Consider the following 56065-nt stretch of genomic DNA (forward strand, 5'->3'; position numbering starts at 1 on the left):
AATTTTCTACCAAAGTCCTGAGGCCGTCTCCCGTCCCGGTTTGCGTCGGGCGGTGGGGGGCGGCGTGGCGCCGCCCCGGCCCCGGGGGGCCGCACGGCGCCGGCCCCGACCCGCCCCGACCCCGCCCGCCGTAGCCTTGATGTCGGAAAACCGCCAGCCGGACCCCTGTCGCCACCCCGATGCTGGAGCCATGTACACCGACACCGAACGTTGCGTGCGGGCCGTGCAGTCCAAGGACGCACGGTTCGACGGCTGGTTCTTCACGGCGGTCCGGACCACCCGGATCTACTGCCGTCCCAGCTGCCCCGCCGTACCGCCCAAGGTCGAGAACATGACCTTCCTGCCCAGTGCCGCGGCCTGCCAGCAGGCCGGCTACCGGGCCTGCAAGCGGTGCCGGCCCGACACCAGTCCCGGATCCCCCGAGTGGAACGCCCGGGCCGACGCCGTGGCGCGGGCCATGCGGCTGATCCGTGACGGGGTGGTCGACCGCGAAGGCGTGCCGGGGCTCGCCGCGCGGCTGGGGTACTCCACCCGCCAGGTGGAGCGGCAGCTCAACGCCGAGCTCGGCGCCGGCCCGCTGGCGCTGGCGCGCGCGCAGCGCGCGCAGACCGCGCGCCTGCTGGTCGAGACCTCCGCCCTGCCCATGGGCGACATCGCCTTCGCCGCCGGGTTCTCGTCCATCCGGAGCTTCAACGAGACCGTGCGCGAGGTGTTCGCGCTGACCCCCGGTGAGCTGCGGACCCGGGCTGCCGGCCGCAGTGACGGGTGCACCCGGCCGCAGACGCCCGGTGTGCTGTCGCTGCGGCTGCCCTTCCGGGCCCCGCTCAACCCCGACAACCTGTTCGGGCACCTCGTCGCGACGGCGGTTCCCGGCGTCGAGGAGTGGCGTGGCGGTGCGTACCGCCGCACTCTGCGGCTCCCGTACGGGACCGGGGTGGTGGCCCTCACCCCGCAGCCGGACCACATCGGCTGCCAGCTGGCGCTGACCGACCTGCGGGACCTGACCATCGCCATCAGCCGGTGCCGGTGGATGCTGGACCTCGACGCGGACCCGGAGGCGGTGGACGAGCAGCTGCGGTCCGATCCGCTGCTGGCGCCGCTGGTGGACAAGGCTCCGGGACGCCGGGTGCCGCGTACGGTCGACGCGGCCGAGTTCGCCGTACGGGCGGTGCTCGGTCAGCAGGTGTCCACCGCCGCGGCCCGTACGCACGCGGCCCGGCTGGTCACCGCCTACGGTGAGCCGGTGGTGGATCCCGACCCGGACGGCGGGCTGACCCACCTGTTCCCCTCGCCCGAGGCCCTGGCCGGCCTGGACCCGGAGGCACTGGCGCTGCCGCGCAGCCGCCGGACCACCCTCACCACGCTGGTGGGCGCGCTGGCCGACGGTTCGCTGCCCTTGGGCATCGACAGTGACTGGGAGGCGGCCCGGGCGCGGCTGTCCGCGCTGCCCGGTTTCGGCCCGTGGACCACCGAGGTGATCGCGATGCGCGCGCTGGGTGATCCGGACGCGTTCCTCCCCTCCGACCTCGGGGTGCGGCGGGCGGCGGCCGGGCTGGGGCTGCCTTCGTCGCCGGGCGCGCTGACGGCGCGGGCGGCGGGCTGGCGGCCGTGGCGGGCGTACGCCGTCCAGTACCTGTGGGCCACCGATGACCATCCGATCAACCGGCTTCCCGTCTGATCTTCCTTCTTTCTCTTTTCGGCTTGGAGAGACATCGTGAACAGCACGCAGTACGACCGGAACGACCAGCACAAGCAGCACGCCGTCGTCGACAGCCCGTACGGGCCGCTGACCCTGGTGGCCACCGACGGGGTCCTGAGCGGCATGTACATGGAGGGTCAGCGGCACCGGCCGGCGGAGGAGTCCTTCGGGGAGCGGGTGGCGGTCTCGGAGGGGCCTTTCCCGGAGGTGGTGCGGCAGCTGGAGGAGTACTTCGCCGGGCGGCTGACCGAGTTCGACCTGCCGCTCCGCCTGGAGGGCACGGAGTTCCAGCGCAGCGTGTGGGCGCAGCTGCAGCGGATCCCGTACGGCGAGACCTGGTCGTACGGGGAGCTGGCGGAGCGGCTGGGCAAGCCGAACGCGTCCCGGGCGGTGGGGCTGGCGAACGGGAAGAATCCGGTGGGCATCATCGTGCCGTGCCACCGGGTGATCGGGGCGTCGGGCAGCATGACCGGCTACGGCGGCGGGGTGGAGCGCAAGGAGCGGCTGCTGGCCTTTGAAGCGGGAGAGCGGACCCTGCCGACGGGCTGAGGTGCCGGTCGGCGGGTCGCGCGCGGTGCGGCCCGGCCGCCGGCCGCCGGGGGCTGTCCGGCGGATCAGGGCTCCGGCCGGGGTCCGCCGGGGCCGGTCCGGCGGATCAAGGCCCTAGACCACGTTCACCGGAACCAGCAGGGCGAAGCCCACGCCCATCTCGACGGCGTAGCCGTACATCGACGGGTGCGGGACCGGGGCCGCCATGATGACCATGCTCTGCTGGGAGGCGGCGGCCGTGATCCATTCCGGGGTGGCGCCGATGGTCCCCTGGTACCAGCCTTCGCACGCGCCGGGGCCGCTGACCAGCAGGACGTCGTCGTGCCTGCGGTACTCGGCCATCCAGCCGGGGGCGGTCTGGGACCAGCCGTCGTAGTCGGTGAAGTGGGCCCAGCCGCCCTCCCGGATGGCGGCGTCGAAGACCCAGACGGGCTGGCCTTCGGGGGTGACCTCGCCGCCCGACTGTTCCTCGGTGGTGAAGTGGACCATGGGCAGGGCATCGGGCCCGTCGGCAGTGCTGGGCCAGGCGTACATGGTGATCATGTGCTGATTCTGTCCTGCTCGGTGTAGGCGCCGTGTCACCGCCTAGGCGAGTGCCGGGCGGCCGTTCTCCAGTTCCGCGGTGCCGGCGCCCGACTCCAGGACGCGGTGGGCCTCTTCGACGCGGCTTTGGAGCCATGCGGGGAGGTAGGCGCCGACCTCGGCGGGCTCGACCAGCTTCCAGGAGAGGAGTTCGGCCTCCTGCAGTTCGATGGCGGCGAGCTGGGCCTCGTCCAGTACTCCGCCGTCGTAGACGTAGGAGACGAAGGGCGGGCGGCCGACGTCGAGCGACCAGTCGACGACCAGGAGCCGGCCGATCGGGACGTCCAGGCCGATCTCCTCGGCGGTCTCGCGGCGGGCCGCGGCGCGCGGGGTCTCGCCCTCGTCCGACTCGATGGTGCCGCCGGGGAGCGCCCAGCCCTCCCGGTAGTTGGGCTCCAGGAGCAGGATCCGGCCCGAGGCGTCCCGGAACAGCGCGGCGGACCCGGCGAGCACCCGGGGCAGGCTCGCGATGTAGGCGGCGTAGGAGTCGGCGGCTGCGGAGGTGGAGTCGGTGGTGGAGTCGGTGGTGGTCACCGGGTCACCCTAACTCCCTGACGGCCCACCGGGCCCGGGCCCGTCTGCTCGGCCGGTTCCCGGGCCGGCGGACCCGGCCGGGCGCCCCTGCTCCGCGACGGCCTCCCCGACCATCGCCCGTACGGCGTCCCGCAGCCCGTGCAGCGCGGGGTGGCGGGCCGGTCCGGCGCCGGGGTCCGCGCGGAGTTCCTTCAGCAGGGCCCAGCACAGCAGCAGCATCACCAGGACGAAGGGCAGCGCGACCAGGATGGTGGCGGTCTGGAGGGACTTGAGTCCGCCCGCGACCAGCAGGACGGCGGCCACGGCCGCCATCAGCACGCCCCAGGTGACCACCAGCCAGGTCGGCGGGTGCAGTGAGCCGCGGCTGGTCAGCGAGCCCATCACCAGGGAGGCGGAGTCGGCGCTGGTCACGAAGTAGGTCATGACCAGGGCCATGGCGGCGCAGGAGGTGAGGGTGCCCAGCGGCAGTGCGTCGAGCATGGCGAAGAGGGACGCCTCGGCACCGTCCCCGACGGCGCCGGCGAGGTCGGCGGCGCCGGTGGAGTCGAGGCGGATGGCGGTGCCGCCCATCACGCAGAACCAGATGACGGTGGCGCCGGAGGGGACGAGGAGCACGCCGGCGAGGAACTCCCGGATGGTGCGGCCGCGCGAGATGCGGGCGATGAAGGTGCCGACGAACGGCGCCCAGGACAGCCACCAGGCCCAGTAGAAGATCGTCCAGGCTCCGAGCCAGGTGCTGTCGGTGAAGGCCCCGGTGCGGGTGGCCATGGGGAGGAGTTCGTGCAGGTAGCTGCCGACGCTCGCGGGGATCACGTCCAGGACGTAGACGGTCGGGCCGAGCAGGAAGACGAAGACCATCAGGGTGGCGGCGAGCACGATGTTGACGGTGCTGAGCCATTTCACGCCCTTGTGCAGGCCGGAGAAGGCGGAGAGCACGAACGCGGCGGACAGCGAGCCGATGATGATCAGCTGGAGGGTGGTGGAGTCCCGGACGCCGGCGGTGAGGTGGAGGCCCTCGGCGACCTGGAGGGCTCCCAGGCCGAGGCTGGTCGCGGTGCCGAAGACGGTGGCGAGGACGGCGAGCAGGTCGATGGCCCGGCCGGGCGGGCCGTCGGCCCTCCGCCTGCCGATGAGGGGGACGAAGGCGGAGCTGAGGCGGTTGCCGCGGCCCTTGCGGAAGGTCGCGTAGGCGAGGGCGAGGCCCGCGATGCCGTAGATCGCCCAGGGGGTCAGGGTCCAGTGGAAGAAGGAGTGGTCCATGGCCGCGCGGGCGGCGGCGCCGGTTCCGGGGGCGGCGCCGGAGGCGGGCGGTGGGGCCAGGTAGTGCGTGAGGGGCTCGCCGACGCCGTAGAACATCAGGCCGATGCCCATGCCGGCGCTGAACATCATCGCGATCCAGGCCAGGTTCCCGAATTCGGGTTCGGCGTCGTCGGCGCCCAGCCGGATCCGGCCGAACCGGCTGATCGCCAGGACCACGCACAGGACCAGGAAGGTGTCGGCTGCGGCCACGAACAGCCAGGCGAAATTGCCCAGCACCCAGGCCAGTGCGGTGCCGGACGCCCGGTCGAAGGAGTCCCCGGCGAGGGCGGCCCAGGCCACCACGGCCAGTACGGCGACCACTCCCGCACCGACCAGGATGCGGTCGGGAGCGCCGCCCCGCGGGCCCTCCCCGGCCGCTGCGGGGCCGACCGGAGGCGACTGTTCGCGTGGCTGTTCCCGTGATTCCGCACTCATGTGGCCCCACTATGGGATGGATTTTCACCATTTAGCGGCATGGCGCGCCGGGCAAGGGCGTGTCGTGACCCAGGCCACCCATGCGCATAGGAGGATCCTCCGGATACCCTCGGGGGTGGCGCGACTGCACGTTCGATAGCAAGGGATCAGCAAGGTGACGGACGGGGCAGTAACTGAGGCCGCGCGCGTTCTTATCGCCGCGGACAAATTCAAGGGCTCGCTCACGGCCGTACAGGTCGCGGAGCGGGTGACGGCCGGTCTTCGCAAGGCCGTACCGGGCGTGGAGGTCGAGACCCTCCCCGTCGCGGACGGCGGCGACGGCACGGTCGCGGCCGCGGTGGCGGCCGGTTTCGAACGCCGGGAGGTGCGGGTCACCGGACCGCTCGGCGAGCAGGTCACGGCTGCCTTCGCGCTGCGCGACGGCACCGCCGTGGTGGAGATGGCGGAGGCCTCCGGGCTGCAGCTGCTGCCCAAGGGCGTCTTCGCCGCGCTGACCGCGACCACGTACGGCTCCGGCGAGGTGCTGAAGGCCGCGCTGGACGCGGGCGCCCGCACGATCGTGTTCGGCGTGGGCGGCAGCGCGACCACCGACGGCGGCGCGGGCATGCTGGCGGCGCTGGGCGCGGTCTTCCTGGACGCGAACGGCGAGCCGGTCGGCCCGGGCGGCGGCGCGCTGGCCGAGCTGGCGTCGGCGGACCTGTCGGGCGTGGACCCGCGCTTCGCGGACGTCGACTTCGTCCTGGCCAGCGACGTGGACAACCCGCTGACCGGCCCGAAGGGCTGCGCCGCGGTGTACGGCCCGCAGAAGGGCGCCTCGCCGGAGGACGTGGCGACGCTCGACGCGGCGCTGGGGCACTACGCCCAGGTGCTGGAGAAGGCGATCGGCCCGAAGGCCACCGAGCTGGCGGCCTCCCCGGGCGCGGGCGGTGCGGGCGGCATCGGCTACGGCGCGCTGCTGCTCGGCGCGAGCTTCCGCCCCGGCATCGAGCTGATGCTGGAGGTGCTGGGCTTCGCGCCGGCGCTGGAGCGGGCCACCCTGGTGATCACCGGCGAGGGTTCGCTGGACGAGCAGACCCTGCACGGCAAGGCCCCGGCGGGCGTGGCCGCGGCCGCGCGGGCCGCGGGCAAGCCGGTGGTGGCGGTGTGCGGCCGCCTGCTCCTCGGGCAGGAGGCCCTGGAGGCGGCGGGCATCCGCCGCGCGTACCCGCTGACCGAGATCGAGCCGGACCCGGCGAAGAGCATCGCGAACGCGGGCCCGCTGCTGGAGCAGGTCGCGGCGAACATCGCCGCCGACGTGCTCTGACACCGGCGCACGGGACGCCGGAGCACCGGCTCGCCGGCGCACGGCACGCACGGAGGCCCGGACCCCCTGTGGGGTCCGGGCCTCCGGCGCGCGTGCGGTCCTCCGGCGCGTCCGGGCCGAGACTCCGGGTGCCGGGCCCCGGCGTCCGGGCCGCCCTCGGGTCAGGGGGCGGTCGTGGCGCGGTGTTCGGCGAGTTCGAGGTCGATGAAGGCTCCGATCATGGCGCGCCAGACCGCTTCGGCGACCTCCGGGGCCAGGCCCTCGGCCTCGGCCTTGACGCGGGCTGCCGCTACGACGCGTTCCACCCGGTCGGGGGCGCGTACGGCGTCCTCGTCCTTCTTGAAGCCGGCCGCCGCCCGGACGAGGGACTGGCGTCGGGCGAGGAGGCCGACCAGTTCCGCGTCGACGGCGTCGATGCCGGCGCGGACTTCGTCCAGGGATCCGTGAGTCGGCGTGTTCGATGTCATGGGGTCATTGTGATCATGCGGGCGGCCAGGCCGTCCAGGAATGCGGCCAGACCGAAGCGGAACAGGGAGTCGGGTGTCAGGTCGGCGGCCGGGGCGGCCGCCCCGAAGGCAGGGAAGGAACCGTCCGCGAGGGTCGCGGCCATCCGCTCCTGCTGGGCCTCCATCCACTGTTCGGCGGTGACCCCGCTGGTCCGGGTGGCCGCCGACTCCGGCTGGAGGTCCACCGCGTGCCCGCGTACGTACCCGAAGAGCGAGACCGCGGCGTGCATGCGCGCTTCGGCGTCCAGGCCCGTGCCCTCCAGGGCGGCCAGGGCCCACTCGATGTGCCGCATGCCGTTCGGGGCCAGCAGCGGACGGTGGAGGTTCATCGCGGCGGCCAGCCAGGGGTGGGCGCCGTAGAGCCGCCACTGGAGCGCGGCCGAGAGTTCCAGGCGGGCCCGCCAGCCCCGTGGGGGGTGGGCTTCGGGCAGCGGCTCCTCGCCGAACACCGCGTCGACCATCAGGGCGACGAGCTGCTCCTTGCCGGCCACGTGCCGGTAGAGGGACATGGTCGGCACCCCCAGTTCGGTGCCGAGTCGGCGCATGGTGAGTGCGGCCGCTCCTTCCGCGTCGGCCAGCTCGACCGCGGCCCGGACCAGCTGCCCGGGGACCGTCGCCGGCGGCGGGGCCCCGGCCGCGGCCGCGTTGCGCTCCCGGCGCGCCGAGGGGACCGCGCACACCACCGTCCCGACCCCGGGCACCGCCCGGACGAGGCCCTCCTGGCGGAGGGCCGCCAGGACCCGACTCGCGGTGGCCATGGCCACACCCCACCGCTGGGTGATGGCCCGGGTGGACGGCACCCGGTCCCCCGGCCTCAGCTCGCCGGTCTCGATGCGGCGCCGGATCTCGGACGCGATCCGGGCGTAGGGCGGTCCGGCCGGGGCCACCGGTCCCGTCATTCCTGCCAGTCCCGTCAGTCCCGTCAGTCCTGTGGGTCCTGTCCGGCCTGTCGGCTGCGTGGGCATGGTGCACTCCTCACTGCACTAGTGCGGTGAGGCTAGTGCACTAGGCAGGGTTCATCAAGTTTCCTGTTCCGATGGGGTGTTGGGATGCGTACGTTGTAGTCATCCGGGGCGGACGAGCCGCCGGGAGAGACCCCAGGGGGAACCGATGATGACCAAGAACGTGCTGATCTCGGGCGCCAGTGTCGCCGGCCCGGCCCTCGCCTACTGGCTGCACCGCCACGGCTTCCACCCCACCGTCGTCGAGCGCGCCGACACGATCCGGCCCGGCGGGTACGCCGTCGACTTCCGGGGCGAGGCCCTGGACGTGCTGGACCGGATGGGCCTGCTCGACGGGATCCGCGCACTCGACACCGAGATGGGCGACGCGACGATGGTGGACGCCGAGGGCCGGCCGTACGCCACGCTGCCCTCGGCGGTCTTCGCCGGGGACCTGGAGGTGCTCAAGGGCGATCTGACCCGGATGCTGTACGAGGCCACCCGCGGGACCACGGAGTACCTGTTCGGAGACTCGGTCACCGGGCTGACCGAGGACCCCGACGGAGTGCTGGTCACCTTCGGGCACGCCCCGCCCCGCCGCTTCGACCTGGTCGTGGGCGCCGACGGGCTGCACTCGCGGACCCGGGCGCTGGCTTTCGGGCCCGAGCAGCGGTACGTCCGCCACCTCGGCATCTACACGGCGATCTTCAGCCTCGACAACTACCTCGGGCTGCGGAACACCGGGCAGCTGTACGCCGCCGGGGGCCTGGCGGCGAACATGTTCACCGCCCGCGCGAACACCGAGGCCCGGGCCGCGCTGCACTTCGCCGCCGAGGACCTGGAGTACGACCGCCGCGACCCGGCGCAGCAGAAGCGGATCGTCGCCGAGCGGTTCGCGGGCGAGGGGTGGGAGGTCCCCCGCCTTCTGGAGGAGATGGCTGCGGCGTCCGACTTCTTCTTCGACGCCAACGCCCAGGTGGAGATGGACCGCTGGTCCGAGGGCCGGGTCGTGCTGCTCGGCGACGCCGGGTACTGCGCGGGCCCCACCTCGGGCCGCGGCACCTCGCAGGCGCTGATCGGCGCGTACGTCCTGGCCGGCGAGCTGGCCGCGAGCGGCGGGGACCACACCACGGCCTTCGCCGCCTACGAACGGGAGATGCGCGGGTACGTGACCGAGCACCAGGCCCTCGGGCGGGAGGGGGCGGAACGGTTCTTCATGCCCGCGCCGACCCAGGAGGTCCTGGACCTGCTCGCGGCGGGCGCGCCGGAGAACACCCGCACCGAGCCCGTCCGGCTGCGCGACTACTCCGCCACGGCCGCGAGCAGCTGAGCGGTGGTCACCACCCGGGCGAAGCCGCCGCCGTGCAGGCTGACGGCGGTGGCGGTGGCCAGTTCTTCCGCCGTGCGGTGCAGGCCGAACGGGCCGGCCAGGTCGAAGGTGTGGGTGGCGTCCAGGGGGAGGAGGACCCGGTGGCCGAGGTTGCCGGCCATCCGGGCGGTGGTCTCCACGCACATGTTGGTCTGGATGCCCACCGGGACCAGCTGTCCGATGCCCGCCGCGGTCAGCCACTCCTGCAGGTCGGGGGTGCCGTAGAAGGCGGAGTTGACCGTCTTGGTGATCAGGAGCGCGGCGTCGGCGCCGCGCTTCTCCACGAAGTCCTTGAAGGCGTTGCCGGGGGCGCCGGCGGCCAGCGGGCTGACGGGGTTCACCGAGTCGTGGCGGACCAGGACCACGGGGCGGCCGCTGCGCTGCCAGGCGTCCATCAGGGCGGCGATGTTGTCCTCGGCGTCCGGGTTGTTGCGGGGGCCCCAGAAGGCGGAGTCCTCGAAGCCCTGCTGCACGTCGATGACCACCAGGGCCGCGTTCGGGTCGAGGGAGAGGGTGTCCGTTGTCGTCGTCATGGGTCCATCCTCGGGACGGCGGGGGGCCGGGAACAGCGGCGCCGCGGACCGGAACCGATGGGATCCTGCCCCACTGGCAGGATGGCGTGGGGCCGGGTGGCAGGATGGGGTCATGCAGCGCGTCGCACTCGTCGCCCAGCCCGGCATCCGCAGCTTCGACCTCGCCGTGATCACCGAGGTGTGGGGCGGGCCGCCGGGCCGGGTTCGGCCGGGGGTGCCCGCCTTCGAGCTGCACCGTTGTGCCGCCGGGCCGGATCCGCTGCCGCTGGCCGACGGGCTGACGCTGACGCCGGACCGGGGGCTGGACTGGCTGGCCGAGGCCGATCTGGTCGTCGTACCGGCCCTGACCGATCCCACCGCGCCGACGGCCGGGCCGGTACTGGAGGCGCTGCGGGAGGCGCACCGGCGCGGGACGCCGATCGCCGCGCTGTGCGCGGGGGCGTTCGTGCTGGCCGAGGCCGGGCTGCTGGACGGGCGGCGGGCGGTGACCCACTGGTCGCTGGTGGCGGCGCTGAAGGAGCGCCACCCGGCGGTGCTGGTCGAGGACGCCCCGCTGTTCGTGGCGGACGGCGGGCTGTGGACCTCGGCCGGGGTGGCCTCCGGCATCGACCTGTGTCTGCACCTGGTGCGGGAGGCGCACGGGTCCGAGGTGGCCGCGACGGTGGCCCGGACGATGGTCACCGGTCCGTTCAGGACCGGTGCCACCGCCCAGTACCTGGACCGCCCGGTGTCGGCCGCGGACCGTACGGCCGACGCGCTGGCCGCCGTACGGGCCCGGGCGCTGGGGCGGCTGCACGAGCCGCCGGACGTGGCGACGCTGGCCTCGTGGGCCGGGATGTCACCGCGGTCCTTCGCCCGGCACTTCCGGGCGGAGACGGGCACCACTCCGCACCGCTGGCTGCTGGACCGGCGGCTGGACGAGGCGCGGCGGCTGCTGGAACGGACCGACCATCCGGTGGCCGAGGTGGCCCGGCGGACCGGGTTCGGCAGCGAGGTGACGTTCCGCCAGCACTTCTCCGCCGTGGTGGGCTCCGGTCCGCGCGCCTACCGTCAGAAGTCGACGAGTGCCCGGACGTCGGCGCGGCCGACGGACTCCAGCTCGTAGAGGGCGCAGTAGCGGGCGCGGATGTACTCGATGTCTGCGTTGCGGCGGTGCGCCTCGGCGGTCGGGTACATCACGGTCAGCTCCCAGGACTTCTCCCGGTTGATGTCACCGTCCTTGTCGCGCCACTGGCCGCGGCCCTCCTGCAGGGTCAGGCCGGAGGGGAAGCGCGGGGTGATCACGTCGGCGACGAACTTGTTGAACTCGTCGTCGGTGATGGGCGGGTGGCCGTTGTGGCGTCCGGTGCCGAAGTAGAGGTGGGTGGACACCCACGGCGCGCCGATCCGGCCGCCCGGCCGGTCTCCCGGCTGTCCGCCCGGCTGTCCGCCCGGCTGTCCGGCCGTCCCGGCGGCCGTCTCCGCCTCCACGGCCGGCGCGGCGGCGGGCGTACCGAAGGCGACCTCGGCGGCGGGTCTGCCGAAGGTGAGGACGAGCGCGGAGGCCAGGACGATGGCGGCCGCGGGCATGGTGATGCGTATCTGGCGCATGGTGTCGGGTTCCTATCGGTCGTGTGGGGCGGAGGCGGCGGTGCGGGCCGCGGGAGCGGGCAGGGACTCCAGGAGGTGGACCGCCGCGTCGCGCAGCGGTGCCGGAGTACGGGCGTGCCGGCGCAGGCCGGCCGCCGTCCTGCCGAGGGTTTCGAGGGTCCGTACGGAGCCGATGCCGGCGACGCGCGGGGCGATGTCCGCGATCAGGCCGGCCGTCTCGGTCCAGGCACCGGCCCGGGCCAGGGCGGACAGGAGTTCCGCCGTGAACAGGTGCCGGTAGGCGGGTCCGGGGGCCGTGGCCGCCGCGTGCAGGAGCGGGATCGCCCGGTCCCACTGCCGCAGCCGGGAGTGCACCCAGCCCCGGTGGCCGGTGAGTTCGGCCTCGTCGATCCACCAGGCCCAGCCGGGGTCGTGGCGGGAGATGCCGTCCTCGAAGCGGACGCGGGCCCGGGCCATCAGGTCCAGGGGCTCGGCGTGCCCGCCCAGCAGGGCCGTGGCGTGGGCGCGGCGGATCAGGACGAGGGTGCCGACGCGGTGGGGGGTGCGGGGGGTGACCACCCGGGCGGCGGACTCCAGGGCGGCGCGGGCGTGCCCGGTGTGGGTCTGCAGCATGCTGTGGTTGAGCAGCACCAGCCGGGCCGTCGCACGGTCGCCGGCGAGCTGCGCGAGGACCAGGGCGCGGGCGTTGGCCCGGGCCGCCTGCCGGTGGAGTCCGGCGTCGAACAGGATCCAGCCGATGACCTCGCAGAGCTCGGCGAGCGCGGCGGTCCGGTCGGGGTCGGCCGGGTGGATGCCGCGTGCGCGCAGGTGTGCCGGGTCCGCGGTGAGCTCGGGGACGTCGCGCACCGCCTCGCGGGCTGCGCGGACGGCGGTGACCGCGCCGGGCCCGGCATCGAGGGCCAGCAGGTGCGCGGTGGTGCGCGCCAGGTCCGCGGCGGAGAGCGGGGTCGGGAGCAGGGACGGCGGAGCGGTCACCATGCCCCGGTCCTCGCTCCCTGGCCGGCCAGGGAGGAGAAGGAGGAAGCGACCTTGGTCAGCCATTCCACCTCGTCGCGGAAGTCCTCGTACGGCGGGCGGGCGGGGATGTCGGTCTCCTCGCCCCGTTCCGCGCGCTCGGCGCGTTCCTCGGCCGGGCGGCTCAGTACGGCGCGCAGCTGGAGCGCCTCGCCGAGCGGTGAGGTCGGGTCCTCGGGGAGTTCCAGGGAGCGCGCCAGGTCGGCGAACTCGGCGAGGGAGAGCGAGGAGCGGAGCATCAGCTGGCCGTCCCGTATCTCGATGACCCGCCGGTAGAGGCGGTAGTGCAGGTCGCGGGGCGGTACAAGGTCGCGCGGCCAGGAGCGGGGCGGGTCCAGGGCGATGTCCGGGGACGCCTGGTGCAGCGCCCACCACAGCGGGCGCAGCCGCAGGTAGCAGCGGTAGCTGCGGACCCAGCCTGCCGTACGGCTGATGTGGTTGCCCCAGGAGGGGATGGTCCACCCGGTGACCTGGAGGAGGGCGCCGATGCTGCCGCAGGACCACTGGACGGGGTCGAGGGCCGCGCCGTCGAAGTGGAATCGGGTGCCGGCGATCTGGATGCCCCGGGTGACGCAGTAGACCAGGATGAGGGCGGCGCCGACGGTGACGGTGCGCATGCCGATGGCGAGCCACTGGCGGTTGGCCATCTTGGTGAAGCGGAGCGAGAGCCGCACGGTCTCGAACTGCCCGATGGCGCAGATGAGCAGGTAGAAGGTCATGTAGAGGGCGTAGCGGCCGTCCTGGATGCTGAGCAGGATCGTCGAGGTCGCCGTTTCCGTCTTGGTGACGGGACCGACGGCGAGCGAGGCGATCACCAGGACGACGAGCAGTACGCCGAAGAACAGGACGCGGCGGCGGGCCTCGCGCCGGGCTTCTGCGGGCGGTGAGGACCAGTGGACGAGGACGACCTGCTGGGCGGCGGTGAGGACGACGACGGCGACCTGGGTGATCAGCGAGGTGATGTTCGGCAGCCCGAAGAAGGCCGAGATGTGCAGCCGGAGGAGGTCCAGGTCGACGAGGAAGCTGATGCCGGAGCACAGGAAGTAGACGCACAGGGCCCAGAGGGCGATGTCGCCCTTGCGGCGCAGTGCGTCGGGGAGGCGGTAGGCGAAGGCCGCGAGACCGACGACGGCGCAGACCCAGGCGAGGATTCCGTAGATCAGGGTCACGTGTGGTCCGCTTTGCCGTTTCCGTCGCTGTTTCCGCCGGCGCTGCTGTTTCCGCTGCCGCTGTTGTTTCCGCTGCCGCTGTTGGTGTTGGCGTTGGCGTTGGTGCTGCTGCCGCCGATGCCGTGTTCGATGCGGGCCACGATGTCGGCCGCCTCGTCCGGGACGGCCCAGGCCGGCTCCACCCACCGCTTGGTGGCCCGGGCCAGGATCAGCGAGGCCATCGTCTCGGCCTCCTGCTCCTCGTCGTCGCTGTAACGGGAGCGCATGAGCATGCCCCGCACGTCCGCGGGGTCGACCTCCGTCACCGCCCGGCCCGGATCATCGCCGCCCGGCTGCATCGAGCCCCGGTGCGCGAAGGCGATGTGCGCGAGTTCATGGGCGATGATGTGTTCCTTGTGTGAAGGCGAGGCGGACTTCTCGAATGCGACGACGTCGAACTCGTCCAGTTTCAGCCAAATTCCGAAGAGGTGGCGTTCGGGGAAGGAAGTCGGGACCAGATGGATGGGGCGCCGGCGCTGTTCGCTCAGATATCGGTGGAGTTCGTCGATACCGCAGCCGTGCTCCATACCCCACTCCGCGAGCAGTTCCTCACAGGCGCGACGGACTTTCTTCAGGCGCCGCCTGAGCAGCCGGTCCTCCGAGGCCGGTATCGCAGAGCCAGGTAACTTCATTCTCAGTCCTCCGGCGAACCCCAGCGGCCGCCCTCGCGCGGTCATGATGCCACAGACCGAACAGGCGGGCGGATGGGCCGAGTTCCATTCGGCCATTATCTTTCGCCACCGCGCGGAGGCCGCCGGGATTCAGCCCGCCCGCACCCCGGCGGAATGGGCCCCGGGGGTGAGGATCATCTGTGCCGACAGGTCGACGAGCCGGCGAAGGGCGGCCGAATAGCGACCGTTACCACCGAGTTCGTCGAGAATCCGGTGCGCCCGCGCGCGGTGCGTCCCGATGTCCTCGCGGTAACGGTCGAGAGCGGCGGGCGCGAGCAGCAGGGCAAGGAGCTCAGACCGTGCCGCGGCCGAGTCCGCGGCCGCTTCCGCCAGTTCCGGAATATGCCGCCGCAGTCGCGGAGGGGCGTCCTCCAGCACGGATGCGAGCAGATAGGTCACGGTGCCGTTCCGCAGGTCCTCGTTGCGACCGGTGGTGATGTCCCACTGGTCGTTGAAGATCTGCCACAGGACGCCGAAGACATCGCCGAAATCGCGCCACAGCTCCGTTCTTCGGGCACTGTTTCCGGCCAATATGGAGGCCATGGCCGTAATCATCGCGTACGGGCCGCCGGATTTGCTGGTGTATGCCGTGAGGACCGAGTTCCGGGTCGCGCGGCCGACGTCTCCGCGCATATCGGCCAGCTGTCCTTCGACCGCGGTGATCCAGCCGTTCATGAGTTCCGCGATCAGTGCGCCGCGTACGGCTTCCGGGAGCTGCTGGGCGCGGACGATCCGGACGGGGAGCGCGTTTCCCCCGATCACCGCGGCGAGTACCGCTTCGGCGGGATCGAGCCCGGCGGCGGGAGAGGTGCCGTGCCCGTCGGCCAGGTCGTCGAGGTAGCACGCCGAGGTCCACCAGAGGAGGTGCACCGCGGCGAGCGGGCAGGCCGGGGCGGTGGCGCCCGTTTCGACGCCGTGGACGAGCATCGGCAGGACGGAGAGCGGGTAGGCGAACTTCTGGTGGTGCAGGAGGCGGCGGATCGCTGCGCGCACCTCGTCCGCGGCCGGGCCGAGGCCCAGGAGGGCGGAGTCGATCTCCGCGTCGATGTCCGCCGAGACCTCGCGGTGGAGGTCCTCGTACGTCGTGGGGTTCACCGGGTCGCTTCCCTGTTCGGTTGTGCGCGAGGGGCGGCGCCGGTGCGGCGGCGCCACCACCCGGCCCGATTCGATCATTCGGGGAGCAGGGGTTCCAGAGCGTTTTCCGGTCACGGCCGGATTCCGGTGCCCGTTCGGCACATCCGTGAGGGCCGGATGTGCCGAAGCAATGGACGACACCCCCCGCATGCCGGGGCGCCCTTCACACCCCGGGACGCCCCCCGTGCCCAGTACGCCCGCACCGGGGCACGACGCCGCGGTGCACGATCCCCGGAGTGGCTCCGTGAACGTCTCGGTCGTCCTGTTCACCTCGGATCTCCGCATCCACGACCATCCGCCGCTGCGCGCGGCACTGGCGTCCGCGGAGCAGGTCGTGCCGCTGTTCGTGCGGGACCCGGCCGTGGACCGGGCCGGTTTCGCCGCCCCGAACCGGCTCGCCTTCCTCGCCGACTGCCTGACCGACCTCGACGAGGCGCTGCGGCAGCGGGGAGGCCGGCTCGTGGTGCGGCACGGGGACCCCGTCGCGGAGGTCTGCTCCGTGGCGCGCGCCGCCGGCGCCGGCGAGGTGCACGTGTCGGCCGGATACAGCGCCTTCGCCCATGGCCGGGAGCAGCGGCTGCGCCACGCGCTGGAGTCGGAAGGCCGCCGCCTGCACGTGCACGACGGAGTGCTCACCGCGGTGCCGCCCGGCGAGGTCACGCCCGCCGGCTCGGACCACTTCGCCGTGTTCACGCCCTACCACCGGCGGTGGGCGGAGCGGCCTCTGCGCGCCCCGCTGGCGGCCCCGCGCGCGGTGTCCGTGCCCGACGGCATCCGGTCCGAGGAGGTGCCCTCCCGGGGCGGCGTCGCCTCCGTCGCGGAGGGGCTGGCCGCCGGCGGCGAGCGGGCCGGACGGCGCAGGCTCACCTCCTGGCTGTCCCGCCACGCCGACTCCTACGAGCAGGTGCACGACGATCTCGCCGGCGACGCCACCTCCCGGCTCTCCCCGTACCTGCACTTCGGTGCCGTGTCCGCGACCGAGGCCGCGTACCGGGCCCGCTCGCGGGGCGGCCCGGGCGCGGAGGCGTTCCTGCGGCAGCTGTGCTGGCGGGACTTCCACCACCAGGTGCTCAGCGCCCGGCCCTCGGTGGCGTGGGCGGACTACCGTCCGCGGCAGGACCGCTGGCGGACCGGGAAGCGGGCCGAGGAGGACCTGCGGGCGTGGCAGGAGGGCCGTACCGGATACCCCGTGGTGGACGCCGCCATGCGTCAGCTCCTCCACGAGGGGTGGATGCACAACCGGGGGCGGCTGCTCGCGGCGTCGTTCCTCACCAAGACGCTCTACGTCGACTGGCGGGAGGGCGCCCGGCACTTCCTCCACCACCTCGTCGACGCCGACATCGCCAACAACCAGCTCAACTGGCAGTGGGTGGCGGGCACGGGCACCGACACCCGGCCCAACCGGGTCCTCAACCCGGTGCTGCAGGCCCACAAGTACGACCCCGACGGGAGCTACGTACGCCGCTGGGTCCCCGAACTCGACGGCCTGGAGCCGCCGTTCGTGCACGAGCCGTGGCGGCTCGGCGGCCTGGAGCTCGCCTCCCGGGACTATCCCGAGCCGATCGTGACGCTCGCCGAGGGCCTGGAACGCTTCCGGCACGCCCGGGGCCGGGACTGAGCCACGAGCGGCCCGGCGGCCCGGCGGCCCGGCCCGGCAATTCGATGCACGAACGATGCGACTTGAAAGGACGATTCCCCCGGGCGGAGTCTGAGGGGGCCCGGGCGCACCCGCCCGGCGGCGCCCCGGTTCCGGCCGGGCCCGAGGAGGAATCGTCATGACGGAAGCGCGCCCGGCGGTCCCCGCGGCGGACGAGGAGATCGGCCCCGGTCTCGCCGCGGGGGACGAACGCTGTCTGGAGCTGGCCTACCGGCGCTGGGGCAGGCTCGTCCACGCGTTGGCGAGCCGGACCGTCGGGGACCGCCTGGAGGCCGAGGACATCACCCAGCAGGTGTTCCTGGCCGCCTGGCGGGGTCGCACGGGCTACCGCCCCGACCGGGGACCCGTTCCGGCCTGGCTGATCGGCATCGCCCGCTACAAGATCGCCGACGCGCTGGCCGACCGTACCCGCAGGCTCGAACTCGCGGCCGCGGCGGCCGACGGCCTCCGGCCGCCGACGGGCCCCGGCGGAGATGCCGACCGGCTGCTCGACCGGCTCCTCGACCGGGCGGTGGTCACGAGCGAACTGGAACGGCTGCCGCGGGTGCAGCGGGACGTCCTGGCGCTCGCCTACTTCGGCGATCTGACGCAGACGCAGATCGCGCGGCGGACCGGCATGCCGCTGGGCACCGTGAAGGCCCACTGCCGTCGCGGACTGCAGCGGATGCGCGTACGCCTCGCGCCGGAGGCCGCCACCGTTCCCGGCGGCCCCTCCCCCGCCGGGACCCGGTGAGCCCTCAGCCGGCCGCCTCCCGGGCATCACCGGTATCCGACGGCGCGGCGCAGTGCCGGGCGAGGAGGTCGAGGGCCTCGCGCAACCCGCCGGGGCGCACCACTCCGCGTTCGGGAGCGCGGTTGCCCCAGCCGGGGCCCGCCGCCAGCACCAGCGGCCGGATGCGGGCGCCCTTGACCCCGAAGCGGGTGTGGACGACGTGCCGGGCCAGGACGTGGTCGGCGGTGTGCCGCGACTGGGACCACAGGACCACGGCGGACGGCCCCACCCGCCGCACCGCGGCGTCCAGGGCCTCCGCGGGGAGCGCGGCACCCAGCATGCGCGCCGGCAGACCGGCCTCCGCGAGACCGGCGGCGAGCGCTTCCAGGGAGAGGGTGTGCTGTTCCCCGGGAACGCAGGCCAGCAGCACCGGAGCGGTCTCCCGCCCGCCGGGAGGGGCGCCGGCCACGACGCACCGCAAGGCCGTGGAGATGTGCCAGGACAGCAGGTGCTCGACCTCCACGTAGCGGTCGCCGAACGCTTCCCACTTGCGGCCCACCGCGTGCAGGGTCGGCGCCATCACCTGCTCCCAGGCCGTCACCAGGCCGTGTGCAGCGACCAGCTCCGCCAGCAGCTCGTCCATGGTGGGGCCGTCCAGGCGTACGGCGGCCCGGGCCAGGCCCCGGAACTCGTGCCGTACGTCGCCCAGCGGCAGCCCGTTGCCCGATCCCGGACTGCGGGCCGCGCGCGAAGGGCCGGCGGAGACGAGTGCGGCACCTGCCGCCAGGGGCCGCCCCGCCCTGGTCAGCGCCGCCCCGGCCGCCTCCGCCGGGGGCACGCCGGAAGTGGTGAGCCGGCACATGTCCTCCAGCATCGCGATGTCGGCGGGGGCCCAGCGGCGGTGCCGTCCGTCCTCGCGTGCCGCCGGGCCGATGCCGTACCTGCGCTCCCAGGACCTGAGCGTGGAGGGCGCGACCCCGAGCCGTCTGGCCACGGCCCCGGTCGTGATGCGGTACGGCGTATCGGACATGTGTCCCCCACCCTGTCGTCCCTGGCGGTCTCCGCCGACCGCCGGCCCCCGGTCCGGCGCCGCCGGGCCCGGGACGGCCTCGTCTGCTCGTCGCTCGTCGCTCGTCACCTCTTCCGCCGGAGGGGACGCAGCGGATGCACCCCTTTTCCCTCCGGTGCCGGCGGCGGGCGGCGGGCGGTCAGGTCACCTGGCGGGAGAACGCCTCGTAGGCCGTGTCGTCGAAGAGCACGAAGCGGACCTCCGCGACGGGGGCGGCGGACGCGGTGCGGACCGTTTCGACGGCGATCCGGGCGCCGTCGTCCATGGGCCAGCCGTAGATACCGGTGGAGATGGCGGGGAAGGCGATCGTACGGGCGCCCAGTTCGGCGGCGATCCGGAGCGATTCGCGGTAGCAGGAGGCGAGGAGTGAGCTGCGGTCCTCCTCGCCGGACCAGACCGGGCCGACGGTGTGGATCACGTGGTCGGCGTGCAGCCGGCCGGCCGTGGTGGCGACGGCCTGGCCGGTGGCCAGGCCCTTGCCGTAGTGCGAGGCGCGCAGGGCCCGGCACGCCTCCAGGATCTCCGGGCCGCCGCGGCGGTGGATGGCGCCGTCGACCCCGCCGCCGCCGAGGAGCGAGGAGTTGGCGGCGTTGACGATGGCGTCCGCCTGCTGCTCGGTGATGTCTCCCTGGACGAGGGTGATGCGGACCATCGGGGTCTCCTTCGGTTCAGCGCGCCGACCTGAGGCGGCGCCAGACGGCCTTCGCCGCATTGTGCCCGGACATGCCGTGCACTCCGGGTCCCGGCGGCGTGGCCGAGGAGCAGATGAACACGGCCGGGTGTGCCGTGGCGTACGGGAACGCGGTGAGTTTGGGACGGAGCAGGAGCTGGAGGCCGGACGCGGCGCCGCAGGCGATGTCGCCGCCCACGTAGTTGGGGTTGCGGGCGGCGAGCTCCGGCGGCCCGGCGGTGGCGCGGGCCAGCACCAGGTCGCGGAATCCGGGTGCGAAGCGTTCCACCTGGCGTTCGATGGCGTCGGTGAGGTCGCCGTCCCAGCCGTGCGGGACGTGGCCGTACGCCCAGAAGACGTGCTTGCCCTCGGGGGCGCGGGACGGGTCGACCAGGCTGGGCTGGGCGGTGATCAGGAAGGGGTTGCGGGGGGCGCGGCCGGAGGTGGCGAGCTGCAGGGCGGCGTCGATGTCGCGGGTGTGGGGGCCGACCTGCACCGTGCCGGCCCGGCGGGCCTCGGCGGCGGTCCACGGGACGGGGCCGGAGAGGGCGTAGTCGACCTTGAAGGCGGCGGCGCCGTACCGGTAGCCGCGGTACGCCTGTCCGAGCCCGGCGATCCTGGCCAGCGCGGTGGGCGAGGTGTCGAAGACGTAGGCGCGGGCCGGCGGGAGGTCGTCGAGGCGCTTGACCTCGAAGCCGGTGTGGACGGTGCCGCCGAGGTCCTTCAGGTAGGCGGTGAGGGCGTCGGGGACGGCCTGCGAACCGCCCCGCGGCACGGGCCAGCCGTGGGTGTGTGCGGCCAGCGCGAAGACCAGGCCGACGGCGCCGGTGGCGATGCCGCCGAGGGGGCTGATGACGTGGGCGACGAGGCCGGCGAGGAGGGAGCGGGCCCGGTCGTCGTGGAACCGGTTCAGCAGCCAGGTGGCGGGCGGCAGCCCGGCCAGTCCGAACCGGGCCAGGGTGACCGGGTCCCGGGGCAGGGCGGTGGACGGCAGCGACATGAAGTCCCGGACCAGGGTGTCCCATTTGCCGAGGAAGGGGGCCATCAGGCGGCGGTACGTCCCGGCGTCGCGCGGCCCGAACGAGGCCGCGGTCTCGGCGACGGATCGCGAGAGGACCGCGGCCGTGCCGTCGTCGAAGGGGTGGGCCATGGGCAGCGGCGGGTGCAGCCACTCCAGGCCGTACCGGGCGAGCGGCATGGTGGCGAAGACGGGTGAGCCGATGCCGAGGGGGTGCACCGCCGAGCACGGGTCGTGGCGGAAGCCCGGGAGGGTCAGTTCCTCCGTACGGGCCCCGCCTCCTACGGTGTCCGCGGCCTCGAAGACCTGCACCGCGAAGCCCCGCCGGGCCAGTTCCACGGCGGCCGTGAGCCCGTTGGGCCCCGCCCCCACGACGACTGCATCGAGAATCGCCGGCACGTTGCGCCTCCTTCGTCTCCTTCGGCTGCCGGGCCGAACCGGCCCCGCGGGTATGCCCGCAGGGTATTACCGCTCGCCGCGGAGCAGGCCGATGATGCGCCGGGCGGTGGGCTCGTCCCGGGCCACGCTGAACGGCAGGGCGTTGTCCCGGTCGACCCGGAAGGGCTCGTCCGCCACGGTGCTCTGGGCCCCGCCGGCCTCGGCGACCAGCAGCAGTCCGGCCGCGTGGTCCCAGGCGGAGGGCCAGGTGAAGGCGAGGGCGTCCATCTCGCCGCGGGCCACCTTCAGGTATTCCAGACCGGCCGAGCCGCACGGGCGGGCGGCCACTCCGGGGACGTCCAGCCGGGACAGCACCTTCTTGTCATGTTCGCTGGTGTAGAGGGGGTGTGCCATGGCGACCCGCAGCTCGGCGCCCGGCTCGGGGGATCCGCTGCGGATGGCCTCCCCGTTCACGTACGCCCCCTGCCCGCGGACGGCGGTGGCCAGGATGTCCAGTGCGGGCGCGTACGTCCAGGAGGCGAGGATCTCACCGCGCCGGGCGAGGGCCACCAGGGTGCAGAAGGCCGGTTCGCCGTTGACGAACTGGCGGGTGCCGTCGACCGGATCGACGATCCACACGGGGGCGTCCTCGCGCAGGGCGCCGTAGACGGCCGGGTCGGCGTGCACGGCCTCCTCGCCGACCACCACGGAACCGGGGAGCAGCTTGGTGAGGGAGGCCGTGAGGTGTTCCTCGGCACTGCGGTCGGCGATGGTCACCAGGTCGTGGGGGCCGCTCTTCTCGTCCACCTCGTCCTCGGCGAGCTGCCGGAACCTCGGCATGATCTCGACCGCCGCGGCCTCGCGGACGGCTTCTTCGACATCGGACAGCTGGTGTGCCAGAAACTCATCGATCATGCCCTCCATCTCACCATGCCGCGCCGACATTCCCCACCGGCCCTGGTGGACGGGGGGTGAAGACCCTCACTTCCGGCGGCGCGCAGGCAGCGACCGGCGGGGGCGGGCGGCTGGTGGGCGGGCGGCTGGTGGGTGGGTGGTGGGCGGCGAACGGGCAGCGGGGCGGGCGGCGGCGGGGCGGGCCGTCCGTCCCCGCCGGTGCGGCCCACCGCTGCCCCGCCGCTGCCCCGCGTCTGCCGTGGGGGCTACCCTGGCGGGCACCGGAGGGCAGCCGACGTCGTGCTGTCCGCCCTGCCGCCTCCGCAGCGGCACTACGGCTCTGTGGCCCGGAGGTTCGGAGCTCGGAAGCCGGGCGGCTCGGCGGGGACACGGTCCGACCCGCCGACCCCGAGGAACCGACGACGATGGAGCTCGACCCCGCTGTCCCCACCCGCGTGGAGTTCGGCCGCGGCGGCCTCGACCGGATCGGCGCGGCGGCCCGCGGCCACGGCACCCACGCCCTCGTGGTCACGGGCCGGACGGCAGCGCGCACCCACGGCTACCTGTCCCGGGCCCTCGCCTCCCTGCGGGCCGCCGGCCTGCGCACGACCGTGTACGACCGGGTGTCGGCCAACCCCCGCTCGGACGAGGTCGACGAAGGTGCCGTGCTGGCCCGGCGCAGCGGCTGTGACCTGGTCGTCGGCCTCGGTGGCGGCAGCGCGCTCGACGCCGCCAAGTGCATCGCCGTGACGGCGTGCACGGGAGGGCCGACGGGGGAGCTCGTCGGGGTGACCCTCGGCCGCGACACCCCGGTGCTGCCCCTCCTGGCGGTGCCGACCACGGCCGGCAGCGGCTCGGAGGTCACCAAGGGGGCGACCATCACCGACACCGTGCGCGGCTTCCGCTCCGGTGTGCGCGGCGAGGTCCTGTTCCCGCGGGTCGCGGTGGTGGATCCCGACCTGGTGGCCACGCTGCCGCGCGGTGTGCTCGCCGAGACCGCGTTCGACGCGTTCGCCCATGCCGTGGAGGGCTCGGTGGCCCGGCAGGCGACGGCGGCGAGCCGGGACCGCGCCCGGGAGGCCGTCGTACTGATCGCCGATGCCCTGCCGCCCCTGCTGCGGGGCGAGGACTCCCCCGCCGCCCGGGAGGCGCTGGCCCGGGCCGCCGTGCTCGGCGGCGTCAACGTGGCCACGGCCGGTACCTGCCTGCCGCACCGGCTGCAGCAGGCCATGGGCTCGCTGCCCGGCCTGGACGTCTCCCACGGCCGCGGACTGGCCCTGCTCTACCCGGGCTGGCTGAGGCACACCGAAGAACGGCTCACCGGAGGACGGCACGCCGGAGGGCCGCTCGCCGCAGCGCCGGCCGCCGAGGAGTTCGCCGTCCTCGCGGAACTCCTCGGCAGTGACACGGTCCACGAGGCCGCGGAACGCCTGATCGCCTCCGCCGGGCTCGGCTCACGGCTCCGCGACCGGGGCGTGGACGCGCAGGACATCGACACCCTGGTCCGGGGCGTGAGCGGAAACCTGGCCAACGACCCGGTACCGGACGCCGACGCGGACTACCTGCACACGCTGTACGCGGAGGCGTGGTAGCCGCAGCGGCGCGGCACGGTCAGCCGTTGACCGCCGGGATGACGTGCTGCCCGTACGCGTCGATGGTGGCCTCCCTCGCGTCGTGCATGTCGTAGACGGCGAACTGGTCGACGCCCAGGTCGCGCAGCGCCCGGAGTTTGCGGACGTGTGCCTCCGGCGGGCCCAGCAGGCAGAAGCGGTCGACGATCTCGTCCGGGACGAAGTCGGTGGACGGGTTCCCGGCACGGCCGTGGTGGCTGTAGTCGTATCCCTTCCGGGCCTTGATGTACTCGGTGAGTTCGTCCGGGACCATGTCCGAGTGCTCCCCGTAGCGGGAGACGAGGTCGGCGACGTGGTTGCCGACCATCCCGCCGAACCAGCGGCACTGGTCCCGGGCGTGTGCCATGGCCGCCGCCGAGTCGTCGGCCGTGACGTAGGCGGGGGCCGCCACGCAGACGGTGAGGGACGCCGGGTCCCGGCCGGCCGCCTCCGCCGCGTCGCGGACGGCCTTGACCATCCATTCGGTGAGGTAGAGGTCCGCGAGCTGGAGGATGAACCCGTCGGCCTTCTGTCCGGTCAGGGCGAGCGCCTTCGGCCCGTACGCGGCCATCCAGACGGGCAGCCTGCCCTCCTTGATCCACGGGATGCGGACCGGGTTGCCGTCGACCGGCGCCTCGCGGCCCTCGGCGAGGTCGCGGATGACCTCGATGGCCTCGCCGAGCCGGGCCAGGGTGTTGGGGGCGCGTCCGGCGACCCGCATCGCCGAGTCGCCGCGGCCGATCCCGCAGACGGTGCGGTTGCCGTACATGTCGTTGAGGGTGGCGAAGGTGGAGGCGGTGACCTCCCAGGTGCGGGTGCCGGGGTTGGTCACCATGGGGCCGACGTGCAGCTTCTGCGTGTTGGCCAGGATCTGGCTGTAGATGACGAAGGGTTCCTGCCACAGCACGGCGGAGTCGAAGGTCCAGCCGTAGCGGAAGCCGTTGCGCTCCGCGCGCTTCATCAGGCTGATGACCTGGGAAGCGGGCGGGTCGGTTTGCAGGACGAGGCCGAAGTCCATCGCATGTCCTTTAAGAGTGCGGCCTTCAGGGGTGCGGCCTTGGGAGGCGCTGCCTTGCTTACAGGTACTGGCAGGTGGAGCGGTGGACGAAGGTGCCGTGTCCGGCCCGGCCGGTGTACTGCCGGGCGTCGATGACGGTTTCGCCGCGTGAGAGGACGGTCTCGACCCGTCCGGTGACCCGTTTGCCCTCGTACGCCGAGTAGTCCACGTTCATGTGGTGGGTCTCGGCGGAGATGACCTGCTCGGCATGCGGATCGTAGAGGACGATGTCGGCGTCGGAGCCCGGCGCGATGGTGCCCTTGCGGGGGTACATGCCGAACATCCGGGCCGGGGTCGCACAGGCGATCTCGATCCAGCGGCGGCGGCTGATGTGCCCGTCCAGGACGGCCTGGTGGAGCAGGTCCATCCGGTTCTCCACGCCCGGGAGGCCGTTGGGGATCTTGGAGAAGTCCCCGCGGCCGAGTTCCTTCTGGCCCCGGAAGCAGAACGGGCAGTGGTCGGTCGAGACCACCTGGAGATCGTTCGTGCGCAGGCCGCGCCACAGGGCCGCCTGGTGCTCGCGCGGCCTCAGCGGTGTGGAGCACACGTACTTGGCGCCCTGGAAGTCGGGCTCGGCGAGGTTGTCGGTGGACAGGAAGAGGTACTGCGGGCAGGTCTCGCCGAAGACCGGCAGCCCCTTGTCGCGGGCCGCGGCCAGTTCCGCGACGGCCTCCTCCGCCGAGACGTGGACCACGTACAACGGGGAGCCGGCCACCCGGGCGAGCTGGATGGCGCGGTGGGTGGCCTCGGCCTCCAGCAGCACCTTGCGGACCTCGCCGTGATGGCGGGGGTCGGTCTCGCCGCGGGCCAGGGCCTGTTCGACGAGGACGTCGATGGCGATGCCGTTCTCCGCGTGCATCATGATCAGTCCGCCGTTGGCGGCGCCGTGCTGCATGGCGCGCAGGATCTGCCCGTCGTCGCTGTAGAAGACGCCGGGGTAGGCCATGAACAGCTTGAAGGAGGTGACTCCTTCCTCGACGAGGAGGTCCATCTCCTTCAGGGTGTGTTCGTTGACGTCGGAGAGGATCATGTGGAAGCCGTAGTCGACGGCGCAGTTGCCGTCGGCCTTGGCGTACCAGGCGTCCAGTCCCTCGCGCAGGGAGCGGCCGGTGCTCTGGACGGCGAAGTCCACGATCGTGGTGGTGCCGCCCCAGGCTGCGGCCCGGGTGCCGGTCTCGAAGGTGTCGGAGGCGGAGGTGCCGCCGAACGGCAGCTCCATGTGGGTGTGGACGTCGACCCCGCCGGGGATGACGTACTTCCCCGCGGCGTCGATCGTACGGTCGGCCGTCCAGCTCGCGGCGGCCGCCGAGCCGGTGGCGGCCAGGGCGGCGACCCGGCCGTCCTCGATCAGGACGTCCGCGTGGAGTTCGTCCGCGGCGGTGATGACGAGGCCGCCGCGGATCAGGGTGCGGGTGGTCACGGTTCCCCCCTCTGCCGGAGTCTGTGGGTGTTCGACCGGGCGTTCACAGGGCCCTGAGCGCCCGTTCGATGATCGCGGCGCCTTCCTCGGCCTCGGTGACGGTGAGGGAGAGCGGCGGGGCGATGCGCAGCACGCTGGTGTTGTGGCCGCCGCCCTTGCCGATGAGCAGGCCGCCTTCGCGGGTCGCCTCCAGGACGGCGGCGGCCGCCTCGGGGTCGGCCTGGTCGGTGCCCGGCCGGGCGAGCTCGATGCCGGCCATCAGGCCGCGGCCGCGGACCTCGCGGACGGCGGGGATGCCCGCGGCGATGCCGCGCAGGCGTTCCAGCAGCAGGCCGCCGACGCGGCGGGCGTTGCCCTGGAGGTCGTGTTCCAGGAGGTAGCCGAGGTTGGCCAGGCCGGCCGCCATGGTGACGGGCGAACCGCCGAAGGTGGAGATGGAGTTGGAGTCGAGGCAGTTCATGATCTCGGCCCGGGCGACGACGCCGCCGATGGACATGCCGTTGCCGATGCCCTTGGCGAAGGTGAGGATGTCCGGCGGGCCGTTCTGCGCGTGGGCCTGCCAGCCCCAGAAGTGGTCGCCGGTGCGGCCCCAGCCGGTCTGCACCTCGTCGCTGATCCAGAGGATGCCGTGGCGGTCGAGGACCTCGCGGAAGGCTCCGTAGAGGCCGTCGGGCGGGGAGGTGAACCCGCCGACGCCCTGGACGGGTTCGGCGATCAGGGCGGCCACTCCCCCGCGGGCCTGGCCCAGTACGTCCTCCAGGTCGGCCACGGCCGCGGCGGTGAAGGCCTCGTCGTCGAGGGCGGCGAAGGGGCCGCGGCCGCGGACGGCTCCGTGCACGTAGTACGTCTGGAGCGGGGAGAGGCTGGTCGGGGACCAGCCGCGGTTGCCGGTGATGCCGACGGTGGAGAAGGAGCGGCCGTGGTAGCTGTTGCGCATCGCCAGGATCTGGTTGGAGCGGCGGTACGCGGTGGCCAGCAGCAGGGCGGTGTCGTTGGCCTCGGTGCCGGAGGTGGTGAAGAAGACCCGGGCGTCGGGGATGCCGGAGAGGGCGGCGACCCGTTCGGCGAGTTCCACCATGGGGCGGTTGAGGTAGAGGGTGGAGGAGTGGATGATCCGCCCGGCCTGGTCGGCGACGGCCTTGGTGACCTCGGGGAGGGCGTGGGCGGTCATGGTGGTGAGGATGCCGCCGAAGAAGTCGAGGTAGCGGTTGCCGTCGGCGTCCCAGACGTACCGGCCTTCGCCGTGGGTGATTTCCAGGGGCCGCTGGTAGTACAGCGCCAGCCAGTCGGGGAGGACGGCCTGGTGGCGGGAGTGCAGGGCGGTTGCCTTGCTGTTCGGGTGGGTCACGGCTGTACGAGCCCTCCGTAGGCGTCGGGGCGGCGGTCGCGGTAGAAGGCCCACTGGGTGCGGACCTGTTCGATGAGGTCGAAGTCCAGGTCGCGGACGAGGAGTTCCTCCTCCTTGTCGCCGGCGGTCTCGCCGACGAACTGGCCGCGCGGGTCGACGAAGTAGCTGGTGCCGTAGAAGTCGTTGTCGCCGTACTCCTCGCGGCCGACCCGGTTGATGGCGGCGATGAAGTACTCGTTGGCGACGGCCGCGGCGGGCTGTTCCAGCTGCCAGAGGTGGGCGGAGAGCCCGCGGTGGGTCGCGGAGGGGTTGTAGACCAGCTGGGCGCCGGCCAGGCCGAGCTGGCGCCAGCCCTCCGGGAAGTGCCGGTCGTAGCAGATGTAGACGCCGACCTTGCCGACGGCGGTGTCGAAGACCGGCCAGCCGAGGTTGCCGGGGCGGAAGTAGTACTTCTCCCAGAAGCCCTTGACCTGGGGGATGTGGTGCTTGCGGTACTTGCCGAGGTAGCTGCCGTCGGCGTCGATCACGGCGGCGGTGTTGTAGTAGAAGCCGGAGCTCTCCACCTCGAAGACCGGTACGACGATCACCATGCCGGTCTCGCGGGCGAGGTCCTGCATGCGGCGCACGGTGGGGCCGTCGGGGACGGGCTCCGCCCAGCGGTAGTGCTCGGGCTCCTGGACCTGGCAGAAGTAGGGCGCGTTGAAGACCTCTTGGAAGCCGATGATCCGCGCGCCCTGGGCAGCGGCCGCGCGGGCGTGCTCCTCGTGCTTGGCGATCATCGAGTCGGTGTCGCCGGTCCAGGAGGCCTGGACCAGCGCGGCGCGGACGATGTGGGCCATGAGCTGCTCCTCGCCTCTACGCACGTAGACGGTGTGCGTAGGTACGAGACCGTAAGCCTCGTCACACTTCGGGGCAAGACCACCGCGCACGGTCGGAGCAGTCGATCAAGTCTGTTCTGTGAGGGGTCGGTTGTGGTCGTTTGAGGTCAGCTGCGATCGGCTTTCAGTCCCGCCACGCGCAGGGCGTGGACCAAACCGTGCCGGCAGGCGGCCGAGACCCGGCCGGCGGCGTCGAGCAGCCGCGGGGCGAGCGACCCGGGGGCGCGGCGGGCCAGCCGCGCCACGTCCTCCGCACTGCGGACCCGTACGAAGGCGGAGAGCAGCAGGTCGGCCTCGGCGCGGCGGCCGGCCGCGTCCAGGGCGAGGGCCGCCTCGGCGATCTCCGCGGCCGGGCGGGCGACGCCCTGGCGGAGCAGCCGGGCACGGTCGGCGTCCCGGCCCGCCGTGCCGAGCGCGGCCGCGGCGGCGGCCAGCCGGTCGGGCGGCAGGCTCGCCGCGGCCTCCCACAGCAGCGTGGCCCAGTCCGCGCCGAGCCCGGCCCGCTCCAGCTCCCGGGCGAGCCCGGGCAGCGCCTCGGCGGGCCACGCGGCCACCTCGCACAGCAGTACGTGCGCCTCGCCGGAGCGGCCCTGGGCGCGCAGCGCGATCAACTCGGCGACGACGTCGGCCACGTCGTGGGGCGCGGCGCGCGGCGGGGGCGGGGGCTGGGGCGTGGGTCGTGCCGCGGCCGGATGCGGGTGGGGCTCCGGGCCGGTACCGGCAGGGGGACGGGTGGGGGGCCGGGTGTCCGGGCCGGGCCAAGGTGCCTGGCCGGGCCGGGGTGCGGTGGCCGGTTCGGGGCGGGTCGGGCTGGGGTCCCGTACGGGTGCGGGGGCGGGGGCGGCCGCCGGGGACGGGTCCGGCGGGGTGTCGCGGGCGGTGGCGGCCCGGTCCGCCGGGGGGCCGAAGCGGGCCCCGCGCGGGGAGACGCCGCCGAGGTCCGGCAGTTCGGCCGCCACGGCCGGACCGCCGCCTTCGGCCCCGGCGTGGCGCGCCCCGCCGGTACGGCGCGCGGGCCTGCGCAGCCATCGGCGCGCGGCGGCCGCTTCGGCGGGGCCCGCGGCGGGGTCGACGGCCGGGTCCGTGCCGTGCGTGCCCTGCGGTTCTCCCCGGCCCGGACGGGCCGGGGGCTCGGGACGGTATGACTCGGAACGGTGTGGCTCGGGACGGTGTGGCTCGGGACGGTGTCGCTCCGGGCCGGTCGCACCCTCGGAGGCCGGGGGCCAGGGAGCCTGTGCCGCGTGCGGGGGCGGCCCTTCGGGGGCGGGGGCGGGCGCCCGCACGGGAGCGGGGGCGGGCGCCCGCACGGGAGCGGGGCCGGAGCCGGGTCCCCGTACGGGAGCGGGCCGCGCGAGGGGGTCCCCGGGGCCGGCCGCCGGGGGCGCGGGGCGCCGCTCCGGGAGGGAGGCCAGGCGGGCGGCGAGGTCATCGCAGCGGGAGCCGGCGCGGCTCAGGTCGTCCTGGGTCCAGGTCAGTTCGCGGGTCAGGAACTCGGCCTCGGCCGGGTCGCCGGCGGCGGTGAGGCGGGCGGAGAGGGTGCGCAGGGCCGCTTCGGAGGAGGAGCGCTGGGCGGCGGCCGCGGCCAGCAGGTGCCGTAGTTCCTCCGCGCCGCCGGGCCTGGCGTCGTACTCGGCGGCGGCCGCCCGGCGGAGTTCCGCCGCCCGCCGACCGGCTTCGGCCGCGGTCTGCGGACCGCGGATCGCCGCCAGGTCGTGGAGCAGCGACTCCAGCACGTCCCGGGGCGCCAGCGCGGTGCCGTCCAGGCAGGCCCGCATGCCCTCCGGGTCGCGGCGCAGGAACTCGCCGTACCAGCCCGACCCGGGGTCGAGACGGGCCGTCACCTCGCCGATCCAGGAGGCCAGCCTGCCGATCGCCGTCGCGCCGTCGTGCGGAGTCACGGTCGCCATGGAGGAATTGGACCGCACCTGTGTTACGGGAGGACTACAGGAGTCTCAAACCTTCACGGCGATCGCGGTGTGCGGACGTTTCCCGAGCCGGACCGCCGCCGCGGGCAGGTCCAGCGCCCAGAAGCGCCAGGTGTACTTGCGGGCCATCAGCTTCCGCACCCGCCGGAGCCCTTCCTCGTCCAGCAGCCGCGCCGTTGCCTCCACCACGGGTGCGTCGGGCGCGGTGCGGCCGCGCACGTCGCACGGGGACAGCGCGACCCGCCCGTTGTTGCGGATCCGCTTGACCTTCCACGAGTCGCTGCGGGTCCAGACGTAGAGCTCGCCCGCGTCGTGGACGGCCCACACCGGGGTGGCCACGGGGGTGCCGTCCCGGCGGAAGGTGGTGAGGCTGACGTACGGGCTCTGCCCGAGCTCCTGGAGCGTCACGGTTCCGGCCATGTCCGGAGCCTACGCCTTCCCGCCGGGCGGGTCACCGGCTGACCGGCCACCGACCCGGCGGGTCACCGGCCGGCGGGTCACCGGCCGGGGTGATGGCCGAGGCCGGCCGCGGCCCGCCCGTCGGGTGCGGAGCCGGCCGCGACGAGCAGGCCGGTCGCGAGGAGGGCGCCGACGAGGGCGATTCCGAGCCGCTTGGCGGCGTTGAGTGCTGACACGGGCTCAGGTGTGCCCCTCGACGGGCCGCCCGGATCCCCGATTGGGCCGATCGGCCCCGCACTCGGCCCGCTCCCCCGGACGGCGCGCGGGGGGTCAGGCGGTCCGCGGGGACCAGGCGGCCCGTGGGATCAGGCGGCCCGCGGGGCGGCCACCGGCGCGCAGCGGCGGAGGAGGTCGTCCATGGACAGTCCGAGCGCCTGTGCCACGGCGGCGACGGTGAAGAAGGCGGGGGTCGGCGCCCGGCCCGTCTCGATCTTGCGCAGGGTCTCGGCGGAGAGGCCGGCGGAGGCGGCCACCTCGACCATGCTGCGGCTGCCGCGCGCCTCCCGCAGCAGCAGTCCCAGCCGCTCGCCGCGCTCGCGCTCTTCGGGGGTGAGGGGGGTGCGGACCATGCCCCGATTCTAATACCGGTCCGCTGCCGGCCGCCGGGACCGGGATTCTTATACCGGTATAGTTATTGGCATGGTGGAGTTGAAGACCGAACACGAGATCGACGAGATGCGGGCCGCCGGCCGGGTGGTCGCCCGCGCCCTGGCCGCCGTACGGGACGCCGCGGGCGTCGGGACGTCCCTGCTGGACCTGGACCGGGTGGCCCGGGACGTGCTGCGGGCGGAGGGGGCGGACTCGCCGTTCCTCGGCTACCGGCCGTCGTTCGCTCCGGTGCCGTTCCCCGGGGTGATCTGCACCTCCGTGAACGACGCCATCGTGCACGGCGTCCCGGACGGCTACCGGCTCCGCGACGGGGACCTGGTCAGTGTCGACTGCGGGGCGAGGCTGGGCGGGTGGGTGGGCGACGCCGCGGTCAGCTTCACGGTGGGGCGGGGGCGGGCGGCCGACCGGAGGCTGATCGCCACGGCCGAGGCGGCTCTCGCGGCCGGCATCGAACGGGCCCGCCCGGGCAACCGGATCGGAGACATCGCGCACGCGATCGGCACGGTCTGCCGCGATGCGGGGTACGGCGTGCCCGACGGCTTCGGCGGTCACGGTGTCGGCCGCGCCATGCACGAGGACCCGGGCGTGCCCAACGAAGGCCGGGCGGGGCGCGGGATGCGGCTGCGGGCGGGCATGGTGCTGGCGATCGAGCCGATGCTGATCGCCGGGGGCGGGGACGACTACGTCACCGGGGGTGACGGGTGGACTCTCCGCACGACGGACGGCAGCCGTGCGGCCCACGCCGAACACACCGTGGCCATCACCCCGTCCGGCCCCCGCATCCTGACGGCGGCCTGACCCCGGCGGCCCGGCTCCGCCGAGGGTGCGGGCGGCGGCGCCTGCGGCCGCCGGGCCCGCACCCCGGCGGGGGCGTCAGCCCGGGCGGACGACCATGGCGGAGCCGCCGCCGCGGCGGGTCCTCTCCGCTGCGGCCAGCCAGCGGCCGTCCGGCAGCCGTTGGACGCCGGTCGCGGCGCCGATCTCCGGGTTGAGGCGGAAGGTGTGGCCCAGGGCCTCCAGCTCGGCCCGCAGCGGGCTGTTCCACAGGCCCGGTTCCAGCTCGGTGCTCGCCTGGTTGCGCTGGCTGGCGCGCGGTGCCGCGATCGCGTCGACCAGCGGCAGCCCCCGGTCCAGGTGCCCGGTGAGGGTCTGCAGCACGGTGGTGATGATGGTCGCGCCGCCGGGCGAGCCGACCGCGAGCACCGGACGGCCCCCCGACAGGACGATCGTCGGGGACATGGAGGACCGCGGACGCTTGCCCGGGCCGGGGAGGTTCGGGTCCGGGACGCCCGGGAAGGCGGGGGCGAAGGAGAAGTCCGTCAGTTCGTTGTTGAGCAGGAAGCCCCGGCCGGGGACCGTGATGGCGCTGCCGCCCGTCGATTCGATCGTCAGGGTGTAGGCGACGACGTTCCCCCAGCGGTCCGCGACGGTGAGGTGCGTGGTGTTCTCCCCCTCGTACGTGGTGGGGGCCCCCTTCGCGCCGACCGTGCAGGGCACCGGCTTGAGCGGGTCGGCGGGGGCGAGCGGGCTGGTGAGCGTGCGTTCGGGGTTGATCAGGCAGGCCCGGGAGTCCGCGAACCGCTGGGAGAGCAGGCCGCCGGTCGGCACGTTCTGGAAGGCCGGATCGCCGACCCATCGCCCCCGGTCGGCGAAGGAGATCCGGCTGGCCTCGATGAACCGGTGCAGGTACTGGACCTCACCGTGCCGCGACAGATCGGTGCCCTCCAGGATGTTCAGGGCCTCGCCGACGGTGGTGCCGCCCGAGGAGGACGGGGCCATGCCGTACACGTCCAGGTCCCGGTAGCGGACGTGGGTGGGCGCCTGCCGCTTCGTCCGGTACTCCGTCAGATCGCGTGCGGTCAGGTCGCCGGGCCGGACGTTCCGGGTGGCGGCCGGGTCCTTGGGCGGCTTGCGGACCGCACGGACGATGTCCTCGGCGATCGGGCCGCGGTACACGGCCCTGGTGCCCTTGCGGGCGATCTCCGCGTACGTGTCGGCCAGGTCGGGGTTCTTGAAGGTGGAGCCGACGACCGGCAGCGCACCGCCGGGCAGGAACAGCTCGCGGGTGGCCGGGAAGTCCCGGAACCTCGCCTCGTTGTCCTTGGTCTGGGCCCGGAAGGTCTCGTCCACGGTGAAGCCGTTCCTGGCCAGTTGCTCGGCGGGCTTCAGCAGCGTGGCCAGCCGGCGGCTGCCCCAGGCGTCGAGGGCGGTCCGCCAGGTGGCGGGAGTGCCGGGCACCCCGACGCCGCGGCCGCTCGTCTGCCCTTCGGCGAAGGGAACGGGAACGCCGTTCTCCTGGAACAGCGTCGCGGTCGCGCTCGCCGGGGCGGTCTCACGCCCGTCGACGGTGTGCACGGTGCGGGACTTCGCGTCGTAGTAGACGAAGTAGCCGCCGCCTCCGATGCCGGCCGAGTACGGCTCGGTCACGCCGAGCGCGGCCGCGGTGGCCACGGCCGCGTCCACGGCGTTGCCGCCCGAGCGCAGCACGGATATGCCCACGGCCGAGGCATCGGGATCGACGCTCGCCACGGCACCGCCCCAGCCGACCGCCTCGGGGACCTTCGGCGGGAGGGGCGCGCCGGTGGGTGGGGCCGCGGCACCGGTGGAGACCAGCGCCCCGGCGAGGGCGAAGAGCGCTAACGGACGTGCGGCGGGACGGCGCATGCGTTCCTCCAGTCGACGGCCCCTCAAGACCTGAAGTCGGCACTTTAACTTCACCACACCTCCCGCGTCAGGGCCTCAGGGCTGCGGCTACGATCCGCCACATGGACGAGGACGTGCGCGACATCCTGCTCGGGGTGATAGCAGCCGGGCTCAGCGGCGGTTTCGGCTGGTTCACCCGAACGTACCTGTGGCGCCGTGCGCTCCGTCGCAAGCAGGCGTTCTTCGGGCTGCCGACCGGCTCCGACTGCCTCTTCGTGGTGGGACGGCAGATGCGCGCCGCCGAGACCTCGGTGCACCGCAACGACGCGTTCGCCCTGCTGGAACTCTCCGCGCTGATCAAGGACTGCGGGGCGAACGTCCAGATCGTCGCGCACGACGAGGCCCGCCAGGGCTTCGGCGAGCGCGCCGAGTTCTGTGTCGGGGGCCCCACCTCCAACAGCCGTACGGTCGCCCACCTCGCCTCGATGCTGCCGGGGGTGCGGATCACCGTCGACGCCGAGCAGCGGGAGGACCGGGGCACGGTCCGGGTCGGCGGCGAGACCTACCGCTGGAACGAGGGGCAGGAGGAGTTCGTCCTGCTGGCCCGGCTGGTGGGCGGGGAGGGCGGGCGTCCGGTGTTCCTGCTCTGCGGCCAGAGCGCGGTCAGCAACCAGGCGGCGGCCCGCTATCTGGCCCGGCACCACGAGCGGCTGGCCCGCAGGTACCGGACGAACTCCTTCTGCCTGCTGCTGAAGGTGGTCAACTCCCAGGCGTACGGCCCGGATGTGACCGAGCTGACCGCCGACGTCACCCGCGCCGCCGTGGCTCCTGCCGCACCCGAACCGGCAGCCGCGTCAGGCCGTTGATGAAGTTCGACACCAGCCGGCGCGGTGGGCCGGTGAGTTCCGGCGCGGGCATGAGGGCGCGCCACTCCTCGTGGAAGGTACGCAGCTGCAGGCGGGCGAAGTGGGCGCCGAGGCAGACGTGCGGGCCGTCGCCGAAGGAGACGTGCGGGTTCGGCGACCGGTCGGGGTCGAGGCGGTGCGGGTCGGCGAAGACCCGTTCGTCGTGGTTGGCGGAGGCGTGGAAGACGACCACCTTGTCGCCCTCCCGCACCCGCCGGCCCGCCAGTACGGTGTCCCGCGCGGCGGTGCGGCGGAAGCTGAGCACCGGCGGGTGGACGCGCAGGAGTTCGTCCACGGTGCGGCCGGTGTCGGCCTCTCCGGAAGCGAACCGCCGGTAGGCGTCCGGGGCGCCGGCCAGGGCCAGCAGGCCGCCGGGGGCTGCGCTGCGGACGGTGTCGTTGCCTGCGACGGTGAGCAGGAAGAAGAACATCTCCAGTTCGGCGTCGTCGAGTCCGGCGTGGGCGAGCGCGGTCATCAGGTCGTCGGCGGGGTGGGCGCGCTTGTACGCGGCGAGCTCGCGGGCGTAGCCGAACATCTCGCCGAGCAGGGCGGGCGAGCGGGGGTTGACGGGGCGGCCGTCGGGGCCGAGCACGGGCGGGGGCGCGTCCTCCGGGTCCTGGTAGCCGATGATCCGCACGGTCCAGTCCAGCAGCAGTCCGCGGTCGGCGGCGGGGACGCCGAGCAGGTCGGTGAGGTTGAGCAGGGCGTACTCGTCGGTGACGGTGCGGACCAGGTCGGCGGTGCCGTCCTCGGCGGAGTCCCGGGCGGCGGTGAGCAGCGTACGGGCGCGGTCGCGCACCCGGGCGGCGAAGGCGTCCACGCGGGCCGGGGTGAAGGCGCGGGCGGCGAGGCGGCGGAGCCGGCCGTGGTCCGGAGGGTCCTGGTTGAGCATGGTGCGGCGCAGGAAGGGCAGGTCGGCGGGGTCGGGGTCGCGGATCTGGGTGGCGCCGAGGGTCGAGGAGTACGTGCGGTGGTCGCGGAGGACCTGGGCGACGTCGGCGTGGCGCGTGACCGCCCAGAAACCGGGGCCGGCGGGCCAGCCCATGACCTCCGGTTCGGGTTGCCAGGCGACGGGGTGGCGGTCCCGGAGCCGGCGGTAACGGTCGTGGGGGATGCCGGCGGCGTACAGGCGGGGATCGAAGACGTCGGGTGCGCTGTCCATGGCGGACACGGTGGCCTTCGGGTGGGCCGGGGCACAAGGGAGCGCGCCCCGGCCGGTCCCGGCGGGGCACGGTGGAACGGTGTTGCCGCCGCTGGGCGGGGTGCCCCGCCGGGGCAGGGTGGGGCGGGGTGCTGCCCGGGCGGGGTGTCCCGGTGCGCCCGCCCGGGTCAGTCCGCCGCGTCGCATGATGTGGCCGGGAGGGTGGTGTCGGGGCCGGTGAGGATGACCTGGGCGTGGCCGGAGCGGGAGGTGGCGAAGGCCGTGGTGCAGACGAGCTGGCGGCGGGCGGCTGCGGTCAGGTCCGCGACCCGGTACGCCAGGGTGACCCGGGTGGGGCCGTCGCGGCCCTCGGGGTATTCGACGACGGCGGGCCTCGCGCGTTGCTTCGGGTCGGGGATGACCGGCAGGTTCGATCGGAGTCCGGCCTTCCGCTCGTCCTGGGTGGGACCGTCGGCCAGCAGTCGCAGCAGGTCGGGGGCGGAGTACGGCGGATAGTTGTGGCGCTGCACCGGGGTGAGCAGTCCGGTGGGGCCGATCAGGTAGATCATCGAGCTCCGCTCCCCCTCGCCGGCCACGGCCATGGAGGCGGGCCGGCCGCTCTCGATGATCCCGGTGGGCTTCACCCCGCAGCCGGCCGCGAGCAGGGCGAGGAGGACGAGCGGGACGAGGGGCGTCGCGGCGGATGCGGTACGGGTCATGTCCGGGCTTCCAGGGGCATGTCGACGGTGAACACGGCGCCTCCGGCCGGCCCGTTGGCGGCGCGCACGGTGCCGCCGTGCAGCCGGATGTTCTCCAGGGTGATGGCCAGGCCGAGGCCGCTGCCGGCGGACCGGGCCCGGGAGGCGTCGGCCTTGAAGAAGCGGTCGAAGATGTGCGGCAGCACCTCGGGGGCGATGCCCGGGCCGCTGTCGGCGACTTCGATGAGCAGCCGCCCGCCCTCCCCGGCGGCGGAGCCTGCGCGGGTCTGCACGGTGACCCGGACGGGGGCCTCGCCGTGCTTGAGGGCGTTGCCGACGAGGTTGGCGAGGATCACGTCGAAGCGGCGGGAGTCGAGCCGGGCGCGCACGTCCCTGGGGAGTTCGGTGCGCACCCGGTCGGATTCCCAGTGCCGGCGCTCCAGGGTCTTGGTGACCGCCTCGGCGATGTCGACGTCGTCCAGGTTGAGTTCGGCGGCCCGGGCGTCGAACCGGGAGATCTCCATCAGGTCCTCGACGAGCACGGCGAGTTTGCCGGTCTCGGCGCTGATGAGCCGCAGCGCCTTGGCGGTGTCCGGGTCGAGGCGCTCGGCGTCCTCGTCGAGCACCTCGGTGACGGCGAGCATTCCGGCCAGCGGGGTGCGCAGTTCGTGGGAGACGTCGGCGGCGAAGCGGCGGGCGCGGGCCCCGGCCTGCTGGAGTTCGTCCACGGAGCGTTCCAGGGCGCGGGCGGTCTCGTTGAAGGTGCGGGCCAGCCCGGCGAGTTCGTCGGCGCCGCGGACCTCGATCCGGGTGTCGAGCCGCCCGCTGCCGATCCGTTCGGTGGCGCGGCGCATCTCACGGACCGGGCGGAGCACGCTGCGCGCCGCGAGCAGGGCGGGGACCAGGGCGATGGCGAGGCCGGGCAGGGCGCCGCTGCGGGCCGCGTCGACCATCAGGCCGACGGTGTCCTGTTCGTCGCTGAGCGGCATGGTGAGGTAGAAGACGAGCCGGGTGGGTTCGCGTACGCCGGAGTGGTCGAAGACCACCGGCATGCCCACCACCAGGGTCGGGGTGGCGTCCGGGCCGGTGACGCGCTGGAACACCGCGGCGGGGGCGGCGCCGGTGCGGGCCCGCAGGCCGTCGCCGATCAGCGCGGCGGGGGCCGGTTCGCCGGTGCTGGAGGCCCGCAGCGAGCCGTACTCGGCGTAGACGGACCAGGCGTGCGGCTTGCTGCGCCTGGAGATCTCGGTGACCATCCGGTCCAGGCTGCCCGCGGTGACCGGGAGGGAGATCGCGGTCTGGCCCTCGATCTGCTCCCGGAGGGTGCTGACGGCGATGTCCTGGCTCTGGGTGAGGATCGCGGTGCGCGCCTCGCGGTAGGTGAAGGCGGCGGTGGTCACCGCGCTGATCGCGGCGACCAGCAGGAAGGCGGCGATCAGCCGGGTGCGCAGGCCGAGCGGCCGGATGCGGATCACGGCCGGGCCCGCCCGCGGGGTGCGGCGGTCCCGGCCCGGCCGCCGGAGGGGCGGTTCACAGGGGTCCGAAGCGGTAGCCGAAACCGCGGACGGTCTGGATGTAGCGGGGGCCGGCGGCCGGGTCCTCGATCTTGGTGCGCAGGCGTCGGACGCAGGCGTCGACGAGTCGGGCGTCGGCGTGGTAGCTGTGCTCCCACACGTACTCCAGGAGTTGCTGGCGGCTGAAGACCTGTTCGGGCGAGGCGGACAGGTGGAGCAGCAGTTTGAGTTCACTGGGGGCCAGGGGCAGGCGTTCGCCGTTCCTGGCCACGGTCAGGCCGGCCCGGTCGATGGCGAGTTCGCCGTGGACCTCGCTGCCGGGCCGGCCCGCCGGGTCGGCGAGCCGGCGCAGCACCGCCTTGATCCGGGCTTCGATGACCTCCGTGCGGGCGGGTTTGACGATGTAGTCGTCGGCGCCCGCCTCCAGCCCGACGACTATGTCGAAGTCGTCGCCGCGCGCGGTCAGCATGATGATGGGGACCTGGCTGTTCTCGCGGATGCGGCGGCAGACCTGGACGCCGTTGATGCCGGGCAGCATCAGGTCCAGCAGCACCAGTTCGGGCCGGAACGAGGCCGTCAGCGCCAGGCCCGCCTCACCGGTCTCGGCGGCGCTGACCTCGTGCCCCCGGCGGCGCAGCCCGAGCGCCACCCCCTCCCGGACGGAGGGGTCGTCCTCGATCAGCAGTACGCGTGGCATCCGGCCAGTATCCCCCTGTGCTCGGTCGACCCGGCTTCGGTCAACCCGTCTTCGGTCGGCCTCCTCCCGGCCGGCGGCCGGTGCGGCGGCGCAGGGACCGCAGCGGTTCGCTGATCTCGGCGATGCGCAGCGGCCCCGCAAGGGCGACGACGACGAGCAGCAGGGTGGCGGTTCCCGCGGCGAGGGCGGGGATGTTCCCCAGGCCGTCGGCGGTACGGGCCACCGCCCAGCCGGCCGCGGCGGCGGGTGCGCCCGCGAGGAGGAGCCGCAGGTGGGTGCGCAGCGCCGTGGTGCGGCGTTCGGTACGGGTGCCGCCGCGGGGGCCGAGCCGCCGGGCGAGGGTGTACGCGGTGACGGCGCAGCCGGCGGTGAACGCCAGCGAGGACGCGCCGGCCATGCCGGTGACCGCCCAGCGGGCGGGCAGCAGCCAGTACGCGGCGGCCGACAGGACGGCGTTGAGCGTGGCGATGACCAGGTTCAGCAGGAACGGGGTGCGGGTCTCGGAGAGGGCGTAGAAGCCCCGGGAGAGGACGTACTGGCCGGAGAAGGCGATCAGGCCGGGGGCGAACGCGACGAGCATGCCCGCCATCACCTCGATGTCGGCGGGACCGGTGCGGCCGTACTCGAAGACGCTGCCCATGACCCAGGGGGCGAGGGCGGCGAACAGACAGGCGGCGGGCACCACGAAGGCGGCGCTGGTGCGCAGGGCGTGGGAGACGTCGCGGCGGACGGCGGTGAGGTCGCCGTCGGTGGCGGCGGCGCTCATCCGGGGCATCAGGGCGGTCACCAGGGAGACGGTGATGATGCCCTGGGGGACGATCCACAGCTGGTAGGCGTTGCTGTAGGCGGTGTAGCCCGCGCCGCCGGCGATGCCGGCGAGTTCGGCCTGCCGGCCGGTGGCGGTGGACAGCCGGGTCACCACCCAGTAGGCGATCTGGTTGGTGAGGACCAGCAGGACGGTCCAGCCGGCGTTGCGCAGCGGGCGGGCCAGGCCGCTGCCGCGCCAGTCGAAGCGGGGCCGCCAGCGGAAGCGGGCGGCGCGCAGGGACGGGACGAGGGCGAGGGCCTGGACGGCTATGCCGGCGGTGGTGCCCAGGCCCAGGAGCCGGGTCTCGGCCGCGGTCAGGCCGTCGGCCGCGTCGTGGGAGACGTAGAGGAAAAGGCCGAACACGGCGATGATCACGATGTTGTTGAGGACCGGGGTCCACATCATGGCGCCGAACCGGCCGCGGGCGTTGAGGACCTGTCCGAGCAGGGTGAACAGGCCGTAGAAGAGGATCTGCGGCAGGCAGTACCGGGCCAGGGCCACGGTGGTGCTCGCGTCGGCGCCCTCGTAGGGGGTGTACGCGGCCACGATGAGCGGCGCGGCCAGTACGGCGGCGGCGGTGAGGACCAGCAGGGCGGCGGTGCAGGCGGTGAGCAGCCGGTCGGTGTAGGCGCGGCCGCCGTCGGCGTGCTCCTTGGCGGCGCGGACCAGCTCGGGGACGAAGACGGCGTTGAGGGCGCCGCCGATGAGCAGCATGTACAGGATGTTCGGGACGGTGTTGGCGACGGCGTAGGTGTCGCCGAGCAGTCCGGTGCCGAGGGCGGCGACGACCACGGCGGAGCGGACGAAGCCGGTGGCGCGGGACACCACCGAGCCCGCGGCCATCAGGGCTCCGCTGCGGAGTACCGAGCCCCTGGTCTTCTGCTCCGGTGCGGTGGCGGTTCCGCCCGGGGTCCGTGCGAGGGCGGTGCTGTCGGTCACCGGCGGGCCAGGTAGGTCTGGAACGCCTTGTACAGCGCCGTGTTGGCGTATCCCGTCATGGGGATCTCCCACTCTCCGAGGGTTTCGACGACCTGCCCTCCGGTGCCGAGCTTCCAGCGCAGCAGTCCGAACGAGCGTGCGTCGGGGTCGAGGGTGGAGGGTACCCCGCGCATGTCGTACTCGTCGGCGCCGAGGGCGTGGGCGTCGCACATCATCCGCCACTGCAGGGCGTTGCTGGGGCGGACCTCTCGGCGGTGGTCGGCGGAGGCGCCGGTCTGGTACCAGACCCGGCGGCCGGCCACGATCATGGTGTGGGCGGCGAGGATCTCGCCCTGGTGCCGGGCGAGGTAGAGGCGCATCCGGCCGGGTGCCTCGGCGTTCAGGACCTCGTACTGCTTCTCGTAGTACGCCAGCGAGCGGCCGAGCCGGAAGCCGTCGCGTTCCTCGGTGATGCGGAGCAGCCGGTAGAACTCGGGCAGGTCGTCGGCGGTGCCCAGGACGGTCTCCACACCGGACTTCTCGGCCTTGCGGATGTTGCGGCGCCATTCCTGGTTCAGCCCGGACCACAGGTCGTCCGGGGTGCGTCCGGCCAGGGGGACCCGGAAGACGTGGCGGGGCTGGGCGTCGCCGTCCTCCTCGCCGCCGCAGCGCTGCCAGCCGCGGGTGCGGAGGCGGTCGGCGACGGCGGTGCCGAGCGGGTCGACCTCGCTGGCGAGGACGTCGGATATGTGGCGGCCGGGTCCGGCGCCGGCCTTGACGGCGGCGGCGTCCCAGCGGCGGTAGGCGGGGCCGGGCCCGATGCGGACGGCGAAGGCGCCGGCGGCGCGTATGTGGCGCAGCAGCGGGGTGAGCCAGCCGTCGACGTGGGGGTCGGACCAGTCGGCGACGGGGCCTTCGGGGAGGTAGGCGAAGTACTTGCGGGTGCCGGGGAGCTGGCGGTAGAGCACGAGGGCGCCGCCGTGGAGTTCGCCGGAGGGCGGACCCCAGCCGAGGAGTTCGGAGCGCCAGAGGTCCTTCACCCGGCCCCAGGACGGGTGCTGGAGGAAGCTCGCGTGCCGCTGCCCGGCGAGGAACGCCTGGTACTCGGGTACCGACAGGGTGCGGACGACCGCTTCCCGGTCGAGCCGGGAGTGGCCGGCGGGGGTGATGAGCAGTGCGCACACGGCGGTGGTCCTTCCGGTACGGGGTGGGTGGGATGTCCGGGGCTTCCGGGAGCGGAGCTCCGGGAGTGGGACTTCCGGGAGCAGGGCTCCGGGAGCGGGACTTCCAGGACTCTCACAGCCGTCCATGACCGAAGTGCACGGCGTTTGTGACCGGATGATGACCGTTCTGCTGCGGTCGGCGTCACAACCTGATTCCTGATTTTTTCCGCGGATTGCGGAACCTAAAGTCCCCTGCATCCGCTCTTGGTTTGCGGACGTCATTCATTCGGAGGGGTTTCGTTGAGCCGCACACGCCGTACCGCACGCATCGCCGCCATCGCGGGTTCCGCACTGCTGGCTGCCGCGCTGACCGCCTGCTCGGGCGGTTCCGGCGGCGGTACGGGCAGCGGTGACGGCAAGAACGCGGAGATGAAGCAGAAGACGCCGATGGCCATCTCGGTGAACCTGGCCGGGAGCGAGGTCAAGGCCGGGGAGCCGGTCAAGGTGACCCTGGCCGAGGGCAAGCTGACGCAGGTCAAGGTGACCGACGCCAAGGGCGGGGAGCTGGTCGGGCAGATATCGCCCGACGGCAGGACCTGGACCTCCGAGCGCAACGCCTCCCCGGGCGGGGAGTACAAGGTGGAGGCGCAGAACGGCGACGGCCAGAGCGCGAACACGCAGTTCAAGACGAGCGCCGCGGACAAGGTGAACAAGGTCTCGATCTATCCGGGGAAGAATTCCACGGTGGGCGTGGCACAGCCGGTCTCGCTGGTCTTCGACAACCCGGTGAAGAACAAGGCCGAGGTGGAGAAGCACCTGAAGGTGACCACCTCGAACAACACCGAGGGCTCCTGGGGCTGGATGACCGACTACTCGGGCAAGGACCGGGTGGACTGGCGGCCGAAGGACTACTGGAAGTCCGGCACCGACGTGAAGGTGCAGATGAACCTGAACGGGATCAACTCCGGCCAGGGCGGCGGCTACTTCGTCCGCGACTACAACACCGACTTCAAGATCGGAAAGGACCGCCGGCTCCTGGTCAACCTCGACACCAGGCAGATGACGGTGATGGAGGACGGCCAGACCGTGAAGACGATCCCGGTGTCGGCGGGCACGCCCGGCGGCCAGAAGGCGTCCTGGTCCGGGAAGATGGCGCTGATGTCGAAGGAGGGCACCATCAACATGAACTCCGAGACGGTCGGCCTGGGCGATGCCTACAACAAGATGGTCGACTCCTCGATGCGGGTGACCTGGTCCGGCATGTACATCCACGCCGCGCCGTGGAACGAGGGCAAGTTCGGTCGCGTCAACGCCAGTTCGGGATGCGTGGGCATGAGCAGCGGGAACGCCGCGGCCCTGTTCTCGATGGCGCAGATCGGCGATGTGATCGAGGTGTCCGGCGACGGCTCGAAGGGCAACGCCAAGCTCGGCAACGGGTACACCGAGTGGAACCTGTCCTGGGACGAGTGGAAGGCCAAGAGCGCCGCCAACGGCGGCTGAGTGCCGTCACCGGCCGCCGAGTTCCGAAAACGGCGGCCGGCGCTCGGCCGGTTCTCTGCGGGTTCACCCTTCAGCCGATCGTCACCGGCGCGTAACCCACTGACGGTCACCGCCTACGACGTACCCGCGGGCCACCGGCTCGCCCTGGTCATCGACACCGTCGACCCGCTCCACATCGAGGACGACCCCGCCGGCGCACAGCTGACCTTCTCCTCGCCGCGGTCCGATCCCTCGTACCTCTCGGTCCCGCTGCGCGAGCAGTGATCTCCGGCTGCCGCCGGGACGGGGCGGCTCCTCGCCGTCAGCCCTGTCCCGGCACGATCCCCGGGTCGGCCGGGGCGACCTCCACCGCCCGGGTCTTGAGACTGCGGCGCTCCCGCTTGGCCACCCAGGTCGCGAACCAGGACAGCAACATGCACATGCCGATGTAGACGGGCGCGATGACCAGGACCACCGGGATGAACGGCAGGTCGTAGTCGAGGTTCGAGGCGATCAGCTTGCCGGCGTGAAGGAACTCCTCGTAGGTGATCAGGAATCCCAGCGAGGTGTCCTTCAGCGCCACCACCAGCTGGCTGATGATGGCCGGCAGCATCGCCCGGACCGCCTGCGGCGCCAGGACGTACGTCATCACCTGGGTCTTGCGCAGGCCCAGGGCGTACGCCGCCTCCCCCTGCCCGCGATCCACCGCGTTGACTCCCGTACGGAACACCTCGGCCAGCACCGAGCCGTTGTAGAGGGTCAGCCCGGCCACCAGCGCGGGCAGCGGCTGGACCTTCAGCGCCACGAAGATGAAGAAGATCATCACCAGCACCGGCATGGCCCGGAAGAACTCCACGCACAGGGTGGAGATCCAGCGCAGCGGACGGTGCACCGACAGCCGTCCGGTCGCCAGGACCGCGCCGAGCAGCAGCGACAGCACCGAGGCGTAGGCGAACGCCTTCAGGGTGTTGCCCAGGCCGCGCAGCAGCAGCTCCTGGAGGCCCTTGTAGGCGAAGGGGCTCCACTTGGTGCCGGTGAACTGCCCGGTGTCGAACAGGAGGTAGAGGATCCAGCCGGCCAGGGCCAGGATGACCACCGTGGACAGGACCCCGTAGAGGAAGTGCCTGCGGCGGGTCTTGGGACCTGGGTAGTCGTAGAGGGCGGTGGACCCGGTGTCGCCGTGCAGGCCGAGTGCGGTCATCGGGGGACCCCCCAGCGCTTCTCCAGCACGTTGAACAGCGCGCTGATGGACAGGGTGATGATCAGGTAGCCCACGGCGATCCAGAAGAAGGTCCAGACGATGCTGTAGCCGAGTTCGTTGAGGGTCTTGTAGGTGCCCAGCAGCTCGGTGACGCTGAACGCGCCGGCGATCGCCGAGTTCTTCGCCAGCGCGATCAGCGTGGATCCGATCGGCGGGATCACCGTCCGGAACGCCTGCGGCAGCACCACGGCACCCAGGGTCTGCGAGAAGGACATGCCCAGGGAGCGGGCCGCCTCGCCCTGCCCCCGGGGCACGGTGTTGATGCCGGAGCGCAGGGCCTCGCAGATGAAGGCGGAGGTGTAGCAGCCCAGTGCCAGCACGGCGAACAGCTCGAAGGGCAGCACCACGCCGAACCGGGGCAGGCCGAGCATCACCGCGAAGAACAGCAGGGTGAGCGGGGTGTTGCGGAGCACGGTCACCCAGACCGTGCCGAACACCCGGAAGGAGCCGACCGGCGCGACCCGGAACGAGGCCATCACGAAGCCGAGGACCAGGGCGAGCAGCGAGGAGTAGACGGTGAGTTCGAGGGTGCCGAGGAAGCCCTCGGCGTAGGTGGAGAAGTTCTGGACCAGTACGTCCATGCGGGTACGGCTCCCCTCAGCTCGCCGGGTAGCGGTCGATGGGCGGCGGCTGCGGGGCCGGGTTGCCGGACAGCCCGAGGGTGGCGTCGTACGCCTTCTTCCAGTCGCCGTTCTTCTCGTGCGCGGCGAGGGCGTCGTCGAGGGCGAGGCGCAGCGCGGTGTCGTTGCGCGGGACGCCGACGCCGTAGGGCTCCTTCGAGAAGGGCTTGCCGACGACCTTGAGCTCCTCGGGGACCTTGGCCGCGTAGCCCAGCAGGATGGTGTCGTCGGTGGAGACGGCGTCGACCTGGTAGCTGAGGAGGTTGTCCACGCAGGCGCTGTACGTGTCGTAGGCGACGAGCACCGTCTTGGGGTACTCGCGCTCCAGCCGCTGGTAGGGGGTGGAGCCGGCGGCGGAGCAGACCCGTTTGCCGGCCAGGTCCTCCGGCCCCTTGATGTCCTTCTCGTCCTTGCGGACGAGCAGGGACTGGCCGGCCATGTAGTAGGGCCCGGCGAAGCCCACCTGCTTCTTGCGCTTGTCGTTGATGGTGTAGGTGCCGACGTAGTAGTCGATCTGGCCGTTCTGCAGGGCGGTCTCGCGGTTGGCGGAGGCGACGGTCCGGAACTCGATCTGCTTGTCCGGGTCGAAGCCGAGGGAGGCGGCGAGCATCCGGGCGACCTCGATGTCGAAGCCGGAGTAGCGGCCGGTGGCGGGGTCCTTCTCGCCCAGGTACGGCTGGTCCTCCTTGACGCCGATGATCAGGCGGCCGCGCTTCTTCGCGCGCTCCCAGGTCCGGGAGCCGGGCAGGTCGACGCCGGTGGCCACCCGGTACTCGGGGAGGTCCTCGGGCTGGGGGCCCTTGACCGGGGGCCTGCCCTCGAGGCCGCACCCGGTGGCGGCGGCCAGGAGGACGAACACCAGGGAGAGGACGGACAGAGGGAGGGAGGGCGTGCGGAGGACCGGGAAACGGCGGACGGACAGACGGGTGCTGTGCATGGTGGGCCGCCCGCTCAGTGCTTGAGGATCTTGGAGAGGAAGTCCCGGGCCCGCTCGCTCTCGGGAGCGGTGAAGAACTGCTCCGGGGGCCGGTCCTCGACGATCCGGCCGTCGGCCATGAAGACCACGCGGTTGGCGGCGGAGCGGGCGAAGCCCATCTCGTGGGTGACCACCAGCATGGTCATGCCGTCCCGCGCGAGCTGCTGCATGACCTCCAGCACCTCGTTGATCATCTCGGGGTCGAGGGCCGAGGTGGGCTCGTCGAAGAGCAGTGCCTTCGGGTCCATGGCGAGGGCGCGTGCGATGGCCACCCGCTGCTGCTGGCCTCCGGAGAGCTGGGCGGGGTACTTCTCCGCCTGGTCGGCGAGGCCCACCCGGGTCAGGAGTTCGCGGGAGCGCCGGTCGGCGTCGTCCCTCTTCCGCCCACGGACCTTGACCTGCGCGAGGGAGACGTTGGCGAGCACGGTCTTGTGGGCGAAGAGGTTGAAGGACTGGAAGACCATGCCGACCTCGGCGCGCAGGGCGGCGAGCTCCTTGCCCTCGGCGGGCAGCGGACGTCCGTCCAGGGAGATGGTGCCCGACTCGACGGTCTCCAGCCGGTTGATGGTCCGGCACAGGGTGGACTTGCCGGAGCCGGAGGGGCCGATGATCACCACCACCTCCCCGCGGCCGACGGTGAGGTTGATGTCCCGGAGGACGTGGAGTTCGCCGTAGTGCTTGTTGACGTCCCGCAGCTCGATCAACGGATCGACGGCCATGCGCTGCCCACCTTGTTGGCTCTCGGCTGTGTCGAGGTCAGCGCAAGCTATCCACCCGGGGAAGGGCAGTTCACCTCGACACGCCTAAAGGAGACATAAACCGCAAGGCGGATCGAATGGACCGGCAGGGTGGGCCGGGCGGCACGCGGGGGCACCGACCACCCCCGTCCGAGGTGCGAGATCGTTCAACATCGTATGGACAGATCCTTAGGTACGCCTTACCTTACTCACGGATCACCCGCACTGGAATCGAGGATTCCGCATGTCCGGACGCACCCACCGCACGGCCGACACGGCCGTGGCGCCGACCCACGAGGCCTGACCGATGACCGCACTCGCACCCGACACCGCCCTCGCCTCGCCCGACCCCGCGGGGTCCGCCGAGGCCAAGGTCACCCCGGTGCTGGTGCTCGGCATCCTCGGTGTGCTGGCCTGCTCGGTCGAGGCGGTGCTGTGCTGGACCGCCGGCCACCTGCAGGCCGACGCCACGCTCCAGACGGTGGCCCGGTTCCTGCACGTCGCGGCCCTGACCGTCGGGTTCGGTGCGGTCCTCGCCGTGGACTGGATCGGCATCCTGTGGCTGGCCGGCCGCCGCCGGCTGACCCACATCCTGGACGCCTCCAACGCACTGGCGACCCCGATCTGGGCCGGACTGGCGGGCCTCACGGTCACCGGCGCGCTCCTGCGGCCCGACCTGGACTCCCCCCTGACCCTGGTCAAGCTGGGCCTGGTGCTGGCCGTGACGCTCAACGGCCTCTACGCCCACGGCCTCGGCCAGCGCCTGGCCCCCTACCGGAACAAGGGCCTCCAGGCCGTTCCGCGCCGGTTGCTCGTCCAGTCCGGCATCGCCGCGACCGTCAGCCAGATCGGCTGGTGGGGCGCGACCCTGATCGGCTTCGTCAACAGCCAGAGCTAGCTTCGCCCGGAGAGGACCGCTCCGCCCCCACCGCTCCGACCCCACCGCTCCGCCCTCACCACTCCGTCGGCGGCAGGGCGCTCGGCGGGCGTTCCGCGAGCAGCTTCAGGGCCTGGCGCACGGCCTCGTCGAGCTGGGGGTCCTGGTCCCGGGCCCAGTCGTGCGGGGCCCGGTCGACCTCGATGTCCGGTGCCACACCCGCGTTCTCCACGCTCCAGCCGGGGCCCTCGAACCAGGTGGCGAAGCGGGGCAGGATGAGGCCGGTGCCGTCCACCAGCCCGTGCAGCCATTCGATGGCCGTGAAACCGCCCCAGGTGCGGGTGCCCACGACGGGCCCGATGCCCCGGTGCCGCACCGCCAGCACCATGATGTCGCCGTCGGAGCCGGTGAACTCGTCGGCGAGGAAGACGACCGGGCCGCGCGGGGCGATGTTGGGGTACGCGTAGCCCGAACCGTTGCGCGCCACGCGCCAGCCGAACACCCGCTGGGCCAGGAGTTCCAGCACCTTCTCCGACAGTTCGCCGCCGGTGTTCTCCCGGAGGTCCACCACCAGCCCGTCGTGGACGGTCTGCGGACGCAGGTCGCGGTGGAGCTGCGCCCAGCCGTCGGTGGTCAGGTCCGGCACGTGCACGTATCCCAGCCGGCCGTCCGAGGCCGTACGCACGTGGTCGCGCCGTCCGGCGACCCAGTCGTGGTAGCGCAGGGTGCGTTCCTGCGCGAGCGGTACGGCCGTCAGCCGGCGCGGTGCGCCGCCCGGAGAACAGAGGGTCAGCTCCACCGGCTGTCCGGCCGTGCCGGTGAGCAGCGGTCCCGGGCCGGTGGCGGGGTCGACGGGCAGCCCGTCGACGGCCAGGAGCGCGTCGCCCGCCCGGATTCCGGCACCGGGTGCGGCCAGGGGCGAGCGGCCGGCGTCCGCCGATACGTCGCCCCGCGGGATGCGGGCGATGCGCCAGGTGCCGTCGGCGTCGCGCCGCAGGTCCGCCCCGAGGTGGCCCTGGGCCAGGGCGGGATCGACGGGGCGCGGCCGGGCGCCGACGTTGGCGTGGGACACGGAGCGTTCGCCGTGCAGCTCCCACAGCAGGTCGACCAGGTCGTCGTGGCTTCCGAGCCGGTCGACGAGCGGGCGGTAGCGGCGCAGGACGTCCGCCCAGTCGGTGCCGGGAACGTCCGGACGTGCGCTGACCTCCTGGAGCAGCCGCCCGTCCTCTTCGTACATCTGCCGCCATTCCGCCGCCGGGTGGACCGTGGCCCGTACCCGGGTGAGGTCCACGGCGGCCGCGGCCGGTCCGTCGGCTCCGGGGGCGTCCGCCGGCACCACGGTCAGCGCGTCGGCGGCGTCCCGGACCACCGCCCGGGTCCCGTCGCCGCAGACGGCGAAGTCGCCGACCCCGGTACGGGAGCGCACGGGTCCGCCCGCGGCGAGGTCCCAGCCCTCCAGGACGGAGTCGCCCGGCCTCGACGCCGGCGGCGGGAGCGGGTCGCGCAGCCAGAGCACACCGGTGGCGGTGGCCCGCAGCGAGCGGTAGGTGCCGGCGGCCACCGGGAACGCCTCGGCCCGGTCCGCCAGTCCCTCCTCCTCGATCACGACGGCGGGGGACGGGTCGTGGTCGGGGCGGTTCCAGGGCGCGAACGGCGAGGGCGTGCCGGCGGCCAGCGGCAGGATGTGGGGCCGTGTCCCGCCGGTGAAGGCCATCCCGAAGTCGTGTACCTGGTGCACGGGTTCGAAGGTCCGGGCGGAGAGGAAGGCGAGGTGGCGTCCGTCCGCGGTGAACGCCGGATCGGTGTCGCGGAAGCGCATGGGCGTGGCCTCGACGATCCGCCCGCTGCCGAGGTGGGCGAGCCTCAGCTGGCGCAACCGCTCCGGCCCCGGGTGCGACCAGGCGAGCCAGGCGGAGTCGGGCGAGAAGGTCACTCCGGTGACCTGGCCGTCCTCGCTGCGGTCGAGTTCGGTGACCCGGCCCGAGGCGACGTCGATCACGAGAACGCCACCGTGCAGTTCGGCGACGGCGAGCGTGGCTCCGTCCGGGGAGGGCACCAGTTCCAGGACGCGGGAGAACCGGCCCGGACCCAGCCGGGCGGCCCCGGTCCGTTCCGGCGTTCCGCCCGGGCCCTGCGGCCCGGTCCCGGCGGTGTCGAGGACCTCGACGCATTCGGTGCCGCCCGCGTCCGAGACCCAGGCGACCCGACCGGTGTCCCCGAGGAAGCACGGCAGCCGGTGCCGGACGCCCGGGGTCGTGCCCAGCGGCCGGGCCGGCCGCCGGTCGTGCGACACCCAGTGGGTGCCGCCCCGGACTTCGAGGAGGCTCGCGGAGCCGGTGCGGTCCGCGGCGAACGCGCCCAGGTGCCCGGCCACCGGGATCCGGTACGGGGTGAGCGCGGTGCGCGGTCCGCCGAGTCGGACCTCGACCCGCTCGGCCTCCGTCCCCTCCCCCAGTCCGGGAAGCAGCCGGATCTCCCCCGCGCACTGGTAGACCACCCGGTGGCCGTCGGTGGTCGCGTGCCGGGCGTAGAAGCCGTGTCCGGTGTGGCGGCGCAGGCCGGTGCCGTCCGGGAGGCTCGACCAGAGACGTCCGTTGCCCTCGTGGTCGGCGAGGAACGCCACCCGCTCGCCGACCCACAGCGGGCAGTCGGGGTTGCCGTCGACGTCCGGGTGGAGCCGGGTGAAGTGGCCGGAGCCGTCCGGGTCGATCCACAGCCGTCCCGCGGTGCCTCCGCGGAACCGCTTCCACTGCATCGGTTCCACGTACGTCGGGGTCTGGACCAGGACCCCGCCGCCGGGGCCGAGGGCCAGTCCGCCCACCGGGCCGTACGGGAGCCGTCGCGGCGCACCGCCGTCGACCGGGACGGACCAGGCCCACGGACGCCGTGGACTGGGCTCGCCCGCCGCGGTGATCACCAGCACGTCCCCGTCGGAGGTCCAGCCGGCGACCCGGGTGCGCCGGTCCCCCCAGTACGTCAGTCGGCGGGCCGGACCGCCGTCCGCCGGGGCGACGTACACCTCGGGGGCGCCGGACAGCATCGACGTCCAGGCGATGGCGGAGCCGTCGGGGGCGATGCGGGGGTGGCTGACGGGCACCCGGTCGACGGTGAGCCGGGTGGCTCTGCCGCCCCGGGTGTCGCAGGTCCACACGTCGTCCTCGGCGACGAACGTCAGGAGGTCACCGTGCAGGTGCGGGAAGCGGAGGTAGGCATCCGGGCGGACGGCGGACGGGACGGGCACGGACGCTCCTCGGAGGAGTGGGGGCGGCAGGAGGACGGGAGGCGGGAGGAAGAGAAGGGAGCGCGGGATCAGACGAGGCGGCCGTCGAGCGCGGCCGCGCCGGGGCGCGGCAGGCCGAGGAACACGCAGAGCTGGCTACGACGCCCCGCAGCGGTGAGACCGAGGGCCTCGTCGAGCGGCACCGGGTCGATGCCGAACACGATGCCCGAGGCCAGACCGAGGGCGGTGGCGGCCAGGTGCGCGCGCTGTGCGGCCGCGCCGGCCTCGGCGTTGGCCGAGCGGTAGGCGCGGGCGCCGTGCGCGGTGACGGCCCGCTCGGGATGCCAGTGCAGGACCAGCACCACGGGCACACCGGCGACGTCGTAGTTGTCCAGTCCGTAGAGGTCGCGGTCCAGGACGGACAGCGGGTCCCCCGGCAGGTGCTCCAAGGCGTGCGGCGCCGGGACGTAGGCGTATCCGCCCGCCGGGAGGCCCTCGGCCGCACGGACGACCACGGCGGCTTCCACGAATCCGCCGGACGCGGCCGGCGGCCGGGGGAACGCGGCTGCGAGTACGGCGGCCAGGGCGCTCGCGCCGAGGGGGCGGGAGGCGTCGATGCGTCCGGACGAGGAGGTCCGGGCGGCCAGCGTCGCCCGGCCGGCTCCCACCGCCGGTGCGGTGGCCGCTGCGGGCAGCGGCATCCGGTCGGCGGGTGAGCCACCGGGGGCGGGCGCGGCCGCTTCGGCTGCCTCGGCGGCGGGTGCGGTGCCCGGGTTCTGGGCGGTGGCCCGCCGGACCGCGTCGACCGCCTCGAACTTCCTGACCGTGCGCGACCTTTCGTGGTGCGCAGGCCGGACCGCCGGCGGTGGCACCGCAGTCCGCGCGGGGGCCCCGTCGGCGGCACGCCAGTCGAGGGGGACGACGGCGTGGACGGATTCCGCGTCGGGGTCGAGGCCCAGCAGGGCGTTGAGCGCGTCCTCGTCGAACCGGAGCCGGGGGCGGTGCCCGACGCCCCGGTCACGGCTCGTCAGCTCCCACGAGGCGAGGAAGGAGCCCAGGTCCAGGGTCGCCAAGTGGTAGGCGAGGTTGTGGTACTTGAAGGCGTTCTTCCACGGCCGCACGGTGCACAGCAGGAACTGGTCATGACCGATGGCGTCCGGCCCCAGCGCCGCCCGGACGGTCGCGGTCGGGTCGCCCGCCGTCAGGCGCTCCAGGGCGTGCAGGCCGGAGGCGTAGTGGTACACGCCGGGCGGGACGGGCCCGGACGGGCCCGCGGCCCAGTACACCTCCAGCGGATAGGTGCCGCCGCCGGAGGAGGCGCCCCTGCCCCAGCGGGGAGCGTGCGGCGCGGACTGTTCGGCGAGGTCCCGGTTCCAGTCGATCTGGCAGCGGCGGGCGAGTACGCCGGCCGTCGCCCGGAGGTCTTCGGCGAGGGCCGTCAGGTTCCGGCCCCCCGCCACGGCGGGCGCGGGCCCAGGGGGCGCGGTGGTGACGGCCGGGAAGGGCAGGGCGATGCGGACGGCGTCGGGGTGGTGGGTGTGCGGGAGGGGGCGGTCGTCCCAGTCCGGTGTGAACCCTTCGGGCTGGACCGGTTCGCGGAAGCGCCGGTGCACCGCGTCGACGTAGGCGAGGGTGGTGGCCCGTGCCGCGGGGGTGGTCATCGTCCGTTCCTCGCCTTGCTCGTCATGGTGCGCGTGTAGGTCGTCTCTTACGGATCAGGCCGGATCAGCTCGCGGCGTCCGGTGCCGTGCATCGCAGGGCGGAGGAGGGAGTCGACGTGGTGGGGACACCTCCCGGCGGTGGCCGGGGGACGTCGGTGACCGACGACGACGCGGCGAGGCGCGGTGCCGGGCGCCGCGAGCCCGGCCTGATCCGCGAGACACGACCTCGGTCGGCCGGTCACGCGAAGGGGTGCGGATGGCGGTGGACGTCCTCGTCCCGCAGCGGGGCGGGACGGCGCCCGGCCCGCCAGGACGCGGTGCGCAGCCGCGGGTGGTGCAGGGCCCGCTGCTCCTCCCAGCCGAAGTCGATGGGCACGAGGCCGGGGCCGAGGACGGCCGCGCTCCGCAGCCCGCACGCACGTTGCTCGGGACAGGTCTGGTCGACGACGATCACGTCCTCGGCGACGTCGCGGACCAGGTCCACGCATGTCTTCAGGTCGTCCAGCAGGTCCGCCGGGCGGGGGCCGCGGGCCTCCCAGTCCGCGAACGCCTCCGAGAGGGCAACGGGCCGGACCGGACCGTCCTTGCGCGGGCGCAGGTACGGGACGTGGCGCTCCATCTCCGGCAGGCCGTAGAGGAGGTCGTGGTCCTCCAGATCGCGTACGAGGCCGTAGTCGGCCGCCATGGCCCGGGCCTCGTCCGCGCGCGCCCCGATGGACCGCAGGTGGTGGGGCAGCAGGGAGGCGACCTCCTGGAGCGCCGAGTCGACGGCGTCGTCGGCGCTCAGGGCCGCGCCGGCGGAGAGGACGACGTTGCCGGGTCCCGGGCTGTGGCGGCGGACGAGGCACAGGACGGCCGGCACGGGCAGGTCGACGCGCAGGTCGAACAGCCTCACCTCGTACCCGAGTCCTTCGAGCCGGGCGCGCAGGGCCGCCCGGCGCGGGGTTGCGGTGGCGCTGTCGAGATCGATCTCCGGCAGGTGCTCGGCGCCGTACCAGGACAGCAGGAAGGCGTCGCGTTCGATCAGTTCCAGGAGACCGAAGAGGGCGGCCTCCTCCAGGCAACTGCCCGTCGCGGCGCCGTTGGAGTTGCTCGACAGCAGGGACTCGCCGCGCCGCCGGGGGCCGTAGTGGACGAGGTGCTGGGGGACGAGCACGGGGGCACCGTGCACCAGTGAGTGGCCCCAGACCCAGTCCGCCCGCTCCTCGGGGCGGAACGGCCGGTGCGTGTCCGGGTGGCGGGCGTAGAACTCCGGCGCGTACAGCACGGGGCGCGGGTCCAGTGCGGGCAGGCCCCGTGCGGTCAGCTCGTACAGGGACATGCGCGCGGCCGGGCCCCTCCCCCACGGGCGCTGGCCCGCATACCGTTCGAGGCCCTCGAACAGGGCCACCGTCTCGCTGCGTTCGTGGGTGTCGGTGTGCCCGGCCCAGGCGATCTCGTAGACGCCGCTGCGTCCGGTGCGCCGGCCGCCGAGGCGCAGCGAGCCGCTCACCGATTCGGTGACCGGGGAGTGGGTGTCGTGATGGGTCCGGGAACCGAGGGCTCCGCAGAGCGGGTTGACCAGGGCGTTGCGGGGCAGGTCGTACGAGGTCCAGTCGCGCAGCCGGGAGGCCCCGGGACGCGGACGGGGCCGGGAGGCGGGGAAGCCCTCCTGCGCGGGGGCGGTGCCGGGGGCCCGGCCGCCGCAGCGGGGGCATTCGGGATCGGCCAGCAGCGCGTGTTCCGTGACCGTGCCGTCGGTGGTGGACACCTCCAGCACGGTGGCGGGGGCGAGGCCGGTGGTGTCGGTGCGGGGCGTACGGGCGGCCAGGACGCGAAGGGCGGCGGCGACGGTGGGCGCGCTCCAGTGGTGGGGAACGGCCGGCCCGGGCCCTGCCGCGTGCTGGGCGGTGCCGGTCTCCAGGGCCTCACGCTCCCGGAGGGGGCGCAGCCGGGTCCAGCGTCGCTCCAGGCAGACGGCGCAGGGGCCGGCGGTGTCGGCGCTGCGGTGGACGGGGCCGACGACGACGGTCTCGCGGTAGAGGCGTACGGGGAAGACCGGTGTGCCGGGGCCGATCGGCCGGGCGGCGGCCGAGGGGGCCGGCGGGGCCGTGCCGGCCGGGTCCGGGGGGAGCAGGCCGAGGGAGCCGATCTCGACGGTTCCCTCGAAGTCGCCTTCGGCGCGCGCCAGTCCGGCGGTGGAGGGTGCGAGGAGTTCGCGCAACGCGTCCGCGAGCCGCTCCTGGGCGGCATCGGCCGCGCTTTCGGTGGGGAGCGTGACAAGGTGCATGGGGGTTCTCCGCGGACTGCTCGGCTTTCGGACCTGCCGGGCTTTCCGGCCTGCCGGGCTTTCGGGCTGGGCTCTCGGGCTGGGCTCTCGGGCCGGGGCTCTCGGGCTCGGGACTTCCGGCTCGGGATTTCGGGGAGCGGGGAACCGCGGTGGCAGCCGGAGCCGCCACCGCGTTCACCTCGTCAGCAGGTACCGCGTCAGGCGGACAGCTCCGGGGTGCGGCTGCAGGAACAGCAGGAGGAGAGGCTGCCGCACTGACGGGCGGCGGCCTGGACCTCGGTGGTCGCGGCCTCCAGCTCGAAGTCCTCGACGTCCAGGAGGTTGAGGTCGGAAATCGGGTTCATGATGTGACTCCTTCTCTACGTGTAGACAAAAGGGATCGATCCACCGGGGCGTGCCCCGGTGTCCCCCCGCGGTCGCCCGCGGGGAAGTCTCAGGGGGTGAGCAGGACGCGGCCCACCAGCACGGGTGCCGCGGCGCCGCCGAGGTCCGCCGGGGGCGTGCGGACGAGCAGGGCGTCGCGTCCGTCCGCACGGAGCCCGGACAGCAGACGGGCCAGCCGTTCGCGGTCGTCCTCCGGCTCCCCGGCCCCGGCCGGCTGCGACCCGGGGCCGGTCGCGGCCCCTTCGCCCAGAGGCCGGTCCGGCAGAGGCCGGTCCGGGGGCAGCGACACCGCCCGGCCGCCGTCCCCGGACGGGTGGCCGTACGGGACGTCGTCGAGCTGGGTGCGCCCTGCGAGTTCGAGGAGCGCGGTGCGCACGGCCTCCTCCCGGGTGGTGCCCGCGGCGGCCACCGTGACGGTCCGGTCCGGGCGCGCCAGGCGGGCGGTCATCACCCGGCATTCCCGGCCCGGGGCCGGGAGTTCGGCCACGGAGAGCCGGCCGGTCCGGGCGAGGCCGTGGACGAACGCGAAGCCGGCCGCGTCGGCCGGGGCCGCTACCGCGGGGGCCGGGGACGGTACGGTCCGGCCCCCGTCGTCAGCCTGGAGGGCCTCGTGCAGGAGCGCCGAGAGTACGCCCTCCAGCGCGACGTCGGTGAAGGTGGCGCCGGCACCGTACCCGGAGAGGTCCGGCGGGCCGTCGGCGGGGGCACCGCCCCCGACGAGCCCGGCGGGTACCCATACGGTCCCTCCGTGGACCAGGGACACGGCGGGGGTCCAGCGCGTGACGGCCCCGTCGCCCTCCTCCACGGGCAACGCGCGTTCGCCGTCGGCGGCGAGGGTCTCGCTCGTGCCGGACACGACGACGGCGGGCGCCGGCGACACGGCCGCGCTCCATCGCGCGGCCCGCTCCACCGCCGCGCACCGCGCGTCGGTGAGCGAGAGGGGGTGGAACCCCGCGAAGTCGGCGGATGCTCCGCCGGGTCCCGAGGCGCGGACGACACCGGCCTTGACCGAGACCTGCGGTA

At 73.7% G+C, this 56065-nt stretch carries 52 protein-coding genes (1 of these 52 cut by a window edge); 13 read left to right on the top strand and 39 right to left on the bottom strand.

Going from position 1 to position 56065, the window contains the following annotated elements; translation table 11 throughout:
- Positions 1-190 precede the first annotated feature (190 nt).
- Together AB0O36_RS25760 and AB0O36_RS25765 are read left to right on the top strand one after the other, a co-directional pair.
- Positions 191-1678, top strand: coding sequence for an AlkA N-terminal domain-containing protein (locus AB0O36_RS25760; RefSeq protein ID WP_365114491.1), 1488 nt, complete (start codon positions 191-193; stop codon positions 1676-1678).
- A 36-nt stretch (positions 1679-1714) separates the two neighbouring features.
- Entirely contained in the window at positions 1715-2248 is a 534-nt protein-coding gene (locus tag AB0O36_RS25765; RefSeq protein WP_365114493.1) for a methylated-DNA--[protein]-cysteine S-methyltransferase, read from the top strand.
- 114 nt (positions 2249-2362) lie between these two features.
- Here AB0O36_RS25765 and AB0O36_RS25770 read toward each other — a convergent pair whose 3' ends face one another.
- The 3 genes from AB0O36_RS25770 to AB0O36_RS25780 are packed head-to-tail and all read right to left on the bottom strand — an operon-like array spanning position 2363 to position 5098.
- The gene (locus tag AB0O36_RS25770) at positions 2363-2791 is read right to left on the bottom strand and encodes a hypothetical protein (protein ID WP_365114495.1); all 429 of its coding nucleotides are present in this window, start codon (positions 2789-2791) and stop codon (positions 2363-2365) included.
- A 42-nt stretch (positions 2792-2833) separates the two neighbouring features.
- Positions 2834-3364: an NUDIX hydrolase gene (locus tag AB0O36_RS25775; RefSeq protein WP_365114497.1), complete on the bottom strand. Its 531-nt coding sequence runs from the start codon at positions 3362-3364 to the stop codon at positions 2834-2836.
- 9 nt (positions 3365-3373) lie between these two features.
- On the bottom strand, positions 3374-5098 hold the full coding sequence (locus AB0O36_RS25780) for a BCCT family transporter (protein WP_365114499.1): 1725 nt from the start codon (positions 5096-5098) through the stop codon (positions 3374-3376).
- 154 nt (positions 5099-5252) lie between these two features.
- On the opposite strand from AB0O36_RS25780, the gene AB0O36_RS25785 reads away from it, so the two are divergent.
- Entirely contained in the window at positions 5253-6401 is a 1149-nt protein-coding gene (locus AB0O36_RS25785; RefSeq protein ID WP_365114500.1) for a glycerate kinase, read from the top strand.
- Positions 6402-6562: 161 nt separating this feature from the next.
- Here AB0O36_RS25785 and AB0O36_RS25790 read toward each other — a convergent pair whose 3' ends face one another.
- Positions 6563-6868, bottom strand: a complete 306-nt coding sequence (locus tag AB0O36_RS25790; protein WP_365114502.1) for a chorismate mutase — start codon at positions 6866-6868, stop codon at positions 6563-6565.
- Entirely contained in the window at positions 6865-7806 is a 942-nt protein-coding gene (locus AB0O36_RS25795; RefSeq protein WP_365114504.1) for a TetR/AcrR family transcriptional regulator C-terminal domain-containing protein, read from the bottom strand. The genes AB0O36_RS25790 and AB0O36_RS25795 overlap by 4 nt, the downstream gene beginning before the upstream one ends.
- A 211-nt stretch (positions 7807-8017) precedes the next feature.
- Between AB0O36_RS25795 and AB0O36_RS25800 the strand changes: the two genes are divergently transcribed.
- Positions 8018-9178, top strand: coding sequence for an FAD-dependent monooxygenase (locus AB0O36_RS25800; RefSeq protein WP_365114506.1), 1161 nt, complete (start codon positions 8018-8020; stop codon positions 9176-9178).
- On the opposite strand, the gene AB0O36_RS25805 is transcribed toward AB0O36_RS25800, so the two are convergent.
- Complete coding sequence (locus AB0O36_RS25805; protein ID WP_365114508.1) at positions 9151-9750, bottom strand: cysteine hydrolase family protein; 600 nt, start codon at positions 9748-9750, stop codon at positions 9151-9153. The two genes, AB0O36_RS25800 and AB0O36_RS25805, sit on opposite strands and share 28 nt — an antisense overlap.
- A 112-nt stretch (positions 9751-9862) precedes the next feature.
- Here AB0O36_RS25805 and AB0O36_RS25810 point away from each other — a divergent pair, with 112 nt between their 5' ends.
- Positions 9863-10855, top strand: a complete 993-nt coding sequence (locus AB0O36_RS25810) for a helix-turn-helix domain-containing protein (RefSeq protein ID WP_365114510.1) — start codon at positions 9863-9865, stop codon at positions 10853-10855.
- Here the strand turns inward: AB0O36_RS25810 and AB0O36_RS25815 are convergent.
- The 5 genes from AB0O36_RS25815 to AB0O36_RS25835 all read right to left on the bottom strand — a co-directional run bounded on the left by AB0O36_RS25815 (position 10801) and on the right by AB0O36_RS25835 (position 15328).
- Positions 10801-11340 (bottom strand): DUF3574 domain-containing protein, encoded by a 540-nt coding sequence (locus AB0O36_RS25815; RefSeq protein WP_365114512.1) that lies wholly within the window; start codon positions 11338-11340, stop codon positions 10801-10803. The two genes, AB0O36_RS25810 and AB0O36_RS25815, sit on opposite strands and share 55 nt — an antisense overlap.
- A 12-nt stretch (positions 11341-11352) precedes the next feature.
- A complete protein-coding gene (locus AB0O36_RS25820) occupies positions 11353-12318 on the bottom strand; it encodes a DNA-binding protein (protein WP_365114514.1) in 966 nt (321 codons plus the stop codon).
- On the bottom strand, positions 12312-13523 hold the full coding sequence (locus AB0O36_RS25825) for an MAB_1171c family putative transporter (RefSeq protein WP_365114516.1): 1212 nt from the start codon (positions 13521-13523) through the stop codon (positions 12312-12314). Before AB0O36_RS25825 ends, AB0O36_RS25820 begins: the two co-directional genes overlap by 7 nt.
- Positions 13520-14194, bottom strand: coding sequence for a hypothetical protein (locus AB0O36_RS25830; protein WP_365114518.1), 675 nt, complete (start codon positions 14192-14194; stop codon positions 13520-13522). Before AB0O36_RS25830 ends, AB0O36_RS25825 begins: the two co-directional genes overlap by 4 nt.
- A 129-nt stretch (positions 14195-14323) precedes the next feature.
- Positions 14324-15328, bottom strand: a complete 1005-nt coding sequence (locus AB0O36_RS25835; protein WP_365114520.1) for a polyprenyl synthetase family protein — start codon at positions 15326-15328, stop codon at positions 14324-14326.
- A gap of 283 nt (positions 15329-15611) precedes the next feature.
- On the opposite strand from AB0O36_RS25835, the gene AB0O36_RS25840 reads away from it, so the two are divergent.
- Positions 15612-16985 carry a deoxyribodipyrimidine photo-lyase gene (locus tag AB0O36_RS25840; protein ID WP_365114522.1) on the top strand — a complete coding sequence of 458 codons (1374 nt, stop codon included), beginning with the start codon at positions 15612-15614 and terminating at the stop codon, positions 16983-16985.
- A gap of 157 nt (positions 16986-17142) precedes the next feature.
- Positions 17143-17757 carry a sigma-70 family RNA polymerase sigma factor gene (locus AB0O36_RS25845; RefSeq protein ID WP_365114524.1) on the top strand — a complete coding sequence of 205 codons (615 nt, stop codon included), beginning with the start codon at positions 17143-17145 and terminating at the stop codon, positions 17755-17757.
- A 4-nt stretch (positions 17758-17761) separates the two neighbouring features.
- On the opposite strand, the gene AB0O36_RS25850 is transcribed toward AB0O36_RS25845, so the two are convergent.
- The 4 genes from AB0O36_RS25850 to AB0O36_RS25865 form a co-directional block, all read right to left on the bottom strand.
- A complete protein-coding gene (locus tag AB0O36_RS25850; protein ID WP_365114526.1) occupies positions 17762-18766 on the bottom strand; it encodes a MerR family transcriptional regulator in 1005 nt (334 codons plus the stop codon).
- 178 nt (positions 18767-18944) lie between these two features.
- Positions 18945-19457, bottom strand: coding sequence for an O-acetyl-ADP-ribose deacetylase (locus AB0O36_RS25855; protein ID WP_365114528.1), 513 nt, complete (start codon positions 19455-19457; stop codon positions 18945-18947).
- Positions 19458-19473: 16 nt separating this feature from the next.
- Positions 19474-20892, bottom strand: a complete 1419-nt coding sequence (locus AB0O36_RS25860) for an NAD(P)/FAD-dependent oxidoreductase (RefSeq protein WP_365114529.1) — start codon at positions 20890-20892, stop codon at positions 19474-19476.
- 66 nt (positions 20893-20958) lie between these two features.
- Positions 20959-21786, bottom strand: coding sequence for an inositol monophosphatase family protein (locus AB0O36_RS25865; RefSeq protein ID WP_365114531.1), 828 nt, complete (start codon positions 21784-21786; stop codon positions 20959-20961).
- A 404-nt stretch (positions 21787-22190) separates the two neighbouring features.
- Here AB0O36_RS25865 and AB0O36_RS25870 point away from each other — a divergent pair, with 404 nt between their 5' ends.
- On the top strand, positions 22191-23357 hold the full coding sequence (locus AB0O36_RS25870; RefSeq protein ID WP_365114533.1) for an iron-containing alcohol dehydrogenase: 1167 nt from the start codon (positions 22191-22193) through the stop codon (positions 23355-23357).
- 19 nt (positions 23358-23376) lie between these two features.
- Here AB0O36_RS25870 and AB0O36_RS25875 read toward each other — a convergent pair whose 3' ends face one another.
- The 8 genes from AB0O36_RS25875 to AB0O36_RS25910 form a co-directional block, all read right to left on the bottom strand.
- Positions 23377-24393 (bottom strand): TIGR03842 family LLM class F420-dependent oxidoreductase, encoded by a 1017-nt coding sequence (locus AB0O36_RS25875; protein WP_365114535.1) that lies wholly within the window; start codon positions 24391-24393, stop codon positions 23377-23379.
- Between the two features lie 58 nt (positions 24394-24451).
- Complete coding sequence (gene hydA / locus AB0O36_RS25880; protein WP_365114537.1) at positions 24452-25852, bottom strand: dihydropyrimidinase; 1401 nt, start codon at positions 25850-25852, stop codon at positions 24452-24454.
- A 43-nt stretch (positions 25853-25895) separates the two neighbouring features.
- Entirely contained in the window at positions 25896-27200 is a 1305-nt protein-coding gene (locus AB0O36_RS25885; protein WP_365114539.1) for an aspartate aminotransferase family protein, read from the bottom strand.
- Positions 27197-28039 carry a nitrilase-related carbon-nitrogen hydrolase gene (locus AB0O36_RS25890; RefSeq protein WP_365114541.1) on the bottom strand — a complete coding sequence of 281 codons (843 nt, stop codon included), beginning with the start codon at positions 28037-28039 and terminating at the stop codon, positions 27197-27199. Before AB0O36_RS25890 ends, AB0O36_RS25885 begins: the two co-directional genes overlap by 4 nt.
- A 146-nt stretch (positions 28040-28185) precedes the next feature.
- A complete protein-coding gene (locus tag AB0O36_RS25895) occupies positions 28186-29985 on the bottom strand; it encodes a hypothetical protein (RefSeq protein ID WP_365114543.1) in 1800 nt (599 codons plus the stop codon).
- 45 nt (positions 29986-30030) lie between these two features.
- Complete coding sequence (locus tag AB0O36_RS25900) at positions 30031-30411, bottom strand: PPOX class F420-dependent oxidoreductase (protein WP_365114644.1); 381 nt, start codon at positions 30409-30411, stop codon at positions 30031-30033.
- A gap of 89 nt (positions 30412-30500) precedes the next feature.
- Positions 30501-30638, bottom strand: a complete 138-nt coding sequence (locus AB0O36_RS25905; protein ID WP_365114545.1) for a hypothetical protein — start codon at positions 30636-30638, stop codon at positions 30501-30503.
- Positions 30639-30767: 129 nt separating this feature from the next.
- The gene (locus AB0O36_RS25910; RefSeq protein ID WP_365114547.1) at positions 30768-31031 is read right to left on the bottom strand and encodes a helix-turn-helix transcriptional regulator; all 264 of its coding nucleotides are present in this window, start codon (positions 31029-31031) and stop codon (positions 30768-30770) included.
- A 70-nt stretch (positions 31032-31101) separates the two neighbouring features.
- Between AB0O36_RS25910 and map the strand changes: the two genes are divergently transcribed.
- On the top strand, positions 31102-31869 hold the full coding sequence (gene map, locus AB0O36_RS25915; RefSeq protein WP_365114549.1) for a type I methionyl aminopeptidase: 768 nt from the start codon (positions 31102-31104) through the stop codon (positions 31867-31869).
- A gap of 75 nt (positions 31870-31944) precedes the next feature.
- On the opposite strand, the gene ggt is transcribed toward map, so the two are convergent.
- Positions 31945-33735 (bottom strand): gamma-glutamyltransferase, encoded by a 1791-nt coding sequence (ggt, locus tag AB0O36_RS25920; RefSeq protein ID WP_365114551.1) that lies wholly within the window; start codon positions 33733-33735, stop codon positions 31945-31947.
- 101 nt (positions 33736-33836) lie between these two features.
- Between ggt and AB0O36_RS25925 the strand changes: the two genes are divergently transcribed.
- Positions 33837-34580, top strand: coding sequence for a hypothetical protein (locus tag AB0O36_RS25925; protein ID WP_365114553.1), 744 nt, complete (start codon positions 33837-33839; stop codon positions 34578-34580).
- Here AB0O36_RS25925 and AB0O36_RS25930 read toward each other — a convergent pair.
- The 6 genes from AB0O36_RS25930 to AB0O36_RS25955 all read right to left on the bottom strand — a co-directional run bounded on the left by AB0O36_RS25930 (position 34522) and on the right by AB0O36_RS25955 (position 41513).
- Positions 34522-35781 carry a cytochrome P450 gene (locus tag AB0O36_RS25930; RefSeq protein ID WP_365114555.1) on the bottom strand — a complete coding sequence of 420 codons (1260 nt, stop codon included), beginning with the start codon at positions 35779-35781 and terminating at the stop codon, positions 34522-34524. The two genes, AB0O36_RS25925 and AB0O36_RS25930, sit on opposite strands and share 59 nt — an antisense overlap.
- 167 nt (positions 35782-35948) lie before the next feature.
- Positions 35949-36479 carry a hypothetical protein gene (locus tag AB0O36_RS25935; protein ID WP_365114557.1) on the bottom strand — a complete coding sequence of 177 codons (531 nt, stop codon included), beginning with the start codon at positions 36477-36479 and terminating at the stop codon, positions 35949-35951.
- On the bottom strand, positions 36476-37933 hold the full coding sequence (locus AB0O36_RS25940) for a HAMP domain-containing sensor histidine kinase (RefSeq protein WP_365114558.1): 1458 nt from the start codon (positions 37931-37933) through the stop codon (positions 36476-36478). The genes AB0O36_RS25935 and AB0O36_RS25940 overlap by 4 nt, the downstream gene beginning before the upstream one ends.
- A 55-nt stretch (positions 37934-37988) precedes the next feature.
- Positions 37989-38669: a response regulator transcription factor gene (locus AB0O36_RS25945; protein ID WP_365114560.1), complete on the bottom strand. Its 681-nt coding sequence runs from the start codon at positions 38667-38669 to the stop codon at positions 37989-37991.
- A gap of 40 nt (positions 38670-38709) precedes the next feature.
- Positions 38710-40416 carry a murein biosynthesis integral membrane protein MurJ gene (murJ, locus tag AB0O36_RS25950; RefSeq protein WP_365114562.1) on the bottom strand — a complete coding sequence of 569 codons (1707 nt, stop codon included), beginning with the start codon at positions 40414-40416 and terminating at the stop codon, positions 38710-38712.
- Positions 40413-41513: a peptidoglycan bridge formation glycyltransferase FemA/FemB family protein gene (locus AB0O36_RS25955; RefSeq protein WP_365114645.1), complete on the bottom strand. Its 1101-nt coding sequence runs from the start codon at positions 41511-41513 to the stop codon at positions 40413-40415. Before AB0O36_RS25955 ends, murJ begins: the two co-directional genes overlap by 4 nt.
- A gap of 345 nt (positions 41514-41858) precedes the next feature.
- On the opposite strand from AB0O36_RS25955, the gene AB0O36_RS25960 reads away from it, so the two are divergent.
- Together AB0O36_RS25960 and AB0O36_RS25965 are read left to right on the top strand one after the other, a co-directional pair.
- Complete coding sequence (locus AB0O36_RS25960; protein WP_365114564.1) at positions 41859-43058, top strand: Ig-like domain-containing protein; 1200 nt, start codon at positions 41859-41861, stop codon at positions 43056-43058.
- Positions 43059-43322 carry a hypothetical protein gene (locus tag AB0O36_RS25965; RefSeq protein ID WP_365114649.1) on the top strand — a complete coding sequence of 88 codons (264 nt, stop codon included), beginning with the start codon at positions 43059-43061 and terminating at the stop codon, positions 43320-43322. It abuts the gene before it with no gap.
- A 37-nt stretch (positions 43323-43359) separates the two neighbouring features.
- Here the strand turns inward: AB0O36_RS25965 and AB0O36_RS25970 are convergent, their stop codons facing one another.
- Genes AB0O36_RS25970 through AB0O36_RS25985 form a run of 4 tightly spaced genes read right to left on the bottom strand, consistent with a single transcriptional unit; the run spans position 43360 to position 46613 of the window.
- Positions 43360-44238 (bottom strand): amino acid ABC transporter permease, encoded by an 879-nt coding sequence (locus AB0O36_RS25970; protein ID WP_365114566.1) that lies wholly within the window; start codon positions 44236-44238, stop codon positions 43360-43362.
- Complete coding sequence (locus AB0O36_RS25975; protein WP_365114568.1) at positions 44235-44879, bottom strand: amino acid ABC transporter permease; 645 nt, start codon at positions 44877-44879, stop codon at positions 44235-44237. Before AB0O36_RS25975 ends, AB0O36_RS25970 begins: the two co-directional genes overlap by 4 nt.
- Before the next feature lie 16 nt (positions 44880-44895).
- On the bottom strand, positions 44896-45855 hold the full coding sequence (locus AB0O36_RS25980) for a glutamate ABC transporter substrate-binding protein (RefSeq protein WP_365114570.1): 960 nt from the start codon (positions 45853-45855) through the stop codon (positions 44896-44898).
- Positions 45856-45869: 14 nt separating this feature from the next.
- On the bottom strand, positions 45870-46613 hold the full coding sequence (locus AB0O36_RS25985; protein WP_365114572.1) for an amino acid ABC transporter ATP-binding protein: 744 nt from the start codon (positions 46611-46613) through the stop codon (positions 45870-45872).
- A gap of 325 nt (positions 46614-46938) precedes the next feature.
- On the opposite strand from AB0O36_RS25985, the gene AB0O36_RS25990 reads away from it, so the two are divergent.
- On the top strand, positions 46939-47529 hold the full coding sequence (locus tag AB0O36_RS25990; protein WP_365114574.1) for a hypothetical protein: 591 nt from the start codon (positions 46939-46941) through the stop codon (positions 47527-47529).
- A gap of 55 nt (positions 47530-47584) precedes the next feature.
- On the opposite strand, the gene AB0O36_RS25995 is transcribed toward AB0O36_RS25990, so the two are convergent.
- The 5 genes from AB0O36_RS25995 to AB0O36_RS26015 all read right to left on the bottom strand — a co-directional run.
- Entirely contained in the window at positions 47585-50749 is a 3165-nt protein-coding gene (locus AB0O36_RS25995; protein WP_365114576.1) for a S41 family peptidase, read from the bottom strand.
- 68 nt (positions 50750-50817) lie between these two features.
- Positions 50818-52389 carry a SagB family peptide dehydrogenase gene (locus AB0O36_RS26000; RefSeq protein WP_365114578.1) on the bottom strand — a complete coding sequence of 524 codons (1572 nt, stop codon included), beginning with the start codon at positions 52387-52389 and terminating at the stop codon, positions 50818-50820.
- 238 nt (positions 52390-52627) lie between these two features.
- Positions 52628-54658 carry a TOMM precursor leader peptide-binding protein gene (locus AB0O36_RS26005; RefSeq protein WP_365114580.1) on the bottom strand — a complete coding sequence of 677 codons (2031 nt, stop codon included), beginning with the start codon at positions 54656-54658 and terminating at the stop codon, positions 52628-52630.
- 197 nt (positions 54659-54855) lie between these two features.
- Positions 54856-55002: a hypothetical protein gene (locus AB0O36_RS26010; protein WP_365114582.1), complete on the bottom strand. Its 147-nt coding sequence runs from the start codon at positions 55000-55002 to the stop codon at positions 54856-54858.
- 89 nt (positions 55003-55091) lie between these two features.
- Positions 55092-56065, bottom strand: partial view of a YcaO-like family protein gene (locus AB0O36_RS26015; protein ID WP_365114584.1) — the 3' portion only. It continues 1186 nt past the right edge of the window; only the last 974 of its 2160 coding nucleotides appear in the window; the start codon falls outside the window, past its right edge; the stop codon is at positions 55092-55094.

The sequence above is a fragment of the Streptomyces sp. NPDC089799 genome, from assembly GCF_040684755.1.
GTDB lineage: Bacteria > Actinomycetota > Actinomycetes > Streptomycetales > Streptomycetaceae > Streptomyces.

Bases quoted from the DNA above. Each gene is read 5' to 3' on its own strand.
- AB0O36_RS25760 (WP_365114491.1), top strand. From the start codon at position 191: ATGTACACCGACACCGAACGTTGCGTGCGGGCCGTGCAGTCCAAGGAC.
- AB0O36_RS25770 (WP_365114495.1), bottom strand. From the start codon at position 2,791: ATGATCACCATGTACGCCTGGCCCAGCACTGCCGACGGGCCCGATGCC.
- AB0O36_RS25780 (WP_365114499.1), bottom strand. From the start codon at position 5,098: ATGAGTGCGGAATCACGGGAACAGCCACGCGAACAGTCGCCTCCGGTC.
- AB0O36_RS25790 (WP_365114502.1), bottom strand. From the start codon at position 6,868: ATGACATCGAACACGCCGACTCACGGATCCCTGGACGAAGTCCGCGCC.
- AB0O36_RS25795 (WP_365114504.1), bottom strand. From the start codon at position 7,806: ATGACGGGACCGGTGGCCCCGGCCGGACCGCCCTACGCCCGGATCGCG.
- AB0O36_RS25800 (WP_365114506.1), top strand. From the start codon at position 8,018: ATGATGACCAAGAACGTGCTGATCTCGGGCGCCAGTGTCGCCGGCCCG.
- AB0O36_RS25805 (WP_365114508.1), bottom strand. From the start codon at position 9,750: ATGACGACGACAACGGACACCCTCTCCCTCGACCCGAACGCGGCCCTG.
- AB0O36_RS25810 (WP_365114510.1), top strand. From the start codon at position 9,863: ATGCAGCGCGTCGCACTCGTCGCCCAGCCCGGCATCCGCAGCTTCGAC.
- AB0O36_RS25815 (WP_365114512.1), bottom strand. From the start codon at position 11,340: ATGCGCCAGATACGCATCACCATGCCCGCGGCCGCCATCGTCCTGGCC.
- AB0O36_RS25820 (WP_365114514.1), bottom strand. From the start codon at position 12,318: ATGGTGACCGCTCCGCCGTCCCTGCTCCCGACCCCGCTCTCCGCCGCG.
- AB0O36_RS25830 (WP_365114518.1), bottom strand. From the start codon at position 14,194: ATGAAGTTACCTGGCTCTGCGATACCGGCCTCGGAGGACCGGCTGCTC.
- AB0O36_RS25845 (WP_365114524.1), top strand. From the start codon at position 17,143: ATGACGGAAGCGCGCCCGGCGGTCCCCGCGGCGGACGAGGAGATCGGC.
- AB0O36_RS25850 (WP_365114526.1), bottom strand. From the start codon at position 18,766: ATGTCCGATACGCCGTACCGCATCACGACCGGGGCCGTGGCCAGACGG.
- AB0O36_RS25855 (WP_365114528.1), bottom strand. From the start codon at position 19,457: ATGGTCCGCATCACCCTCGTCCAGGGAGACATCACCGAGCAGCAGGCG.
- AB0O36_RS25865 (WP_365114531.1), bottom strand. From the start codon at position 21,786: ATGATCGATGAGTTTCTGGCACACCAGCTGTCCGATGTCGAAGAAGCC.
- AB0O36_RS25870 (WP_365114533.1), top strand. From the start codon at position 22,191: ATGGAGCTCGACCCCGCTGTCCCCACCCGCGTGGAGTTCGGCCGCGGC.
- AB0O36_RS25875 (WP_365114535.1), bottom strand. From the start codon at position 24,393: ATGGACTTCGGCCTCGTCCTGCAAACCGACCCGCCCGCTTCCCAGGTC.
- AB0O36_RS25890 (WP_365114541.1), bottom strand. From the start codon at position 28,039: ATGGCCCACATCGTCCGCGCCGCGCTGGTCCAGGCCTCCTGGACCGGC.
- AB0O36_RS25895 (WP_365114543.1), bottom strand. From the start codon at position 29,985: ATGGCGACCGTGACTCCGCACGACGGCGCGACGGCGATCGGCAGGCTG.
- AB0O36_RS25910 (WP_365114547.1), bottom strand. From the start codon at position 31,031: ATGGTCCGCACCCCCCTCACCCCCGAAGAGCGCGAGCGCGGCGAGCGG.
- map (WP_365114549.1), top strand. From the start codon at position 31,102: ATGGTGGAGTTGAAGACCGAACACGAGATCGACGAGATGCGGGCCGCC.
- ggt (WP_365114551.1), bottom strand. From the start codon at position 33,735: ATGCGCCGTCCCGCCGCACGTCCGTTAGCGCTCTTCGCCCTCGCCGGG.
- AB0O36_RS25925 (WP_365114553.1), top strand. From the start codon at position 33,837: ATGGACGAGGACGTGCGCGACATCCTGCTCGGGGTGATAGCAGCCGGG.
- AB0O36_RS25930 (WP_365114555.1), bottom strand. From the start codon at position 35,781: ATGGACAGCGCACCCGACGTCTTCGATCCCCGCCTGTACGCCGCCGGC.
- AB0O36_RS25935 (WP_365114557.1), bottom strand. From the start codon at position 36,479: ATGACCCGTACCGCATCCGCCGCGACGCCCCTCGTCCCGCTCGTCCTC.
- AB0O36_RS25945 (WP_365114560.1), bottom strand. From the start codon at position 38,669: ATGCCACGCGTACTGCTGATCGAGGACGACCCCTCCGTCCGGGAGGGG.
- AB0O36_RS25970 (WP_365114566.1), bottom strand. From the start codon at position 44,238: ATGACCGCACTCGGCCTGCACGGCGACACCGGGTCCACCGCCCTCTAC.
- AB0O36_RS25975 (WP_365114568.1), bottom strand. From the start codon at position 44,879: ATGGACGTACTGGTCCAGAACTTCTCCACCTACGCCGAGGGCTTCCTC.
- AB0O36_RS25980 (WP_365114570.1), bottom strand. From the start codon at position 45,855: ATGCACAGCACCCGTCTGTCCGTCCGCCGTTTCCCGGTCCTCCGCACG.
- AB0O36_RS25985 (WP_365114572.1), bottom strand. From the start codon at position 46,613: ATGGCCGTCGATCCGTTGATCGAGCTGCGGGACGTCAACAAGCACTAC.
- AB0O36_RS25990 (WP_365114574.1), top strand. From the start codon at position 46,939: ATGACCGCACTCGCACCCGACACCGCCCTCGCCTCGCCCGACCCCGCG.
- AB0O36_RS26000 (WP_365114578.1), bottom strand. From the start codon at position 52,389: ATGACCACCCCCGCGGCACGGGCCACCACCCTCGCCTACGTCGACGCG.
- AB0O36_RS26005 (WP_365114580.1), bottom strand. From the start codon at position 54,658: ATGCACCTTGTCACGCTCCCCACCGAAAGCGCGGCCGATGCCGCCCAG.
- AB0O36_RS26010 (WP_365114582.1), bottom strand. From the start codon at position 55,002: ATGAACCCGATTTCCGACCTCAACCTCCTGGACGTCGAGGACTTCGAG.